Genomic DNA, 57671 nt, shown 5'->3' on the forward strand with positions numbered 1-57671 from the left:
GGGTAAACTGCCAAGTGGCACTTAACGGCGTAGATTTCGCTTTAACAAGTGAAATTTTCCTTTGATACTTCCATTCGTCCCGCATCACTTCAAGCAACCTGCCCGGGCTTATATAGATGACAGCCGTATTTAGTAAAATAAGCCGCCGGACCGGATATCTCACGGACAAATAAGCAGCAAGCAATCCCCCCATGGAGAAGCCTACCATATCGAATTGGCCATAATCTCTGGTCATGATTTCCGCTTGCTCTTCAGCAGCCGTAACCCAATCTTCCCAGCGGGAAGACTTCAATTGGTGATAGGAATCCCCGTTCCATGGGAGCTCCGGCACTTTACAAAATTGACCGCGTTCACGCAAATGCCGAGCTAACGGCTCTACCTCGTAAGGCCCACCTGTGAATCCGTGGAACAATAAACAGGGCTGTTTCACCCGGCATCCCTCCCATCTTGTAAACCGGTTGTTTTACAATATACCTAATTTATTCTATTTCTCTTTAATGGTGATGGCGTTAATTGTTACCTTTTCCTTTGGCTTGCTTGGCGTGGATTCCCCGCCCATTTCAACCGGCGTATCGGCAATTTTCGCAATCGTTGCCATGCCGTCCTGCGTCACTTTTCCGAAAATGGTGTAGTTCGGCATTTGGTTCAAGTTCGCGCAATCAGCACCCGAGCAAATAAAAAACTGGCTGCCATTCGTATTGGGACCGGAATTCGCCATTGCGACAGTACCTGGTTCATATTTGTGCGTTGTTTTCAGCTCATCCGCGAACTTGTATCCAGGTCCGCCCATACCTGTGCCTTGCGGGTCACCGGTTTGAATCATGAACGACTTGATGATCCGGTGAAACGTTACATTATTATAGAAGCCTTCTTTGGATAAAAACACAAAGTTGTTGACGGTTTTGGGAGCTTCCTTTGCGAAAAGATCAATCGTAAACGAGCCTTTCGACGTCGTTACTTCCGCTTGATACGTTTTGTTCGTATCGATCGTCATATCTGGCGCTTTGCTCCATTGCTTAGCAGCCGGAGTCGCCGCAGGTGAAGCTGCTGCAGTAGCAGCCGGCGCCGTAGCGCCGCTTTTCGGAGTTGCCGTGCCTCCGGCCGTCTCAGTAGGCTTGTTGCCGCAAGCCGAGGCAATCATCGTAAGTGCGATCAATGTGAGTGGCAGAAGTTTCTTTGATTTGAGCAAGTTCATTGTGAATTCCTCCGTCTAGTCGTGGGTTCAAATTGCTGATCTTTCATTACTGCGTTTTGGGCACAATCACTTGTTCCGCATCTGGCTTGCCATCCTTCGGTTTATCCGGAGTTCCATTCCCCGGCTTGTTCGGTGGCGTAGGTGTCGGACTTGGTACATTGTTTGCATTCGGACTCGGAGTTGGACTTGAACTCGGGCTCACACCTGGCTTGACCGTATTACCCGGCGTAGGCGTAGGCTTCGTTCCCGGAGATTGCGTCGGATTTGTCGGTTCAATCCCATTGCCTGGTGAAGGCGTAGGTGACACTCCTGGTGCTGGAGACGGCTTCGTTCCATCCGGAAGCGTGTCATCCTTAGGAATTTCCACGGAAGCCACATTCGATTTGGCACCTTCGACATTTGTGTCCGCGTTAAATGGCACAACGTAATATTGATAGGTTTCTCCGCTGAATACCGACGAATCATTCACAATTGGCGTAGGTGATTGAATCAGAAGTTTAGCATCCGCGTCCTTGGATCCTTTGCGGTACACATTATAACTCGTCTTATCGCCAAGCGGTGTCCATGATAGTTTAACAGATTTCTTATCAATCTCATAAACAGCTGCTAAATCCGTAATTCCACTTGGGGTTTCAGTCGGAGTCGGCACATTGTCAGGCTTGACGAAGTTTGTGACAGGACGGCCCTCCAGCGATTTGGACATGATCTCTTTGAATAGAGCGGCTGTGCTTCCGCTGCCGACGGTTACATAGTGCTTCGCGTCAACCTTATCGAAACCTTCCCACACGGCTGCCGTCCATTCCGGCGTATAGCCAACGAACCATACGTCACGGTCATACTGCTCGATGCCTTTAATATCCAAACCGGTTGAACCTGTTTTACCTGCGACAGGACGATTAAATTTCGCTTTGGTCCCCGTACCGCCTGTTTCAACAACTCCCTGAAGAAGAAGGGTCATATAATAAGCGGTTTTCGGCTGTATCACTTGTTTCTTCTCAGCTTTATAAGCAGCGATTTCCTTCCCTTGTGCATCCGTAATGCGAAGGATCGCGTGGGTTTTGTTGAGAGACCCCTGGTTGGCGAAAGCTGAATAAGCGGTTGCCATTTGCAGTGGTGAAACGCCATCCGTAAGACCTCCAAGGGCGATAGCCAAATTTTTGTCTTTCTGCGGATTCAACTGGATGCCCAGGTTTTTGGCAAAATTGATACCTGCATTCACGCCCATTTTATCGAGCAGCCAGACCGGAGCTAAGTTATATGACTTTTTCACCGCTTCAAGCATCGTGACTTGGCCATGCGTCACACGGTCATAGTTGCGTGGAGAATAGGTCCCATTCCCGAATGAAGTTTGAGAGTCATCCATCATGGAATATGGCGTGTAATCCCCGCTCTCCAGCGCAGGTCCGTAGGCGGCAATCGGTTTGAAGGATGAGCCTGGCTGCCTTTTGGAATAAATACGGCTGAAGCCCCGCGATTTGTAATCTCGCCCACCGATCATAGCCATCAAACCGCCTGTTTTATTATCTACAATGACCATAGCACTTTGAATTTTCTGCCCGTCAGAAGCATCCTTCTGGAAAAAACTTGGATTGGCATACGTTTTCTCCATAACTTGTTGTGCTTTCGTATTCATCGATGTGTAGATGCGATAACCTTTTGTCAACAATTCATCTTCATCAATACCGTACATATCTTCCGCTTCATTCATGACATAATCCACGTAGCTGGCGTAATCCTTTGTGCTCGTAGCGGCTACCGCTGGAGGTGTATAATCCACAGCTGCTGCTTTCGCACGCTCAGCTTCCGTTATATAACCTTGATCTGCCATCAATTTGAGCACGACAGCCCGGCGCTCTTTAGACAGGTCAGGATTCGCTAACGGCGAGTATTTGGAAGGCGCCTTCGGCAGAGCCGCTAAGGTAGCCATTTCCCATACCTCTAAGTCATTCAAGTTGGATTTGCCGAAGTACACCTTGGCAGCTGATTTAATGCCATACGCATTGCTTCCGAAGAAAATACGATTCAGATAAAATTCAAGAATTTCATCCTTGGTATACTTTTCATCCAATGCAAAAGCGATAGACATCTCCGTTCCTTTACGGAAGGCGGTTTTCTCTGAGCTGAGGAACACGTTTTTGGCTAACTGCTGCGTTATGGTACTTCCGCCTTCAACGGCGCTCATATGAATAACGTCTTTGACCAGCGCCCGGCCAATCGCCCAGAAGTCAACGCCGGAATGCTGCTCAAACCGGCGATCCTCGGTCGCAATAAAAGCCTGCTTCAAGCGCTCCGGTACGTCTTTGATTTTCACGCTTTCGCGGTTCTCGCCCTTATAAATCTTGGCAATTTCCGTTGGTTGTTTATCCTTGCCTTCTTCCTGCGCATAAATAAGTGTTGATTCCGTCGTCGTTTCGATCTTATCGATATTCGTTTCCAGAATCTTAAAGCCGCTCATAATAACGACAATATAAACGGCCATAGCGCAAATGATTGCCAAAATCGTTGCTATAATAGAACCTAAAATTAATTTACGGAAATTAAACTTCTTCTTTTTCGGACTTTTCTTATTGCCTTGTGGTTTCGTTTTGGCATTCGTTGTTGACTGTTTATTTGTAGGTTTCTCCAAATCCACCGACTCCCTCGTTGTACAATTCTTTTACTATTAACCAAGAAAAGAACAACCTTAAACAAGGTTGCTCCCACAAGTGTCTATTCGGTTAGACGGTTCAGTCCATTAAAAAGTTGCAAAACCAAACGAGTAAAGGAATATTATTCCGTTGCTTCCGTAGCAGCCATTAAAGAAACAGCCCGTTGCGGCGTGAAAGTGGAAATAGCATGCTTGTACACCATTTGTTGACGACCTTCGCTGTCAATGATGATTGTAAAGTTGTCAAAAGCGCGGATCAGCCCTCTGATTTGGAACCCATTCGTTAGATAAACGGTGACGGGAATGCTTTCTTTGCGAAGTTGATTTAAAAAGTTGTCCTGAATGTTAATGGATCGGTTCATCAGTAGGTCCCCCTTAATGGAATGAAACTATCGCCTGACGGCGCTATTTTCTAGTGGTCATATTTGTTAATTATATTCAATTTTATGTACAAACTTTCCTGCTAGTATATCACTAATCTTTTGGAAATGGGCAGAAAAATTTGCCGACTCCGTCACATCCACCCAGTGGATATCATTCATATGCCGAAACCAGGACAACTGTCTCTTGGCAAAACGGCGCGTATCCCGCTTAAGCAGCGTCACAGCCGCCTCAAGGGTTAGTTCGCCTTCCAGATAACTGACGATTTCTTTGTAGCCTAGCGCCTGCATGGAAATGGCTTGCTTCGGACAGCCTGCATCCAGAATCGATTGAACCTCCTGAACAAGTCCCTCTTGCATCATCGCATCGATGCGCTCTTCAATACGCTTATACAAAAGTGCGCGGTCCATCGTCAGGCCAATGATACAGAGTTCGTAAGGAGACTCTTTTTTCTGGGCGGCCAAGTGAGAAGTCATCGTCTCACCGGAGACATGATAAATTTCCATAGCCCGGATGACCCGCCTACGGTCATTCGCATGAAGCCGGTCTGCGCTCTCCGGATCGATTTCACGCAGCTTCTGATGCAGAGCTTCATCGCCATGGGCTGCAGCGTAAGCCTCCTGCTCGAGTCGGAACGCTTCATCCATACTGACATCCGTAAATTGGTAGTTGTAGCATACGGATTCAATGTAAAGACCTGTTCCGCCAACGATGAAAGGAAGCTTCCCACGCGAGTGGATATCCAGGATTAATTCCTTAACTCGCTCTTGAAATTCCGCCGCCGAAAAAGGGTAGGAAGGATCATGAATATCAATTAAATGATGCGGAACAAGGCGCTGCTCAGCTGCGCTCGCTTTGGCTGTTCCAATATCCATCCCCCGATACACTTGCATGGAATCTCCGGAAATAATTTCGCACCCGAACTTCTGGGCTATTTCTAAACTAAGCTTGGTCTTACCAACTGCCGTGGGACCAAGAAGCACGAGTAATTTCGGCTTGGCTGATGGGGCTAACACAGTCGAATCACTCCATACGTTGTTTTGGTCGTCGATCTTAATACTTGCTCAAATCCGAGCCGGGCAAATTCCCTGCTATCTCGGTTTTCTTTGAGCACAATGCTTTTGCGTGCGACACGCTTGGCCTCCTCGATAGAAACCAGAGAGACAGCCTCATCGTTCGCATTCCTGCGGAGATGAGAAATCGCTTGCGATTCTTCAATTGGAGTGCGAAACATCGGATCGAAGTAGACAACATCGACACTTTGAGAAGCTAATTGCTTCAAATAAGCAAGATGATGCATCTTTTTGACCGTAATGCGCCTCATGGCTTCATTGAGCTCTGCTACTTCCGATTCGTAGAGAGCTAACCCTTCTCGAATCAGCATCGCCGGAATGTCTTCGCTTTCTATCGCCGTGACATTTCCTTCCGAGCCAACTGCGAAAGAGAACACGATCGAATCTGACGCTAAGCCTGCCGTACAATCCACAATGACATCGCCAAGCGTCGCGCCCGAAGCATCAATCAATAAGTCGGATTCGCCTCTAAGCATACGTTTCACGCGAACGAGTGCCATGCTGGGATGGAAAAACGCTGCAGGATGGTCATCTTCATAGTACCTGATCTCATCTCTGGTCACAAGCAGAAGGGATGGATCGTTATTATTTTTCCTAAGATGTTCCAAAGAATACTTCCTTCGGGGGACGAATCGGCCGCCATACTCCGCAGCCAACCGTCCTGCTTTCTCTACAATTTCATCCGAAGGGTTAAATGAAGTCGTTACAATCACGGGATTACATCACTCGCTTAAACATTTTTTCCAGTTCATAGGTAGTAAAGCTAACAACAATAGGTCGTCCATGCGGACATGTATACGGATTTCGGCAGCCAGCAAGACGGTCAATGAGCGTCTCCATCTCTAGGACACTAAGCCCTTGATTCGCTTTAATTGAGGCTTTGCAGGAACACATAATCGCTGCCTTCTCCCTCAGCTTAGCGATATCAACAGCCTTCTTCTCACTCAGCACCCATTCGCACATTTCCTCAACAATCCCTTTCTCTTCTCCTGACGGAAACCAGTGGGGGTGTGCGCGTACAAGGAACGTATTCCCGCCAAATGCTTCCATAAATACGCCAGCTTGTTCAAAAAGGGACAATCGTTCCGAGATGATGCCTGCCTCGGAAGGTGTAAATTCCAGTGTAATCGGAACAAGCAATTCTTGGCTTGCCTCAGCAGGATTGCCAAAACGCTCATAATAATATTCATAATTAATCCGCTCATGCGCAGCATGCTGATCAATCAAGTACAGACCTTCCTCGTTCTGCGCGATTAAGTACGTCCCGTGCATTTGGCCAATTGGGTCTAATCTTGGAAAAGCAGGCAGCTTCGGTGCCTCGTTCTCTTGGTTAGAAGGCAGCAAATCCATGAAAGCTTCATTCGTGCGGCGCTGCTGTTGAATCGAAACACTTCTTGGATTCGACGCGACTGACGAATAGGTGTTGTTAGACGGCGAGGAAGATCGGCTTGAATAGGATCCTCCTGTACTGGACGTACTCCTCTGAACCTCGACTGGTGGAGACCAGGATTTAGGCTCTGCCGTCCTTGCCGCCGGCTCATAATCTGGCTTCTGCTCAGATTTGTAGGAAGCCAAACTTTCTTTAATTTGTACCCGCGGAGAATCTAATTCGTCTGAGACTACCGGAGCTTTCGCAACCACTGGATTCGCTGGTGTTATCGGCGTTTGCGGTTCGATCGTTCGCGTAAGATCAAGCTGCTCCTGAATGTAAGCCCCTTTCGGAGCAGATGGCTTATTTCCCGTCGGTATGAGCACTTGTCGGCCAAACAATCGTTTAACCTCCGACTCGATTAACGCTGTCAGTTCCGCTTCCTTACTGAAGCGGACCTCAAGCTTGGATGGATGCACATTCACATCCACCAAAGCAGGGTCCATCCCGATTTGCAGCACAGCGACCGGGAAGCGGTTGATTGGCAGCAGGGTATGGTACCCCTGCAGCAGCGCTTGATTCAGCGCGAAATTGCGGACGTATCGGCCATTGACAATGGTCGATATGCCGCCGCGGTTCGCGCGCGTCATTTCGGGCTTCGCGACGAAGCCCGTGATGGTGTAATCCAAGCTGTCCGCTTGGATGGGCAGCATTTGTTTGCCGATGGCCGTGCCATAAATACCGGCTATCACTTGCAGCAAATCGCCGTTGCCCAGCGTTTGCAGCAGCATATTGCCGTTATGCTTGAGCGAGAAGGCGATGCCAGGGTGAGCTAGCGCTAATCGGTACATATAATCCGAGATATGGCCGAGCTCTGTTTGGATCGTTTTCATGTATTTGAGCCGCGCAGGCGTGTTATAAAATAAATCCCGTACCGTTACTTCGGTACCGCGTGAAGCCGCAGTTTCTTCTACGGTACGAATCGTGCCGCCTTCAATGGAGATCTTCCGGCCCAGACCATCATTGGCTGAGCTGGTGACACACTCCAGTCGGGATACTGACGCTATACTTGGCAGTGCCTCACCGCGAAAACCTAGTGTACGGATAGAAAACAAATCTTTGCTTGTCGCAATTTTGCTTGTCGCGTGCCGCTGAAAGGCTAATTCGCAATCCTCCAGTGCCATACCTGTTCCGTTATCGGATACGCGAATCAACTGCAGTCCGCCTTCTTCGATGGTCACATCAATTCGCGTGCTTTCTGCATCGACCGAGTTCTCGACAAGCTCTTTGACCACAGAGGAGGGGCGTTCCACAACTTCCCCTGCGGCAATCTGGTTCGCGATATGTTCGCTTAAAAGCTGGATTTTACCCATAATGCTTAGTTCCCCTTTACAGCGCGGATGGAAACATTCTCTCCCTGGTCATTCACTTGTAGCTGCGGGAAATATTGAGCGAACAGATCGACATTAACGTAGCTGGCTCCATTCTCAATTATCAGCTTGTCCGCCTCAACCGGGATCGCGTGTGTCCCTTTGCTATCGGAAATGTCGACCGTTCGGTTCGCTTCATTCCACGTGATGTTTGCACCAACCAGAGCCGCTAACCCGCGGGATGTCGCAAACAATTTTCCGTTTTCATGGAAGCTACCAAATCCGCTGCCCACTTCAACGCCGTTAAATTTCACCGTGTGGTTGGAAATATCAACTTGAACATCAGGAATACCTGCCGTATGCAAAGCGGTAATCATTTGCGCTGCCGGTCCATCCACCTTAATGTCAGGCGTGATCCCGACTTTATTCACTTTGCGTTTGTTCGGCGTTAAATACTCTTCAATCGTCACTTTCAACGCACTGTTGTTATCCAGTTGGTACAGTTGTTGAACGCTGCCTTTTCCATACGTCTGCATGCCGATGACTTTGGCTACGTTATAATCCTGTAATGCACCTGAAAGCACTTCCGAAGCGCTGGCGCTATTTTCATTAGCTAAAATATAAACAGGTATTGATAAAGCCGTTCCGCCTTCAATCAGCACAGGATCATCCACGCCATTGCGGTCTTTCGTATGAATGAGCACACCTTCCTTAACAAAATGCTTCGCAATGTTTTGCGCCGTATCCACAAGACCGCCTGGGTTATTGCGCACATCGAGAATCAGTGATTTCAAACCCTTTGCCTGCAGAGTCGCAAGTTGTTTATCAAAATCCTCATCCGCATCGCTGGAAAAGTCCGTAATTTGAATGTAACCTACACCATTTGTAAAGCTCTTGCTGTATACTTCAGGCACGTTAACACCTTTGCGCGTCAACTCAACGGTCAATTCCTTATCTCCACGCGCAACCGTAACTTTTACTTTCGTTCCTTCCAAACCGATGATTTTGTTGCGGACTTCATCTATTGAGGTTGTTGATGCAGGAACACCATCGACCGCACGGACATAGTCATCCCGCTGCAATCCGGCGATTTCGGCAGGTGAGCCGACAAAAATTTCCGACAAGTACACGCCTTTGTCATCAATACCGATGCGCGCACCCATACCGACATAATTATTTTCTAAGGAGCTGGAGAACTGGCTATATTCCTCTTGGCTAAAGAAAACCGTATACGGATCTTTTAACCCATCAATCATTTGTTTAATGCTTTGACCCGCTAACGCTTCTTCCGTGACTCCGCTCACATGCAGTTTTCCAATGATTTCTCTGACTTGCATAGTTTGCAAATCCTCTTGTGCGAATACGGCGCTAACCGGCATTACGCTCATAAGAGCAGACGCAAGGGCTAGTGTTACCTTCATTGTTTTCAACTTTGGCTGTTTTTTCATATGCGTCTCTCCTTGGGGATGATAAATGAAATAGTAGTGCAAATATGAAGATCGAACGGACTGATGCCGCTATAGGCAGTTTTGAAATCAATCCCTAATACATGTTCGGTTTATTGCAGCTTTTGTTTCCATTCGTAAACTAAATTAAGCGCCTGCAGCGGCGTCATATTAATTAAGTCAATGCCTTTCAGCTGGTCGAGCACCTGCTGAGATTTGGCGTCCGGCTTCTTCTTACTGGTCGCTGCCGCCTTACTGTCTTCCTCGAAGAGAGATAGCTGCTCAATCGGGGCGATCGCGGGAACGGTGACCGCCACAGCCGCTGCGGCGATCTGCGACGCACCCGCCGCCCTCTCTTCAAAGCCGTTCAGCAGCTCGTATGAGCGCTGGATAATCGCATCCGGCAGCCCGGCGATTTCGGCACAATAGATGCCGTAGCTCGTACTTGCTGCCCCAGGGATGAGCTTGCGTAGGAAAGTTACTTGCCTGCCGCTCTCTTTGACCGCCATGCAATGATTGCGCAAATGGCCGAGGCTTCCTTCCAGATGCGCGAGCTCATGGAAATGTGTGGACACGAGCGTCTTGCAGCCGATACGGTCATGCAAGAACTCGATGACGGCCTGCGCGATCGCCATGCCTTCTCCCGTTGAGGTGCCGCGGCCGAGCTCGTCGATAATGACAAGACTCTTGCTCGTCGCCTTCTCGGTCATTACTTGGATGTCCATCATTTCGACCATGAATGTACTCTGCCCGCCGATCAAATCATCGGCCGCGCCAATCCGCGTGAATATCCGGTCCGTGACCGGGATGCGCGCGGACCTCGCAGGTACGAAGCAGCCGATCTGCGCCATCAGGCAGATCACGGCAACCTGCCGCATGTAGGTGCTTTTACCGGCCATGTTCGGACCGGTTATGAGCAGAATGCGGCCCTGTTCTCCTTCTAGACGCGTATCGTTCGCGATGAACGAGCCGTCTTGTATGACCGCTTCCACCACGGGATGGCGGCCTTCTTCAATGTGGAGATCGAAGCCTTCGCCGATCTCCGGCTTGCGGAAGTGCTGTGCCGCGCTGACAGTCGCCAGCGATTGATACACGTCGGCGGTTGCAATCACTTCCGCCAGCTTCTGCAATCTGGAGATATGCTGAGAAATCCGGTCGCGAAGCTCCGTGAACAGCTCATACTCCAGATCGATCATTTTATCCTGCGCTTCCAGAATGAGCGCTTCTTTCTCTTTCAGCTCTGGCGTAACGTAACGTTCGGCATTCGCCAGAGTTTGTTTGCGTTCATAGCGGCCTTCTTGCAGCGCCGACATATTCGCTTTGGTTACCTCGATGAAGTAACCGAACACCTTGTTGTAGCCGATTTTGAGCGACTTGATGCCCGTCGCTTCCCGCTCTTGGCGCTCCAACTCTGCAATCCACTGCTTCCCGTTGGTACTCGCTTCACGAAGTTGATCCAAGTAAGGCTGATAACCTTCGCGGATCATCCCGCCATCCCGGATGGAAACCGGAGGCTCGTCCACAATGGCATTCGCGATCCAGGACATAACGTCATCACAAACATCCATATTCTCGACTAGTTTGCGCAGCGTTTCAGAGCCGGATTGTGCGCACACTTCTTGCAGCAGAGGAACCTGCTGCAGGGAGTGCTTCAGTGCGACCATATCGCGGGCATTCGCATTGCCGTAAGAAATCCGCGCGACTAGCCGCTCCAAGTCGTAAACTTCCTTCAATGCTTGCTTCACATCATCGCGTACGATGAGCTGATTGTAGAGCAAATTGACAGCTTCCAGCCGCTCTTCAATGCGCGCCACGCTCATAAGCGGCTTCTCGATCCAGCGGCGCAGCATACGCGCCCCCATCGCTGTAACGGTTTTGTCGAGGAGCCAAAGCAAGGAACCTTTTTTCGCCCGTTCGCGGACTGTTTCTACTAATTCAAGGTTTCTGCGCGTAAAAGGATCCATCGTCATGAATTGATCAGGTTCATAGACCCTGATGTGCTTCACGTGGGTGAGCGCGCGCTTTTGCGTTTCTTTCAAATAGGCCAGCAATAAAGCTACGCCATTCCGATTGAGCGGGGATAAGCCAGAAAGCGCGGCGTCTTCCGCAAAATGCTCGTCGAGCAATTTCTCATCCGACTGTGTCCATTCGGTTAATACCGTACTGCGTCCCCAGGTTACGCCGGATTCGCGAATCGTCGTTAAAAGCGCCGCATCCGTAATAATCTCGGAAGGGTTATACACATTCAGTTCATCCACCACGAGCTCCCAAGATGGGGCTAGTTTCGTCGTATACAGCTCGCCTGTAGAGATATCGCATGCCGTAAAGGCATACCCTTGTTCGCGGCTCACCAGCGAAACTATGTAGTTATTGCTGGATTCCCCGAGCAGTTTACTGTCCATGACCGTTCCCGGCGTCACAATGCGCACGATCTCGCGGCGGACAACACCTTTGGCCTCGGCCGGATCTTCGACCTGCTCGCAGATGGCAACTTTGTAGCCTTTCTCGATTAAACGAGACATATAATTCTCAGCCGAGTGGTGAGGCACACCGCACATCGGGATTTTCTCGTCAGCCCCGCCTTCTCTTCCTGTTAACGTTATTTCCAGCTCACGGGAAGCATTGATGGCATCTTCAAAAAACATTTCATAGAAATCACCCAGACGAAAAAACAAAAATGCATCCGGGACTTGCGCCTTCACGGCCAAGTACTGCTGAATCATCGGCGTATATTGAGCCACCTTGCGTTCCTCCAACCAATCACTTTATTCACTGTCAACTCTATGAAACTACCATTTTCCATTTTCATAGGCGTGCATATTCATCAAAAGCAGTAACCGCTAAAGGCTCTCTCGTCCAAAACAACCTGCCTGTCAGACAGAATGTTTGCAGATTTACAAGCCTCTAGCGACAGCCAATCTTCCTTATTCGTATAGATACTCTATTATAACATGATTCCTTCTTCAATTGCTTCTTTACGGTGGTACGGGGCAATTTTCCAAGCCTTGCGAAAGTCCTCTCTCTCATTCCAAGGTTCCATCGACTCTATTCTTACCCGGAACCGGTCCAATACAGCCGCGTGTATCTCATACCCCTTCAACTGCTCAAGGTCCTTCCAAAGCCTGGCGACCACCCCTTGAAGCCGGTGTTTATCTCCACGATAGTACGCCGCCTCAATATCCGGTTCCTGCAGCGGCTGCCTGGGAAGGATCCAATAGTTATCCGCAATTAGCGCGGCAAGCGCGAAAACTCCGCGTGTAATGAGGGGCGATTGCATCCAGCTTGGCAAGGTGCGGTACTCGAAGCCTCCGTGCGACTTCTTGCGGAAGTCGCCGAGAAAGCCATACCTGGGGCGACGCTGGCGCGTTGTGTCCCCTTCGATCAAGATCAAAGGCAGCGCGAGGTAGTTATCGAGCGCGCGCAGGAGATGACCATTCAGCCAGCAGCGGCTGAAGTGGATATGTCCGCCGAGGGGGTATCCCCCCACCGGCATACCGCCCGAGAGCCACGCCAGGCTCTCGTCAGGGATAGCCCGCGCGGCGAGGTGCATCGTAGCCAGCAGATTCCTCGTTAGCTCGCGCGGGTCGGTGCTTGGCTGCGGACGCAGCTCCGCCAGCGGCAGAATCAGGCGATGTCCGCTGAGCACGACCGCATCGCAGCCCACTTCGCCTGCCCTCGTCAGAAAGCGGTCAGCGAAGACGACTTGGCCTTGCGGGCTGAGAAGCAGGAACTCGGGGTCGCTGCCGAGCATCACCCGCTCCTTGCGCCGCACCTCCTTCGCCAATGCAAGTTCATACCGGTCAATTGCCTGTGCGAACAGCTGCGTCAGCTTTGCATTCAGCTTAGGTACAGGATCTACATCCAATACAAGCGTATGCCCTGTTGGCAGCACGCCAATAGTGACAAGTCCGTAATCCAAACCAAGCGCATAGATAGCTTTGACCGCCTCACGGCTTGCTCTGCGCACATGAAAGCTGGCTCGTTCTGGCGTCACTTCGAAGTAGGCGGAATTTACCCCTGCTTGACGCTGTTCAAGGCGTGTTTTCTCAGACAGAAGCAGCGTTTCTTTTTTCTCATACACAATAAGTGTTTGCAGGTGAAAGACAGCTACTTTATATTTGTGGGTGAATGCCAGACGTTCATCCTTCACTTGGCCTTGTTTCTTGAGAGAAGCGACGGTCTTTATGCCGTGCAGCGCGAGCCGTTCATCTCGCTTGGCGCTTGCCTTTGCCCTCAGAATCGCTTTAATTGGCTGCAGCGCCTGCTTCTGAGGCCATTCATCATGAGCAGCTCCCCAGTGAATGACGATACGACCGCGCCAATCCTCTGGAAGTTTTGTACCGCTAGGAATGTGAATAAGTCCCGCCAGCTCCAGCGCTTCTTTCTCCTGTGCGTGCAGTAAAAATGATTCCATCCGGTTTGCCCCTTCTCGTTTCTCCTGCCTTTCCTATGATCCCTGTATGCGGTTATCTGCCCAATTATGTCTAGAAAACAAAAAAGAGGGCAAATGCCCTCTGCCGAACCTTGAACGCCAGCATACACTGGCGTATAAGGTTCATTAACCTAAATCATCCTCGAGAAGTTCGGCATCGAGATCCTCGAAATCTCCATCGCCGCCGTCATCAAAGTCCACATGTTTGTCGTCGAAGTCGCCCGGACCATACGGGCTGACGATGACAAACACTTTCGTTTCCGCAATGAGCTCGACCTGGAACTCGCGCTCAACCCGAATGACTACGCTGTCGCCGCTTGAAGCAATACTGGCTTCTACGCAGTTTGGCTCTTGCGTTGCGACAGCAGACACTTCGGCTGTCGTCGGCTTATGTTTTTTGTCCAAGTAGCTTAGTCCAACGACTTCTACATACGAAACGGTTTCTTTTGCAACGTCTGTTTTCGTGTTGCGATCGTAAGAATACCAGATGTTGATATCATAAGTACCAACTACCTCTACGCCCTCTCCGGATTGGATCGCCTCGAATTGGTTATTAATAATCCAAGCGCCCAATATACTGGTCGGAGAAAAGGGCGGAGTCACGGTATGACTTACATGTGAAAATTTGCGACCTTTACCGCAGACAGCTTTTGTAATGATCTCTCTGCTTTGCAAATCTTTATCTAATGACATCCTTTCAACCTCCTCCATACAATCATTCATTACAAGTGTATGCAGGACATTAGTCTAGAGTGACAATTATTTTATATTATTTTTGCTTGTTAAACATATTTATATCTTTAAGAGTCAACCCGCCTCCGGGCGGTGTTTTTTTTGTTTTTTGGCAATGGCTAAATACTGCATAAGCTCCCGGTTAAGCTGTAAAATCGCGGATCGCACCTCGAACTCCTCGCGGCTCTCCGGCAGCGGCATCCTTTTATAACGGGCATCCAGCTCTTGCAATTCTTTCTCAGCTAGCCCTGTATAATAGTCTTCCTTTACAGTCTGGCTAATATCTTCAAGGATTTTTGCGAGCAGCTCTCCCTGCGGCAAAGTCTGATATACATGGGCCACCAGGACGATCATCCGGTGAATCGACTCCAACTGCTCGCCCCTCATAAAGAAATAAACCCGCCAATAAGAGTCTCCTCCGAAAATAAGCGTATTGTCCATCGCCCGTCTGGCCAGCCCCGCTCCCCGATCAATCTCATCATTGACCTCCAATAGCTCCTTGCCATCCCAGATGACGGAGTTATCCCGAAGATGCTTGGCCATGTTTATAAAAATAAGCGAAAATAAGTCCTCTACTCTTTTTTTATGCGCCAACAGCCTATTATCTGCCTTCGGCATGTACGCAATATTGATGAGATTCGCTGTTCCCAGGCCGATGATCAGCAATATCATCTCGTTCAAAACCGATGTCCAGCTCGCATCCTCGTATGCATACAAATGCAGCATGACAACAGCTCCCGTCACAGCACCTTCCGAAATCCGCAAGCGATGCAGCAGCGGAAACACAAGGAGGAGGAAAAGAACGACGACCCACACATGAAAACCGAACAGCATAAATAGCAAAGTCCCCATCAGTAATGCGAGTATAGATGAAGCTAGGCGGTGAAACGCACTTTGTATTCCTTTTTTCTTAGTAACTTCTATTCCGAGAATAGCTAGCAGCCCTGCGGCGGCAGGCGTTTTGATCCCGAGTGCGTGTGCGAGATACATCGCTATACCGACGGCAATGGCGGTTTTGAGCACGCGAAAGCCCATAGCGTTTCACCTCTTTACTGGTTGATCTATGGGCTCATTATTTCATTTTGATTATAAAGTGGCAAGTATTACCGATGTTTTGTCAATCTTTTTTCTAAATTGGATACGATCTGGTACATGAAAGTAGCAACAATCGCAATGACGAACAATGTGGAGATGACGAGCGTAAAATTAAACACCTGAAAGCCATATATGATTAAATACCCCAAACCCATTTGGGAGACTAGAAACTCCCCTACAATGACACCGACCCAGGCTAAGCCTACATTCACTTTCAATGTGGAAACAATAGCTGGGAATGAGGCGGGTAGAATAACTTTGAGGAAAACCTTTCTTTTCGTTCCCCCGAATAAGGAAACTACCTTCACGTAATTGTGATCAACCTCTTTAAAACTGCCATAAACGACTAGCGTTGTGATAATGACTGTAATAGAAAGTGTAGTAGCAATGATTGAAAGCAATCCTGGCCCCAAACCTACAATAAAAAGCGGACCCAGCGCGACCTTCGGCATACTGTTAATTACGACGATATAGGGGTCGAGTACTCTGGATAGAAACGGCGACCACCAGATCACGACAGCCAATGCTGTGCCGAATAAAGTCCCCAATGCAAAGCCGATAATTGTCTCCACAACCGTTACGCCAACATGCGGAAGAAGGCTCCCGTCAAGCAGTTTATCCCAGAGCAGCTTAAAGACTTTCGTCGGATAGCTAAAAAGGAGCACATCGATCCATTTCAACCGGGCCGCTAATTCCCATAAAGCAAAAAATAAGACGAGAATGGCGAGTTGAACAAGCCTTACCTGCTTGCTTTCCTTCTTTCTTGCTTGAGCAAATTGAAGGTGCACCTGATTGGTCAGTGAATCTTCAGCTGCTTTATGTTGAGCCGATTGGCGTTTATTCTCTATCATGCTTCATGCCCTCCAAACTCCTGCCAAATCATTCGAAAGAGTGCATGGAATCCGGGTAACTCTCTTGCTTCGAAAGGCACAGACTTGCGGATTTCCTCCGGAATAAGAAACTCTTCCCGAATCCGTCCCGGATTAGGGTCCAAAACGATAATGCGGTCACTCATCGCGATAGCCTCAGAAATATCATGCGTCACAAGGAGCGCCGTTTTCTGCTTGGCTTGCAGCGTCTCTACGACCAAGTCTTCCAATTGAAGTTTGGTTTGGTAATCGAGTGCGGAGAATGGCTCATCGAGCAAAAGCAGCTCAGGCTCGGTTGCCAGCGTTCGAACCAAGGCTACGCGTTGGCGCATGCCTCCGGAAAGCTGTGAAGGATAGTAATCCTTGAATCCTAACAGCCCCATCTCCTCCAGCAAGTGAAGCACGCCTTGTTTCTTCTCTTTCGTTAAATCCCCTGAGATTTCCAAACCCATGCAGGCATTGTCTTCGATTGTCCGCCATGGGAACAGATAGTCCTGCTGCAGCATATAACCGACCCGTGTGGACGGACCGTTTACAATCTTCCCTGCGACAGTCACCGTTCCTGCTGTTGGTCGAATAAGGCCGGCGATAATGGACAAGAGAGTCGTCTTCCCACAACCGCTTGGGCCGATGAGACTTACGAATTCGCCGCGCGCTATGGCAAAATCGATCCCCTGCACAGCAAGCGTCGCCCTCTCCTCGGTCACGTAGACTTGTGTCACATCTTTCACCGTCACAGCTGTTTCCATGTTCGTACTCCCCTCTCGTCACACTATAATCGGATAAACCTATGGTTTCACCGTTGATTTCGCTTTCTCCGCGAACGTGTTATCCACAAGTGTTTTCCATGCTACTTTCTGTTTCAGCTCACCTGCGGAAGTCATCACATCCAACAAATTGTTCCATTCCTGCTCATCGACGATCCCATCTGTCGCAAAAGAGCCTTGATCCTTATAGCGTTTAACAACGCTTTTTACAATCTCGACATCGATGTCTTTAAAATATGGCAGCACGGCGTTCGTGATTTCATCTACGCTTTTCGCGGCTACCCATAACTGTGCGCGTTGAATCGCATTCGTAAATTTCTGAACCGTAGCCGGGTTTTGTTTCATAAAGCTTTGTTTCGTCATGAAAACCGTATATGGCAAATGTCCGCTTTCCACACCAAAGGAAGCCAGCACAAAGCCCTTGCCTTCTTTCTCGACGATCGAAGCTTGCGGTTCAAAAAGCTGAACATATTCCCCGGTTCCTGACGAATACGCCGAAGCGATATTGGCAAACTCGATATTTTGAATAAGCTGGAGATCCTTCTGAGGATCTATATTGTGTTTCTTAAGCGTGAATTCGCCCGCCATTTGCGGCATGCCGCCTTTTCTTTGGCCGAGAAAAACGGAACCTTTGAGTGAGTTCCAATCAAATTGATCCACTTTCTTGCGAGCTACCAGGAAAGTGCCGTCCGTTTGCGTTAATTGGGCAAAATTAATGACCGGATCATCTGAGCCCTGCTGCGACACATATATGGAAGTTTCCGAGCCGACTAGCGCCACATCGATGGCATTGGAAAGCAGAGCCGTCATGGTTTTGTCGCCGCCGGGAGTGGTCGTTAATTCAACATCAAGGCCTTCATCCTTGAAAAAGCCTTGCGACAGCGCCACATACTGCGGAGCGTAAAATAACGATCGCGTCACTTCACCAATCCGTACCTTGGTTGTTTCCGTGCTTTTCGTTCCACAGGCCGAAACAAAGCTGCTGAGCAGCAGGATCGCTGTTAAGGCCACTCCCCATCTTTTCCGAATCTTCATAAGACGTCCCTCCGATAAAAGTAGTAATCTATCCTATGCAGGAGCCCAGAAGACGGTTAATGGAAACTTTTCGAAAAACGTTTGCAACGCAAAAAAAGCACCCTAAGGCAGTTGCTGCCGAAGGATGCCGGTTCAAGAATTTTATATACCGTAGACAGATTTATATTTTTCTTCCAAATATTGAACCAAATAGTCTGGATTCAATTCTTCTCCCGTCACTTCGCGAATAATCTCATTCGGCGTCAGAAGTTTGCCATGCTTATACACTTTCTCTGTCAGCCATTCTTTAATCGGCGCCAGATTCCCCTCGGCAATCAAGCTATCGAAGGCCGGAAGCTCTTGACGAAGCGTTTGGGTAAACTGAGCAGCGTACATGTTACCTAGCGCATAGGATGGGAAGTAACCGAACGACCCACCGGACCAATGCACGTCTTGCAGCACGCCCTCGCCATCATTCGCTGGTGTAACGCCCAAATACTCTTCATATTTGGCATTCCATTCCTTAGGCAGATCAGCCACGGCAATTGTCCCGTTAAACAGACCTTTTTCCAGCTCATAACGAATCATGATATGTAAGTTATACGTTAATTCATCGGCCTCGATGCGAATCAGCGATGGCTCTATGTGATTGATCGCTTTATAGAAGGTATCGACATCGATATTGTCAATTTGCGGGGAGAACGTTGTTTGCAGCTCGCCATAGTATCTATCCCAGAAAGCTTTGCTGCGGCCGATCACATTTTCCCAGAAACGGGACTGCGACTCGTGAATGCCCATGGAAGTTCCACTGCACAAGTTTGTGCCTACCAAATCTTTGGAAATGTTTTGCTCATACAGCGCGTGTCCGCCTTCATGAATCGTTCCAAATAGTGCGGAGGTGATGTCATTTGGCAAATAGCGCGTTGTAATTCGTACATCCCCAGGATTCAGCGCGGTGGCGAAAGGATGCACCGTTTCGTCCAGTCTGCCGGCTTCAAAGTCATACTGCATTTGTTTCAAGATCGAAAGTGAAAATTGCTTTTGCTTGCTAATCTCAAATTGTTGATCCAAAAAGGAGCGATCCGGTTGGTTCGGCGATGCTTGAATACGCTGCAGCAAAGGAACCGCTTTTTCGCGCAAAGCCCCGAATACTTCATCTAATTTCTCAACGGTCATCCCCGGCTCATACATATCGAGAAGTGTGTTATATTTATGGCCTTCATATCCCCATAGCTCGATAAACTCTTGCGTTGCCGCCACAATTTTCTCCAAGAAAGGCTGGAATGAGTCCCAATCGGAATTATGCTTCGCATCCTCCCAAGCGGACTCTGCTTGCGAGGTAAGCACGACATAGGCTTGATACTTCTCAGCCGGTATCTTCTTGGAGCGGTCGTATTCTTTTTTACATTCCTGAACCATCTTTTTGGAGATGGCGTCAAGCTTTTCCAGCTCGGCAGGCTGCGTGAAAAACGCAAGATACCCGCCCATTTCATCGGAAGTGGACATACGGAACACTTCGGTGGAGAGCTCTCCGACAACTTCAGAGCGTGTTTCAATCCCTTTCTTTGGAGCGCCGGTTCGCATATCCCAATAAATTAAGGCGATGGCCTCCTCGTACTGCTTCATTTTACGAACATATGCCTTGAACGATTCCAGCTTGGCTGGGGCTGCTTGCACACTCATGCTCTAATCTCCTCCCAAAAGTTTCTGATTTCATCATACTTCGTCCCCTACTCAGAATCAAATTTATGCTAGCTTATGGTAAAATAATGACAAGCCTTTTTTTGCAGAAGGCATATTAGGTCCATATTGAAAGACATTCAAGGGAGATGACATACATGAATATTACGTTTACCGATTCAGCAATCGAGCGTTTAACCCCATATATAGGCCAGGGTGATGCCCTGTTAAAGCTTGTTTTTGATACAGAGGGCTGTGGCTGTTCTGTTAACGGTGTGCCCACGCTATGGGTTGTTTCCGAAGCTGATAAAAACGATATCACGGCCGAAACCAACGTGTTCAAACTCATTTTCAAAGATAAGGATGAGATATTTTTTGAAAATGAGATGAAAATCGACTTTTCTGAAGGGAATAAATCCTATATACTGAAGAGTAATAATCAGATTTACAATGCGGGTATGAGCTTAGTCGACAAAAGATAATGCTGCAGAGAAAATAGTAGACAAGCAGCATATCAAGTTACTTGGAGGGGAAACCATGACTTTGATTAGTGAGATTTTGAATTACAATGAGGAATTTGTTGCAAAAGAGCAGTACAAAGAATTTTTGACTACGAAATTTCCGGACAAAAAAATGGTTGTGCTTACTTGTATGGATACACGGTTAGTCGAGCTGCTGCCAAAGGCGATGAATTTGCATAACGGTGATGCCAAAATCATCAAAAACGCAGGCGCAATTGTCTCCCACCCATTTGGAAGTATTATGCGCAGTATCATCGTTGCTGTCTACGAGCTCGATGCAGATGAAGTATTCGTCATTGGCCACTATGATTGCGGGATGACGGGGCTGAATTCAGCCAGTGTCATTGCGAATGCCCAAAAACGCGGCATTTCCAACGATGTCATTGCGACGCTCGGACATTCCGGCATCGATTTGAACAGCTGGTTAACAGGTTTTGACCATGTCAGAGAAGGCATCGAGAAAAGCGTCAATATCATTCGGAACCATCCTCTGCTCCCCAAAAACCTACCTGTCCATGGACTTATCATTGACCCTCAAACTGGCCGGCTTGATTTAATTGAAGATGGCTATCAAACAGTAGAGTGATGAATAATAGAACCTCACGGTTTAGACCGTGAGGTTCTATTTTTTAGTAGATAAGAAAGTATAAGTTTTTTACTTTTGCTTCGCATCTACCTTGACAAACGCGCTCGTCCTAAAAGGATGACGAAGTTGTTTATCCTTGTATCGTTTCCTTGATCGTCAGTTTCTCTCTGGCATCTGTCCGCAGCCGAACGGGCGGTACTTGCTCTGGGTAACCGATGTGCAGTAAGCCGACAATTTTCTCCCCAGGCTTAACATCTACTGTCTCGCGGAAACTCGGACTGTGAATAAAAGGGTTCGTCTTCCAAACAACGCCAACCCCAGCTTCCCATGCTGCTAGTTGAAAGTTCTGGATCAAGCAGCACACGCATGCGAAGTCCTCTTCCCACTGTTTCTGCCTTGGATCTTCCTTCATCACAACGATCAGGTGTGCATGTAATCCAAACGTAAAAAGCGCCCATCCCCATAGGGACAGGCACTTTCACGATAAGACATTACATATCCAACGTTTTAATTAAACGTTTGGCGTCGCCGTTCGGTGTCGACACGACCTCGTAAAGATTGATTTTAACATTCGTGTTCAGTTGTTCGGATTTAATTGAACCGAAATCAATAAACTGTATGCCGGACATTATTTTGTCCTGACCTATGAAGCTCATCGACTTCGTGCTAAGCAGGCGGTCTTCGGAATCGACAACTTCGAAGACGAGGGATGAGAAGTTAGCGTCAGTAACGACCTGCTCTTGACGCTTCACATCCAGATCTAATCGCAGACGGTACGCATAAGACTGATCTTTACTATACGTTGCGCTTACCGTGTAGTCGTTGATAGCAATACTAAACGGATACAAGGATACAGCGCCTGTTGTTGGAACTGGCTGAACAGCTGCTTTGTAAGAGCCAATTGCTAAGCGATTTGCATCGTATAAGTTAAGCGCCAGCTTATCTGCTGTTTCAGTACCAGGCACCATGTAGGAGTAATTCAACACATAGCTGGTGTTCGGTGCAATAGACTTCGCAACGGTAGACTGGCGAGCACCCGAATAGGTGTAACCTTCATCGTTGGTCAGATCGGTTTGGAAATCTGGAAGATTCAACGATGTCGTTCCTTTATTCGTCAGTTTATATTTGGCCACGATGGTTTTGAAGCCAAAGTCCGAATTCTCGCTCATTCCGAGCTCTACAAGTGATACATCAATATTTGAATCAATGAGATTATTCGAAGTTAGTTTAAACGGTGTACCGATCGTGTAATCTTCCGCAGAGGTATACGAGGACACCTCAGCGCCTTGTCCAGCTCCCGCCAGTGTCGTGATTGAAACAGGCAGCGATGCCGTTTTGCTACTGGCTGAATTACCTGAATTGCCTGTATTACCTGTATCAGATGAACCTGAACCAGTACCCGTATCTGTACCCGTTCCTGTGTTAGCTTGCGTGTTACTATTCCCCGCACCACCCTGTTTCTCCGAAACTACCAGCTGTAAAGCATCTGTGTTGAGACCTGCAGGCAAGATTCCAGAGAAACGGAAAGTAGTCGATTCATTCGGCGACAAGTACGACGTGCGAACCGCATTATCCGCAGACGTGACAGCTACACTGCTGCGAATCGCTTGAAATGAAGCGGACAAGTTAGGAATCGTTATGATGCCATCGCTTTTATTCGTCAGTGTGACATTGGCTTGCAGGTGCAGCCCATCGGATTGCTTGCTAGCCGCGGCCCACGTCGTAGCAATTTCGAGACCGCTCAAATCCGCGTTCGGATATTGCGTGCCGCCACCGATTTTACCTACCACGAACGAGTTCGCTACATTTAAGGATCCTAGCACCGTTGTTTTCACTTTGCCTTTCGGCGAGAAAAGAAGGGACAACCCATTTGCTTCAAGGGCTGCTGGAACAGCTGTTTGGATCGTCGTTTTAACCGGCTGCTGCGGCAGCAGGTTTTGCCCTGATCCTGAAATAAACTGCGCGTTGTACGTCAAACCTTTTGAGTCTTGGAGATTTAGTTCGAGCGCATCCGGCAGTTTAAGCGTAGAGTTGCTTAGATTTTCCAGCGTCAAATCCGTATAAACTAACCAAGCACCGTCTTTGTAAACCTTGTAGCTGTTGCCTAGTTCAGCAGTCACAACAGCGTCATCTGCGTACGTCGAATCTAACTCCTGCAAGTTGATAGCAGCTTGTTGATGGACGGATTGCCCAGCTTCCTCCATGGCGGCTTCCACTGACAAAGCTCCTACATCATGCATTGTGTTGTAGTTCCACTCGAAAATATCAACTTTTAATTGCCCCGGCGTTAGATTGGAAGGAATTTCAGAAGTAAACTTGAAAGTGCCGGTTTCCCCCGCTTTCACGCGTCCGTTTACCTTCTCGCTAAGCTTCGCTGTATAAGAGACCCCGTTTGTATCTATGACTTTTACCCCATAGTTGTTAAAATCCACGGGCGAAGAGCTGTTGTTATTCAGCCCGAGGGAAAAGCGCAATGACCCGTCATCGGCACCAGCGGACAAGGCAACCTTGTCTAGCGTAAAGTAGACGGAGTCGCTGAGGAACACGCCTTCCTTTCCGGCGAAAGCCGATGTGGCCAGAGGTAGTGTAAGGAAGCTTGCAGCAGTAAGCATTAGTGCTGATCGGCTGAGCAAGCGTTTCATTTTTCGTTGTTGCTTCACAAGTAGTCCTCCTCTAAGTTCATCAATCAGATCGTAAGGCGTCAATGGGACGCAATTTGGAAGCTTTATTGGCTGGATATAAACCGAAAATAACACCGACCAAAACAGAAAATAAGAAGGCATACAAACTAATATCAAAGGAAAGGCTTGTCGTTTGTTTGGGGCTGAAATACGGCAGCGCGTAAGATAAACCAACACCTAACGCGAGACCGATAAGTCCGCCCAGCCCGCTTATGACGACGGCTTCTACAAGAAATTGGAGCAAAATATTGCGCCTTTTGGCACCAATGGATTTGCGAATCCCGATTTCACGTGTACGTTCACTTACCGTAACTAACATGATGTTCATAATTCCGATCCCGCCAACAAGCAAGGAAATGAGCGCAACGGCTACTAATTGATTCGTAAGTGTGTTCGTGGCTTCAGTCCGTGCCTTGAGCAGCTCATCCTGATTCGTTAATACGAAGCCTGAATCGCTTTTGAATTTATAAGTCAGATACTGCTTCATCGTTTCTTGAGCGGTGTAGATATCTTCCTTGGTAGGAGCCTCAACATAAGTCGTACGAATTTGCCCCAGTTTAAACACGCGTCTCGCAGATTCCAAAGGAACGATGACAGAGCTGTCTACAGAGGCGCCTCCAATGTTAGAGCCTTTCTCTTTGAGGGTGCCTATGACGCTAAAAACAGCACCGTCAATATTGATTTCCTCTCCGACAGGGTCTAAGGTGCCGAAATATGTCTTCGCTACTTCGCTCCCCAGAATCGCCACATTAGAGCGAAATTCAAGATCAGTCGGCGATAAGTTACGCCCCTTATCGACCGTCGCTTTAATAATGTCTAAGTAGCGGTCATTCGTTCCAATCACGTTGTACTTCTCTTGCGTACGGTCATATTTAATATTGGAACCGTTCTTCGTCATTGTCGGCGCAATGGATTTGAACTCCGGAAAGTTTTCGAAATTCATCAGCTCATTATAATCCAGCTGCGTTGCGCGCCCGTTTCCTGTCGCCGTGACAACGAGAAGATTCGTCCCCATATTTTCATACTGCTTGGCGATTTGTTCGGAAGTTCCTTGCCCAATCGACACTAATGTGACAACGGAGCTAACCCCGATAATGACACCCAGCATCGTCAGAAACGTTCGCAGCGGACTTGAGATAATTGTCTGCAGCGACATCCTGAGCAGTTCATTTACCTTCATACGCTCACCTCTTGCTTGATATCGCTCTTGTCAGCGTTATTCCGGTAGTCATCAATGATGACGCCGTCACGAAGGGCAACGACTCGCTTAGCATTGTCGGCAATATGATGATCGTGAGTAATCAGTACAATGGTGTTTCCTTGCGCGTTCAATTGCAAAATTAGTTCCAGAACTTCTTCCCCTGTTCTCGAATCCAGCGCTCCTGTTGGTTCATCGGCCAATATGAGCGATGGCGAAATCGCAAGTGCTCGAGCAATGGCGACACGCTGCTGTTGACCACCGGACAGCTCGCTTGGCTTATGATGGCCCCGCTCGCCCATTCCGAGCATTTTGAGCATAGCGTGCGCCCGCTCCCGCCGTTCTTTTCTGGGGATACCGGCATAGATCATCGGCAGCTCCACATTTTCCATCGCCGATAGGCGGGGCAATAAATTAAACTGCTGGAAAATGAATCCGATCTTTTGGTTTCGAAGCGCAGCAAGCTCATTATCACTCATACGTTCTGTCACGACACCGTCCAGGATATAGCTGCCCGACGTGGGTACATCCAGAAGTCCAATTGTATTCATTAGCGTCGATTTCCCGGATCCGCTGGGCCCGATGATCGCTACGAAGTCGCCCTCTTCCACTGACAGCGATATGCTGCGTAGAATAGGCAGATCTTCCAATCCGCGTTTATAGGTTTTGATAATATCTTTTAGCTCAATGATATTCATACCGCAATAACTCCTTTCCCGGCAGTATTATCTGTTACCGCCAGCTCCTCCGCCACCGCCGCCGTTAGTCCGAACGGCGCCACCGCCACCACCAGCTCCTCCGCCGCCTTGGAATCCACCGCCACCAAACCCGCCGGCTCCACCTGCTCCGCCGTTTTGTTGGAACTGCTGTCTTAAGCGATTAATTTCATCCTGACTAAGGTTTTGTTGCCTTTTCACAGCATTCGGCAGAACAACTTTATCGCCTTCGCTTAGACCTTCTGTGATTTCAATTTGTGTTTTTGAGCGAATACCGATCTTCACTTCATGCTCGGTTTCTACGGTACCGTCGGCTTTTTTCAAAGTGACAATACGCTTGCCTTTTTGCAATTGCAGCGCTTCAGGCGGTATGTAGAGCGCATCTTTCTTGTCTTGAATCAAAATTTCGCCGGTAGCCGTCATACCGTATTTCAATACATTATCTTTGTTGTCCGCAGCAAGCACGACATCATACGCCGTCACGCCATTCGTTGTCGTACCGACAGAAGAGATTTGCGTTACTTCAGCCGGGAAAATACGTCCCGGGTAAGAATCAACTTTAATTTCAGCTTTCATGCCCAGCTTGACGTTAGGCAAATCCAACTCATCCACCTGCACGGGAAGCTGCATCTTGGCAATGCTGGCTACGGCACCAAGCTGCATGCCACTGCTCACCTTAGTTCCAACTTGTAAAAGGCTAAGAATGTCATTTCGCTTGTTAACAAAGTCCGTAGAAAAAACACCGTCAAACGGAGCCAATATTTTAAGTCCGTTAACCTTGTCTTGCGCCGAATCCACCTTCAGCTTCGCACGTTCAAGGGCAGACTGCTTCGTGAGAATATCATCGTCAATCGTATCGTTCGCAAACGTAGCGATTGTTTCTCCTTGACGAACCATATTGCCTGTTTTTAATGGCATCGTGGACACGGTTCCCGTTGTTCCTGCCAGGACAGTTGTGACCTTCACATATTGAAGCGCAGCTTTCGCTTGCGAATCAACGGAACGTCCGCCAATGGTCACGCTGCCAAGTACATTCGTGCCTGCATCCATGGAATTGTCATTTGCGATGGCAATGTCAATATCGACTACTTTTCCGCCTTTCCCATCCGATTTCGGGTCTTTGGAGATGCTTTGAATCGTTCCCGTCTTCGTAATCATATAGCCATCTATCGTAATATCAACAGGATCGCCTTTGTGCAGCTGTGCAGCGTCTTCCACAAAGAAAGGCAGCGTCACAGTCAAATTGTTCACATCAGAGATTGTAGCAATTTTGGTCGATTTATTGATCGAAGCTCCCAAATCAAGATTTGCCGCATAGGTAAGTTTTCCAGTGACCGATGCCTTAACACTCATTAAACTTTCCTGCTCGATCAAAGAATTCAAATCTTTCTGCGTTTGCTCATAGGTCAATTGAGCGTCCTGCAAATCACTCTCAAGACTCGTGCTCGTCAATTCTAAAAGGACATCCCCGGCTTTCACCGCTTGGTTCCGTTTCATATTAATTGATTTAATGTTCGAATCAACTGGTACTGAAATCGTTTGTGTATCTTTGGGCTCGAACTGCGCAGTCCCGGATACAGACGAACGGATATTGCCTTTTTTCACCTCATAGGTGACCTCTTTCACATCCGCTGTTTTGGATTTCTTCCCTTTCGCTAAATAAGCATAAGAGCCACCGGCGCACACGCTTACCGCGACTATAACGATGAACCACTTGCTGCGATACCATTTCATGAAGTAACTTCCTCCTTAGAGTTTGGACATGAGTAATTCCATTAACTGCTGCTCCACGCTGATCCCATAGCTTTTAGGATCGAACTGGTTTTCTTCTCGCTCACGGTCAATGAAGCCTGACTCTGTCTGCCGATCCGTCTTTCTTTTTTGCATAAAAGCTTTAACCCGTTTCTCCCGTTCCTCTGAGGAGAGTTTATCGCCCTGATTGTCCATACGCTCAGCTAATCGCGCCTTTTCTTGCTTGGACTGATCCTCAAGAAAAGTAATTTGTTCTAAAGTCAAGCCCGCAAGGACCTGTTTGCGTTCGGATTCGTTCATACTACCTTCGTCAATGCTTTTACGAACTAATGGAAGTAAAGCCTGCGCTTGCTTGGCCGTTATCAATAGATTGGCATGCCGATCCATTTGAAGCAGTTCCTGAAAAAGCATAACGAGCTGCATCTCCTTTAGATTTTGGACATCTTCTGTGGGGCTTTCCTCGAGGAGAGTTTGGTCGGTCTTTGGGGTTGAGGTGATCACTGCCTGCGATGAAGGCAGGTCAGACACTTGGGGCTGACAACCACCCAACAGGAAGGAAATAAGCGTCATTCCAAACGCTATTTTCCGAGTGTACTTCATCATTCATACACCTCCAAGACAACAAAAAATCCTGTCCAATACGAACAGGATACATTTCAAACATGAAATAAGTTTGTTTAAGTTGTAAAAAAAATGTGAAATTCTACGAAATGCGAGGAAAAGTAACACGAAATTCAGTTCCTTCGCCAAGCCGGCTGCGCGCCTGGATGGTGCCCTGCATACCCGTTACTAAGTGCTTTACAATCGTTAGTCCGAGACCCGTTCCCGTAGGCACGTCAGATCGTGATGTTCTTGCTTCATCCGCCTTATAGAAGCGATCCCAAATGCGTGCCAACTCCGCCTCTGTCATGCCTGTTCCCGTATCGCGAATGTACAAGTGAACCTCATGCTCCGCTTCTTCCAAAGCAACGGTTAGCGTCCCGCCCTTGGGGGTGAACTTTAAGGAATTATAAATGAGATTATGTACAATTTGAGCAAAACGGTCAGGATCTAACGGAACTTGAGCAGGCTCCTTTTCCGGATTCGGAAGAATGAGATGCAGTGTAATTTCATTGACAGCAATCGGAGCCTTCAATAATTCCAACGATTCCTCCAATGCTTCTGAGATGATAACGGGTCTCAAACGGAACACATCGACACCATTTTGGATCTGCGCAAGGTCCAGTAAATCGGTTACGAGACGCTGCAAACGTTGGACTTCTTGATCACAAATGCGCAAGTAATGCGAGTACTTCTCTTCGGGAATGATTCTATCGTTCATGGCAACAATGAAACCACGTAGTGTCGTAAGCGGTGATCGCAGCTCATGCGACACATTCGTCAGAAACTCTTGCCTTGTTCCCTCCCATTCCTCCAGCTGCTCCACCATGAAGTTGAAGCTGGCCGCAAGCTGACCGACCTCATCATGCGATGTAATCGGAACACGGGTCGTAAAATCTCCATGCGCCAGCTCAAGCGCTGCACGATTCATTTGCTGAAGCGGCCCTGCAAGCTTACGTGAAATAATATACAAAATGAAGCCTACCGCTAGGAGTGAAAACAAAAGAGGGACTAGAATGTTAACCCGTACGGCAGAAATAGCTTCACTAATGTCCCCTGCCGGGAAATGCAAAACAATGACCATGGGTTGTCCATTTAATTGATACGGGGCGTGGTATGTAAACAAATTAATGTTTCTTCCATCCGGTGTCGTTATCGTGACCATACCATACCCGCTGTGGCCATGCAATCCGTCGATAAATTGCGCATCCATCTGTTTAGGTATCGTTCTGCCTTCACTATCGGAGGAACCATTCTGAATGTTCCCTTTGTCATCCACGAGCCAAACCTGCCCATTAATGCTTCTTGCCAAAATGCGAATCGTGTACTTCAATTCCCTCGTTGAGATCGACCCGTCCTGCACGGAATTCATGAGCCGGGTGACCTCGACAACGCGTTTTTCGAGCAGTTCGACTTTCCCCTTATAAAACAAATCCGTAAAATAATAGTTCCAGAAAAGGAACAATCCCACAAAAAAAAGTACGCATGTCGCCAGGAACGACAAGAAAATTTTCAGATAAAGACTGTTATACTTTCCCGCAAGCCAACGCTTAAACATGCTGGACCACCTCGAAGGAGTAACCGATGCCCCAGAGCGTCTGAATGTTCCACATATCATGCTGACCCAGTTTTTTGCGCAAATTTTTCACATGAGCGTCTACCGTTCGCGTACCGCCAGTAAAATCAAAATTCCACACATAGCCCAGCAGATCTTCACGCGTGAAAACGCGGCTTGGATGGCTGGTCAGAAAATGCAGCAGTTCAATCTCCTTCGGCGTAAGATCAATCCGTTTCCCCCCGACGGTTACACGGTACTGGTCAAGATCAATGACAATATTTCCGATTTCCAGCGTTTTACGAGATGCGTTTTGTGTATTTGGCGTTTCTGCCGGTATTTGAACCGTACGTCGCAGCACTGCTTTGATGCGGGCAATGAGCTCATTGGGATCGAAAGGCTTGACTAAATAATCGTCTACACCTAGGTTAAATCCTCTCAGCTTATCGATGGACTCCCCTTTGGCCGTCAGGAAAATGATCGGTGTTTGATGAAAAGGCGCTTCCATCTTCCGAATCCTTTCGCAGAGCTCATAGCCTGAAATGTCCGGCAGCATGATGTCTAGAAGTACTAAACTGGGTTTCTCTTCTACGATTGTACGAAGAACCTCCTGCCCGCGAGGCAGCAATATGGATTCATAATTCGAATGCTCCAGATACAATCTGACCACTTCAGCAATATTCGGTTCATCATCTACGACAAGTATTTTTCCTTCAGAGCTCACCTGGCGCCACCCTTTTCCTTACGGATTTGCTGTTGTTTTGCTCGTTCTTCGATCACATCTGTTCGATCTCTCCGCGTGTGCTTCTGGATCAGCTCGATATCGGCCATCCGGCTCGGCGCTTGCCATACGAGTCCTTGACGTTCGCATTCGGACAGACATAACGCAATTAATTCTGAATCTGCAATTGGCAGATTAATATCTTGATAATGATAGCCATCACGGTCAATTAAAGCATAAGTGTCCCTTATCAGCTGTGCAAGCTTTTCAGCATCAAGCCCCAAAGAAGCAACATGCTCAGATTGGGCATTTCGCTCTGCGCTTTGCAGCATTTTCACAGCACCTGTACGGTTCCCTCTGCGAATATGATACATCCCCACGGCAATTTGAATCAAAGCTACATACGTTTTACTCTGCTCGTCCGTTGGATGTTCTTTCCAGAACTCTTCCATCACTTCATGACATTCAAAATAATCTCGCTCCGCATGAAAATACAGTAAGTATTCGATATATGCTTCCGGATACTTCTTCATAGACCGTTCCTCCACCTAGTTGTAATCACGATAATGACTATGTATACCTCATGTTACTCGAAAGTTGTTCCATCGTCCAACTTAGACTCGCGTTTCAATGTATTTCTACCATTTCCCATCGCAACCAATCTATCATATGGTACGTCCAATTAAGTAGATTAAGAGAAAGAGGCGTGATACATGAAGATTGGAAAATGGATGCTGACCGGCAGCTTATTATTGTCGATGACGATACCGCAAGCTGTTCATGCAGCAGGCACGACAAGCGGAATAGCAGACAAAACTACGAAATACCGCGTTTATCAGTATAATCAAATACTCATGGAATTTGCGAATTATAAAGAAGCCGAAACGTTTGCCAAAGGCTTTTCCCATAGTTATGTAGAGGAGATCGGCTCTCGCAAATGGCTGTGGAACAATTTCCCCCGCTATCAGGTTTATCAATTAGACGCTACATTGCCCGAATGGCAATTTTCTACGTTGGATGCGGCCATTGCCGAAGCAAAGAAGTGGTCTTATGCAAGTGTTCGCGATCTGGAATCTACTGGCTGGGCGTGGAACAATTACCCCCGATATCAAGTATATCAGAATGAAATTACATTAGATTCATGGAAATTTCAAACACTGAATGATGCCATTGCCGAAGCAAAAAAGTGGGGCGGCGCACATATTATCGATTTGAACAGCCGCGGTTGGGTTTGGGACAACATATCCAGTGAAGAAAAGAAATCGTTGCGTGCCGGAGAACCCCTGTATAAGGTGTATCAAGGAACTTTCTCCGCTGACAATTGGGAATTTGCGTCGTTGGAGGATGCGATAAATGAATCCCTGAAATGGGGAAATTCAACCGTAATCAATAAAAACACGAAAAAAACAATATACAGCAATCTTAAAACTTATAAAGTATTCCAAAACGACACCTTCCTCCAAGACTTCACCTCACTGGATGAAGCCGCAGACTATGCAAAGCTCTGGGGACACGCCTCCATTTATATGGATGGCCGTAAAATTTGGAACAATTATGCAGCCTATCAAGTTTATCAAAACACCTCGCTTATCGGCGAATACAAAAATCTTCCCGATGCGTTAAACTATAGCGTGCAGTACAACAACAGCTCCATACAAACGCTTGAACACCGCGTATTGTGGGATAATATCAAAAAACTGCAGGTCTGGGGCTGGAACGGCCAATCCGGCGGCGAAACGATTAAATCTCAGGTCTCGAACACGATCGGACTGGATGTGGATTCTCCAAGCTACTTCGAGCTTGCGGACGCTGCGGGTAATCTCAAAGACAGCTCTAATCCCGATACCGTCAAATGGCTGCAACAAAACGGCTACACCGTGTATCCGCTAGTCTCCAACCAGTTTAATGCAAGCTTGACTACACAATTCCTTGCTGACAGCGCTGCTCAGGATAAATTCATCAAGGATTTGGTGGAGCGTTCCGTACAGCTTGGCGTCCCTGGCATTAATGTCGACTTCGAAAGCCTGGCTGGGTCGGATCGCAGCGCATTCACGGCTTTCATTACCAAATTAACGGCTTACGCCCATTCACGTAACCTGGTTATTTCTATCGATCTTCCGCGCGGCAGCGTCAAGTGGAATCATCTTTCCGCCTTTGACCATGAGAAACTCGGCAGCATCGTGGATTACGTCGTCATCATGGCGTATGACCAGTTTTACCGCGGCAGCACGTCCGCTGGCTCCGTTGCCGGAATTCCTTGGACGGACGGCGGCATTCAAGAATTTCTATCCTATGGCATCCCTCGGGACAAAATCATCCTGGGCATCCCTTACTATGTTCGGGAATGGAAGCTAGATTCAGCAGGCGCCTTGCAAAGCAACCGCACTGTGCTGATGAAGGATATTCCTGCATTACTCGCTTCCAAAACCGTTACGCAAACCTGGGATAATACTTTCGGACAATATCGTATGGAGTACCAAGAAGGCGGATTCACCTATGTGTTTTGGTTGGAAGATGCCGCTACCGTCAAAGCCCGCTTGGATATGGCCAAAAAGTACGACATTGCCGGTGTCGCGGCTTGGCGGCTTGGCTACGATCAAGCTGACTTGTGGAAGATGATTTTGCAGAATAAGTAATGGAAAAAGGAGCAAGCAAGAACCGCAAGATAAAAAGGGGCTGTATCAGAGGGACTTTAACCCCCGCTGAGACAGCCCCTTTCCTATTTCGAGTTGCGTTCACAGCAGCCCCCATTCGTTAAATATGGTTGCCGTTCCGCAGTCCGCACAATACTTTGCATCCGGTTTATTTACCTTGGAGCAGCCTTTGTGCAGCAAGGTTTTTTCCCGGGTACACCGGTTTCGCAGCGGAGCTCCGCATTTGATACAGTACCTTTCCTCTTTGTCCGCGACATATTTGCATCTGATGCATTGCTGAAATTCCTTCTCAGCCATAGCTTCACCCTCTTGAAGTAGGTTTCCTCTACTCCATGTATATGAAGGCCTTCCAGCGAATGGTGATGCCTTGACTTCACACTTTTTCCATTTTATTGTCGTGTCCATGTATAAAAACATGCTTTTTTACCCCACCCTATGAGGTAGAGGAGGTGAATGAACAATGGCAAAAGATGTGCTTTGTGAAGTTAATTCTTGCAAACATTGGGCAAATGGGAATAAATGCAATGCATCCTCGATTTATGTCGTGAGCCACCACGGCAGCAATCAAGCGCGCAATTCTGAAGAAACGGACTGCAAAACGTTTGAATCCAAAATTTAACCGTATAACCACTCAGAAATTCGGAAAGAAGAGGCCCAGAGGGCCTCTTTTTTCTCTCTACTTCTATTGTAACCAATAATGATAATTATTATCAGCCATTGTTGGAAAGATTTTCGAGGTCATCCATGTCCTGCGTCGGCGCTTGACAGGCAAAGTTCTGGCAGACGTAAGCCGTCGCGTGCCCGCCAAGCGGCAATTTGTCCTGTACGAGCGGAATCAGCTCGCGTACTTCTTCTCCCGCAGCACCCGGCGGGTGAAGAATCAGCAGCGCATTCGGCAGGAATTGCCGCTGCACCGTGCGCAGCATATGCTGCGTCTCCGCCTTCGCCGGGTCGCCGGCGATGACGATTTCGCTGGCTTCGCCATATGCGAAATCAAGCGCGGCCAGCATAAGCGCATGGCCCGGCGGGTAAGACGCGACAGCTCCGGCGAATGCCTGGAGCTGCTCATCTGCAGCCTGCGACAGCTTCGCGTCGTAGGTCAGCCTTGCCAGCCGCTGCATGTTCAGAGCGGCTGCGGCGTTGCCCGACGGCATCGCACCGTCGTAGATCTCTTTGGGGCGGGTGAGCAGCTGCTCGGCATCGCTGCCGTAGAAGAAGAGCCCGCCCTTCTCTTCGTCTCCGAAGAGACGAAGCATCTCTGCGTTCAGCTGGACCGCTTCACGGAGATAGCGCAGCTCGAACGTTGTCTCGTACAGCTCGATCAAGCCCCAGACGAGGAACGCGTAGTCGTCCACGTACCCGAGAAAAGCCGCTTCCCCGTCACGGTAGCGGGCAAGCAAGCGCCCATCCTCGCGGCGCAGCTCGCGAAGCAGGAAATCCGCAGCTTTCGCGGCAGCCTCTGCGTAAGCCGGTTTGTCCAAGGCACAGGCGGCCTTTGACAGCGCAGCAATCATCAGACCGTTCCACGCGGTCAGAATCTTGTCATCCTTGCCCGGATGGATGCGCTTTTCGCGGTGCGCGAAAAGCTTGCCACGGGCATGCTGGATCCGCTGCTTCAGCTGATCCAAAGGAATCTGCTTCCGCTTGGCGAAAGACTCAAGCGTCGTCCCTATGAGATTGGGGATGCTGTGCCCCTCAAAATTACCTTCCTCCGTAATGTCAAACAACTCGGAAAAGAGATCACCGTCGTCTATACCCAGCACAACCTCTACCTCATCCGGTGTCCACACGTAGAATTTTCCTTCCTCGCCCTCCGAATCGGCATCCTCCGCCGAATAGAAAGCGCCTCCCGCATCAGTCATATCCCGCAGCACGTAGGTGATGATTTGCTCAGCTACTTCCGCATACTTCGCTTTGCCAGTGACCTGATGCGCTTCCGTATAGGTCATAACGAGCAGCGCGTTATCATACAACATCTTCTCGAAATGAGGCACCAACCATTTGTTGTCAACGGAATATCGCGAAAAACCAAATCCGATATGATCGTACATGCCTCCGCGATGCATCGCATCTAATGTTTTTTCAACTATTTCAAGCGCGCGCTCATTGCCCGTTTTCTTATAATACCTGAGCAGGAATGACAAATTGTGGGAGGTTGGAAATTTCGGCGAACTTCCAAATCCGCCAAACTCGGGATCAAATGTGCTCTCGTACAGGCGAAAAGCTTCATGCAGCGTTTCTTCCGTGACTTCGCCACCTGAACGATGCTCCAGCAGACGTTTTGTTGTCTCATCTATCACCTGTTCCCCGACTTCGCGGACGCGGTCGGCGTCTTCCCGCCATTTCCCCGCAAGTTGAGCAACTACTTCTACCATTCCGGCGCGATTGTATTTACGACTGCGCGGGAAGTACGTTCCTGCGAAGAATGGCTTCTTCTCCGGGGTCATGAACACCGTAAGCGGCCAGCCGCCTTGTCCCGTCATCGCCTGACACACGGCCATATAGATGTGATCGACATCCGGCCTCTCTTCGCGATCCACTTTGATCGAAATGAAATCTTTGTTCAGCATGTCTGCAACGGTCTGGTCTTCGAACGATTCGTGTGCCATGACGTGGCACCAATGACATGTACTTAGAGAAACCAACGTCAGCTGTACCCAATAGATAAAAAGACAGGCTTATTTTCCTGTTTGGCTTTGTCAAAAGCCTCTTCACACCAAGGATACCAATCAACCGGGTTGAAAGCATGTTGAAGTAAATACGGCGACTTTTCCTTGGCTAATCTATTGGGTTTGTTGTTCGTTGTCATGGGGCATCACCTCCTTGTTTCTGGATTTATTGATGATAGGTAGAGCTTAGCATACCTTACAATAAAATGAAAAACCCTGCGGGAATCGCACAGGGTTTGAAGGTGTCTTCAACACAGTCGAGCTTCATCGGATGAACCAGATCAATCGGTAAAATACCGTTTACCGCATTCCCCTGCCTGCCCTGAACAATCTCCGTTTGTACTCCGAAGTATTTCTCCAGATTGGACTCCGTTACAATCCGCTTCGTTGGGCCGAGAATATGCTCGCCTGTTCCGATGATTAACGTTTGGACATCAACTACTTACGCATATTTAATAACATTCGCCACGATGATAAATATGGCCCCAATAATCAACCACATACACATTAATGGCCAGAAAAATTTCACCCATTTTTGATACGTAATCCCCGATACCGCCAAGCTGCCCATCAATGCGGAGGAGGTAGGAAGGATCATATTTGTGATGCCATCACCCAATTGGAAGGCAAGCACGGACGTTTGTCTGGTGACGCCGAGCAAATCGGACAAAGGTGTCATGATCGGCATCGTTGTGACAGCCATTCCTGTTCCCGAGGTAATGAATACGTTCATGATATTTTGGAAGGCATACATCCCCAGTACTTGTACCGAACTCGGCAAGTCACCTACCAGTATAGACAAGCCATTCACAATACTGTCAATGACATTTCCTTGTTCAAGTACCACCATGATGCCTCTGGCAATACCAATGATGAACGCGCCATAGGTTATGCTGCTTGTACCCTTGACGAATTCGCTAGCGATACGACTTGGTCCGTAGCCTGCACAGAAGCCGGATACAATACCCATTGTCAAGAATAAGGCACCAAGTTCCTCCATCCACCAGCCATTTTTGGAAACACCCCAGATCTCTAGACCGAAACCTATGATAACCGCAGCAATGGTAAGGTAATGCTTGAGCTGCATAATCGGCAGCTTGGAGAAGTCGACCTTCTCTCCCGAAACAGACTGCTCCAGCTCGTAAACATGTCCTTTGGCAGGATCTTTCCTCACCTTGCCTGCATAACGAATCAAATAAAGACTAGTCACTGTAATAAGACAAATCAATAAAATAACCCGCAGCCACGCCCCCGAAAACATCGGAACTTGTGCGATTGCTTGAGCCAGACCGACATTGAACGGGTTCAATATCCCAGCCGTAAAACCACACGATGCCCCTAATGATATCATCGCCGTACCTGTCAACGCATCGAAGCCGAGCGCACGGGCAACGGCGATTCCGATGGGTACAAAAACCATCACTTCGGTTGACATTCCCATTGTAAAGCCGCCAACCGAGAATAAGGTGATAAAGATCGGAATCACCCATCTACCTTTATTGGCAAACTTTTTTGCCACCCTGGAAGTTACCGCCTCAATCGTACCGGTGGAAGAGATGATTTGAAACGCGCCACCAATAATGAAAATAAAGAAGACCACATCCGCCGAAGCTACCAACCCGTGGACGATCGCTTTCGGGATTTCTATCAAACTAACCGGACTCGGATCTACGTGGTGATACGAACCTGTTACTAGCAAGGATTTTCCAGTCACCTTATCTTTTACACGCTCGAACTTCCCGGACGGAATTGTATACGTTAGTGCGGCAGCAACGAATACAAGAATAAATAAAATGACAAAGGTATGAGGCATTTTAAACCATTGGCGAGAGCTTGTTTTTGCTGTACTATCCATGCGCGTTACCCCCATTTCTACTCTGCTTCCACTCTGTAAACTCATTGCGTACGCGCTGCATCGCAGCTGTATCGACACATAAATCAAACGTAGTCATGGCTAACGCCTTCGCCGCCCTGTTCAGCTCAATCATGCCCTCTTCCGAGCCCGCTAAAAGAGCGAACTCCGGCGTATGCGTCGTGGCATCTCCAAGACGAATATACGGATGTATGGCTGCCGTCATCTGACTGACATTTCCGATATCGGAGGAGCCGACGCCCCCCTTTTGAGGCGGTTCGGATACCTCGATGCCCATCTGTTCCAAATTGTTTTGAAACAATTGAGCAAGAGCTTTGTTGTTGTTCCGCTCCGCATAGATAAACCCTTCCGTAATATCTACGGTAGCTCCAACGCCTTCAGCCGCACAGCGAACGGCCCGATAAATTTTCTCCCTTACGTTTGCCAGTTCTTCTACCGTCGACGCTCTCAAAATAAATACCGCTTCACACAGCTCCGGAACGACATTCGGCGCATCCCCGCCTTTCGTGATGATGCCGTGAATCCTCACATCCTCTTTCACAAACTGCCGAATTGAATTGATGGCCACAAATGCGTTAATGAGCGCATCCAGTGCGCTGATTCCTTTCTCAGGAGAAGAAGAAGCGTGCGCCTGCTTCCCATGGAACGTAAAGGTCGCATCCACACAGGCAAGTGCACCACGCAGGACCATTGTTTTATTTTGCGGATGACACAACATAGCCGCATCGATGTCGTCAAAGACACCTTCGTTGCACATGATAATTTTACCCCCGCCTTCTTCTTCTGCAGGAGTGCCTAATACAACGATTTTACCCGGCAGTTCCGGATAAGCTTCTTTCAATGCCATTGCAGCACCTACTGCTGCAGTACCGATCAAGTTATGGCCGCAAGCATGGCCAATCACAGGAAGCGCATCATACTCAGCTAACAGGGCAACCGTAGGTCCTCCTGATTGTCCCTCCCAAGTGGCGCGAAACGAGGTTTCTAAGCCGGCTATCCCTTGCTCTACCTCGAATCCCGCTTCCAATAAAGGCTCAACTAACCACATCTTGGCTTGATGCTCATGGAAGCTAAGTTCAGGATTCGTATGGATTTGCATAGATATGCGGCGCAGCTGCTCGTCAATCGCATCTACCGCTTGTTCAATCCGCTGTTTGCTCTTGTTTAAATGCCCATCGATCAATTGTATCCCCACCTGTCATTTTTCATCATGATCTGCATATTTCTAGTAAAAACATGAATAATTATGTAACAATATGAATATTATTTTATCGATTAGGATCATATAAGTACAATCAATTGTTTTTTTGTTCCACCCTTAAATTTTTTTATGACCTCTTAAAGTAAAAGACAAAAAAAGCACACTGCCGATGGCATTGTACTTTCAATTATACAAATTGATTTTTCATAAATTGCACAAATCTATCAACAATCGCAAGTTCCAACGTTGACTCCCGATAGATCATCCACGTGTTTCGTTTTATTGGCTCTCCGCTCTTTCGAATTAAATCAATGGTATGCAATCCATCCTGAGGTGTGACAAAAACGCCGGGAACAATCGAATAGCCAAGCCCCTGTTTGACCATTTCTTTACAAGTTTCATAGGAGTCTACCCACATCGTAATCATAGGTGGTGTGTTATACCGTTCATGCCACCATGCTTGAATCGTTTCGCTGAAGGGTGACTGTATCGAGCTCATAGTTTTAATTCTTGGTTCTTTATAGTAGATATGAGGCAAGTCTGGAAGGCACTCTAAATCAATTTCGTCTTTTGAAATAATATAAATGTGTTCATCATGTAATAGACATCTGGCATCGAACCAAGGGTAATCTCCTCTAATGACACCAACATGGATCTCTTCCTGGTGAATCAACTCGAGAATCTCTGGACTCAAAGCGGATGTGACATTGAATTGTACGTCCGGACAATATTCTTTGAACCTTTTGAGCAGCGGTGGAAGCTTATACAGACCATAGTAACTGGCAACTCCCAGTCTTAATGTACCTTTCACCTCATTTCGCAAGCTGATAATCTGGTCCTTCATTTTATTCAAATCAATAAGAGCCTTTTTCGCATAAGTGACCAGGTATTTTCCTTCCGGAGTAAGTCTGGCTCCCTTGGAAGTTTTGACGATGATGGAAACGCCGAAATCTTTCTCCATCTGCTGAATCCGGTAGGAGAGTGCAGGTTGCGTAATATAAAGACGTTCCGCCGCTTTCGTCAGACTCTGTTCTTCCGCAAGACACTGCAGCATGATGCAATCTTTTTCATTCAAGGATCGCCACTCCTTTTGGTTTTTTTATTTTTAGCTAAAGCTTAGCATACTCTACAACAAAATCAAAAACCCATGTCTATTCGACATGAGTTTAATTTTATTGAATGGCGTTCATCGCTTACTTGCCTAGAAAATTTTTAATGAAAAACGAAAGTTGATATTCCATGCTAAGGGGATCGTTAAAGTAGAACGCCTTTGCGTCTGCTTCGAATTTATGCAGCGGCATGCTCGAAGTGCTGTACAGCGAATGAAAGTTGTCAGCAGTATATAAAGGAAAGTGAGACTCTGCCCACTCCGAGACAATGTTAGGCATTATCAATGCCTCCCAAGCGGATTTAGTGGTAACCGATTAAAAAGAAAAAAGACACTTACCAACTCGTGGTAAGTGTCTCGGCATGTACCGTTCATCTCGGGATATTCCCCAGGAAGCGGTTATTCGTAACTTGATCAAGTAAAAATCATATTTTTCCCGTAAAAAATCTCATCCATCTCCCACTTAACGCTTTTTTCAATTTCCAACTGCTCTGCCGTGCTCAGTGAATCCTTTGTGTAGCCGAACAAATAATTGTTCAAGTCAAACTCGCGAAGTTTACATTTCGTATGAAATATATTTTCCTGATACACGTTCACATCAATCATGTGGTACAGGTCTTGGATCTCGCTTGGGATATAGTTTTGGATGGAACTGATTTCATGATCGATGAACAGCTTGTGCCCAACGATGTCGCGTGTGAACCCTCTAACCCGGTAATCCATGATCATAATGTCGGTGTCAAAAGAGCGGATGAGGTAATTCAGCGCTTTGAGTGGCGATATTTCCCCGCATGTCGAGACGTCGATATCAGCCCGGAAGGTGCTGATTCCCTCGTCCGGATGATATTCAGGGTACGTATGTACGGTGATGTGGCTGGTGTTCAGATGCACGACGACCGCATCCGGGAGCGGGCCTGGGGACTCCTCAAACGATTCGTTGGGAGCCTTCTCGATCGGCCCTTCTGATACGAGCATGGTCACACTTGATCCTTGCGGCTCGTAATCCTGCTTGGAAATGTTCAGAACATGAGCCCCGATAATGTCTGCAACGGACTTCAATATCGCGGTCAAACGGTCTGCGTTGTATTGCTGGTCTATATAAGCGATGTATGCTTCACGCTCTTCTTTGGTTTTCGTAAAGCAAATATCGTACATATTAAAGCTTAACGATTTGGTCAAATTATTAAACCCATGCAGGGTAATGCGCTGCTCCGATGTTAACTTCAACTATACTCCCCCTCACGAATAACGCGCTAGCTCAGATTTTGTAATAACTAAACTTAGGATGTGATGCCTGGGCTGCTTCTATCCATTATTCGACAAGTAAAGAAGAGATGATGCCATGAAGACACCATCTCTGACTATGACTTTATAACTTACCTTACTTTTTCATAACGGGAATCCAAATCTCACTTCGGAATGTTGGCGAGGTTACATCCTTACTCTCATTCCATAATAATTCCGGTCCAGCGATTTGTTCATACGTTGAAGACGGAAACCATTCGGAATAGATGCGTCCCCAAACATTTTGCAGCGTATCAGGAAAAGGGCCGACGGCTTCGAATACAGCCCACGAGGATGCAGGAACTTCAAGTGAAGCCAGATGATCTGGACATTCCAGCGAGGTTGCTGCCCCGATATAGTGATCAAGCTCCCCTTTTTCATCCATCCGTCCTTCAGAAAAGTTCGTAGAACCGCTAATTAGACCTCTTGGTGAAACATTGGATAACGCTTTAAGCTCTTGAATTAGCTCCGCATTTAAACTGCCCCACATGGCAGCAATTTCTGGATTGACTCCTTCGAAAATAATGGGCACTCTTTTCATGAGACCTACGATGCGGAACGCCTCTTTTTCTTCAATCCGATAGTTCATAACATCTCCTCCTTTTATTGAGAGCTGGAAAGTTAATCTAGGATAAGCTTTTAAGGTCTGGCCTGTCTCTCTTGCTTCAGTCGGCGTAATCCCATGCATAATTTGAAAAGCTCTTGTAAAAGAGTCAGGCGAGTTATATCCATATTTCACGGCAACATCAATGATCTTTATGGCGCTATGGTTAAGCTCGAACGCGGCAAGAGTAAGCCGTCTGCGGCGAATATATTCTGACAACGATACACCGGCAAGGAATGAAAACATTCGTTTAAAATGAAACTCCGAGCACATGGTTATTCGGGCTGCTTCTTTGAAGTCAATTTCCTCCGTCAGATTTTGTTCCAGATAGTTTAAAGCACCATTGATATTTTCAAGCATCTTCAATATCACCTCTCTCTCTTATTATTAAAATAACAGAAGCTGAAAGCACATATCCGACTTTTCATGCACAATGAAGCAGGGTTCTACTCTTCAACTCTTCACATCTAAAAGACAGCGAGGCTGCCCTAAGGTCCATCAACCTTTAGGAATAGCCTCGCCGGCATTGCACATATTAGAAATTCTCTACGCGTGCACGTTTCTCATTCAGTATCGGGACCAAAATCAGTGCACCAACAACTAATAAACAGCCACTTAACGCGTATACCACAAAAAGCGAGGAAACATCTTTCATATACCCTGAAATGGACATGCCGACCACCATCATCCCCATAAAAATCGGTGTGATCGCGCCACCAACCCTCCCCATATAAGCAGGTTCTGTATTTTTCATGAGAAGTGTTTGAATCCCTACTTGGACACAAGGGTAAAATAAACCACTGATCGCTTGCAGCGCAAACGACAGAACGAGGATCTTCGATGCTCCGACAGCAACGGTGCAAATTGCACTAACGAGTAAACCTACGGCAAGCAGTGCTTGCGGTTTTACTTTTTTAGCGACACTCATGATTGCAGCTCCACCGATTAGCATAGCAGCGCCATTCGTCATCAAAAACCACTGCATAAATGATTTGTCCTGCCCTAAGTTTTCAATTGTAATAAAAATCATCAGCGGTTGGATCATGCCTGCCGCAAGCCCGGATGCCGCGAAGGTTGCACCTAAGGTTCGCAGCGACCGGTTAGACCACACATATCTGATGCCGGCTTTCATCTCAGCCATAAAACTTCCGGCTTTCCGCTGCTTAACTTCTTCCGTGTCACGTAGCAATAACGATAAGATGATGGCAGATATCAGGAAAAATAAAAATGTTAGCATCAGGGAAACCTGAATGCCAAACTGCATAAAGATGAACACGCCAATCATTGGGCCTACGATTGTAAAAATGGCTAACAAAGATTGAGACAAAGCCATTACGCTTTGCAATTGTTCGCTTGCCACATGCTTCTTATACAGCTTCATCGCAGAGGGCTGCGAGAATTGAGATAAGCTTGCCGAGATCAGTGTTCCTAATAAAAGAGCGTACCACTCGCCCATCACCAGGGCAAGCAGTACTGCCAATACGGAGATCGTAGACAGTAAGTCGCTCCAGACCATGGTTCGCTTAGGCTTCCAGCGGTCCGCAAAGGTCCCTCCGACGATCGCGAACAGAAAAATAGGCGCAAATTCGACGACCGAGATGAGTGACACATAGAGTGAATCATTATTTGTTTTTTCGGTTACATATAAAAGCACTGCAAAATTTCTTATCCATACACCCAACTGCAGAAACACCCGTGAAAGGATAATGGTTCGCACATATCGATTCGCAAACACGTCAATACCCCATATCTTTTAAAATTCTAGACAGCATGCTCAGACGTTCGCCGTTAAGCTCATCATCTTCACTTAGCGCTTGACTGAATAGTTTAATGTCTTCGTTAATTTTATCGTTATCCGTACATACAGCCACGGTCATAGCATCGCCTTGCAGACCTACACGGTCTATCACTGGATTCTCAGGGTCGTACAAGTTCTTATTCCGGTAGGCCTCCTCACGGAAATAAAGCATACTTCTTGTCACTAGAATGGCAAGGTCAAGTACGCGATGCAGTGGCAATTCTTCTGATTGCCTTGACCATTTTTCACCTGTGTATCTCCAAACTTTGGCGGAAATGTCGACTTTCCCTCTGTCATTCCATTGGGCAAGACCTAAAGAAAGACCCTTCGCATCGGACTCAGCGGCGTATCTGCCGTCGACCTGCTCATAATTTTCAGAAACGATGACAGGCTTATGTTTTAAAGATGTTGGTATTTTCATTTCAATTTCTCCTTCGTTCATTTAAATTTTCGCGATTTACTAAATTACTAATTTACTAAATTACTAAATCACAAGACCAATAATATCCCTTTCAAATGGTTAAGTCAATACACTTCAGCGGATTGGTGAAATTTCACACTAAAATACAAGACGGCCTTTTTGACTCTCTCGGCAGGGCTCGGGGGCTTTTCCGACTGCGAGACAGCCTTTTCGGATTTCGCGCTGGAGATTTCGCGAGATTATGGCTGCGTCTCGGCTTCCATCTCTTAGTCATGTATTACGAAGGAATGTAAGTGCTACGCCACGTTGAGTCATGGGACGAATGAGCGAGTATAGGGTATATGCAAGAAAAACGTTAATAACAAAGGGAGGGAACTCCATTCCCTTATTTAAGCAAATTGCCGGATTTCGTGAGTTTGAGTGAAACTACAGGCTCTTATTCAACCTCTTTCGTCCAAATATGTACCAAAATGGCGAAATAGCGGACCCTAGTTCCGCTCCCTCACGCAAAGGGATCTTTTGGGCAAAATAGCGCCCTGTAGTTCCCCTACAAACATATAAATTCAATAAAAAAACCCGATCTGCATGCAGATCAGGTTTACATATATTTACCCTTTTCTCCCACTCTCTAATCGTTTCTCCGTCAAATAAACAGCAAGCTGATTCGTTCGCTGCTTATTCAACGGATAGAGGAAGACGATAATGAAGAAAATCAAAAGATAGACGATACCAGGGATTAACGTAGCTAAAGTGTAAATGCCATCAAGCGCTTCTTTGGTCTGCACAGAACGAGCGGCGTCATATCCGACAGACCCGATGGCAAAGCCTCCGATCCCTCCGGCCAGTGCTTGTCCTACTTTTCGCGCAAAAGAATAAATGGCATATACGGTGCCATCCTCGCGTAATCCTGTGACATATTCTTGATAATCAATGACATCGGTTACAAAAGCCCAAACAACCAGATTGAAAAATGCAAAGCCAAACATACCAATTGCGGAAATAATGACAAATTGCAACGCACTCACATGCGGAAAGAAATATAAAGCAAGGTAGACAACAGATGAAAGCAGCATTCCTGCTGCCGCTACTTCTTTCTTGCCGAATTTATTCACAAGCGACTTTACGAAAGGGATCGCAATGAATACGGCAAGCGTTTGAATGAATCCAGCCAAACTTAACATCGAAGCGCTTCCAAAGTAATTCTTAAACAAATACACATTGACTGCACCGACAAGCATGGAAAGCATCATAAACACCAGTGACGCAATCAGGATGGAGATTAAGGGTCTGTTTTTGCGCAAACCGTTCAATGTTGTGCCTAGATGGAGCTTCTTTGCTTGCGTTTCAGGTATCGTAATACGTTCATTGGATAATTTATAGCACGCCATGTAGCAGGAGATCGAAAGAATACCGAAAAGAATCGCTGCCAGCATAAATCTGTTGGAATCTGCTTTATTGTTGACAAATAGGATTAACGGTCCAACCACATTAATAATTAAGCCTGCGAGATTAGCACCCATCGTCCTGTATGTCGATAATGCCGTGCGCTCGACTGAGACGCTCGTTATTACGGATGCCATCGATCCGTATGGAATATTGACCGTACTGTATAAAGTTCCCCATACCAGGTAGGTGACAAAAGCGTAAGCCATATAGAAACCATCGGACATTCCAGGAATTTTCACGAACATAAGAATGCCTGAGAGCACGAGCGGAAACGACATTCGGAAGATCCAAGGCCTAAATTTGCCTTGAATCCCCGCTTTTCTCGTGTCGATAAAACGCCCCCAAACCACATCTGCAAAAGCGTCCCAAAGTCTTGCGATTAAAAAAACAAGTCCGATTGTCGCTGGGTGTATTTTGAAAATGTCCGTGTAATAGACCATTAAGAATGAGCTCACAAGAATAAAGAAGAAATCATTCCCGAAATCGCCGAACAAATAACCAAGCTTATCTCGAATGCCGAAGGGACGACTTGCGATGGTGTTCAAATTTGGTTCAGACGTATGTTGAATGACCACATGACTCATAGTAATTCCTCCACTGCGTTATCATCTGCTGTTTGCGCTTCAACTATTTTTTATAGCCGTATTCCGGAATGGCTTGCCATCTTCTACGCAATTCATGCGCGGCATATTTCGGCTTCCGATCCCGAGTGAAAATCCCTTTCTTATTCCCTTGGACCCGCATAATACCTTGAGACGTATTAAAATCCGCAAAATTCCAAACCTGTTCACCAACGAAGGTATCGAATTCATCGAATACTTCGTGGTTCGCACGTAAGTACTCAGCTTGAAACTCTTCGGTGAACATCACAGGGTCTACATCATGCAAACCGGCAACCGTATCCGCGCCATACTCTGTCATCATGATCGGTTTACCTGGGCAGCGCTTGCCCCAGCCCGCCAACTCTTCGCGCAATTTGATTTTGGCAGCTTCCATATCACCGCTTTGCACGTACCAGCCATAGTAACGGTTCAGTGCAAGCACATCGACAAGCTCTGCCACTTTGCATGTATCCGGAGTCGACATCAAATGTGTTACAATCGTGACTGGTCTTTTTTGCGGGTCAATTTCTTTAGCCAACTCGACTAGCGGCTTAAAATAAGCATCCGCTCCCTCTTCTTCAGAGGCCGGCTCATTAGCAATGGACCACATGACGACACACGGGTGGTTTTTATCGCGGGCAATGAGCTCACGAATCATATCCTCATGATGCTCCTTAGTTTGAAGTTCTTCCCACGTCTTTCTCTTCGGACCGTTTCCGAAAATAGCCATGAAATTCAAATGCAAACCGACCGCAGGGGTCTCATCAATGACGACAAGGCCTTCTTGGTCAGCCAGTCTCATTAATTCTTCCGAATACGGGTAGTGGGCTGTCCGGAACGAATTCGCGCCAATCCATTTCATTAATCGAAAATCAAGAACATTGGCTGCTTCATTAAATCCTCTCCCATGGATCGGGGAATCTTCATGTTTGCCAAATCCTTTGAAATAAAACGGTTTATCGTTAATCAGGAATTTCCCCTCTTTCACCTCCACCGTTCTAACACCAAAAGGCTGTTCGTAGACATCGATCAACTTGCCATTTTGGGAGATCTCAACTTTAAGCGTATACATGTAAGCCTGCAAAGGTTCCCAACGTGTAACATTTTGAATCTCAATTGTGCCTTGGAGGCCATTGCTTTCTCCCACGACAGTTCCCGACTGATCAACAACAACTGCTTTCAGTTGCCCGTCTCCGACAATTTCAACTTCATACCGAACGATACCGTCTTGTGCTTTCAACTCAGTCAAGACAGTGACATCCTTCACGTAAGTATGAGGTGTTGTATAAATTTTCACCGGTCTATGAAGCCCTGCGTAATTAAAGAAGTCGAAGTTCGGGCTATTTTTGGCTACAATGCCCTTTCCCGGAACTTCTTGTTCGCTGTAGATTCCGACAGGAAGCGTCGTTTCATCCACGATATTATTCACGGCAACCGTTAAGCGGTTATGGCCTGATTTTAGATAAGAATTGATTTCGGCTTCAAAAGGTGTAAATCCGCCTTTATGCTCGATAACCGGTTCCCCATTCACATAAACGACCGCTTTATGAGTAGCCGAACCGAATCGCAATACGATACGCTCAGAGAAAAGTAGGTTCAAAACTGTAAAGTCTCTCTCATACCAGACCCAACCTACATGATTGCGAATATCCGCGGTAACGCCAACGTCATTGAAAGAGGACGGGACGGACATCGGGATGGTGTCTGTAAGCCCAGCTTCGAACCATTTTTCCTGAAAGCCCTTTCCAAAATCCAGTTTAAATTTCCATATCCCATTAAGATCTACAATTCCTCTTGACTCCGATATGATTGGATATAACATAGTTGCCGCTCCTTTTTTTTCGTTTTCAATCTCGACAAATAAGATTATACTAAGATAATCAACTATCGAGTAGGACATATCATGCATATAAGGGACAATATTAACATCATTTCTCGCATGTTAGGAGATTCAAATGACCATAGCCCATCATCACATATCTGTTATCAGCCTTACGATATTTCATATTACAGACATCAATACGCTTGTATTAAGCAGCAGCGGAGCCATTCAGTTGAACCACAAGCATGACCATATACCTGACTTTCTAGCTGATTGGGTGCAGGAAGACATCCAGCTCCTTTGCTCAGAAGCGCAAATTTCTCCCAGACAATGCTGTAAATACACGAATGCATGGGGATTTACCTATTTAGCCAAACAATTTCATATAAAAGAGGAGCGGCCTAAGATTTTAGTTACAGGTCCATTCTTACTGCAAGTTCCCGATGTCAATCCGTTGTATACGAAATTCAAAATGGATCAACAAAAGTGGATTGAACTAGAAAGTTTTTATCGTGGATTGAAATTAATTAGCGCATCTAGGGTGCAAAGCATGGCTAATATCTTCGAGCAAATCGAGACCATCAGTCAAACCGATATTCGGGAATTGGAGCTTGAACAGCCAGCACCCGAGTCGCCGCGGCACAAAAATATAGAACTCATGCTGCAGCAACCGGATGAAGCGTATATCGACCTAGTTGATCTTCGTTATCAAATTGAACAAGAAATGACGCTGGCGGTGCAGCATGGCGATCAGGAATCGTTACAACAGGTACGAGTCAAAATGAAAAATCTGTATGATTTTTCCGATAGATTCCCCAACCAACCGGTAAGGACTTTAAGAAATGCGCTCATTATCCTAAATACGCTGTTAAGAGTCGCTGCCAAAAATGTGAACGTACAGCCTTTCTTCCTGCATCAGATTTCTGAGAAATTCGCCAAACTCATTGAACGAACAGAGACGATCGATTCTCTTAACAAGTTAATGACAGGCATGTTCGACGAATATTGCAAGCTGGTTCGCCTTCATGCTGTAAAAGGGTATTCCCCCCTAATCCAAAAAGCTATTCAATTCGTATCCCTGCACTACAATAAGCCATTTACTTTAGAGGATCTGTCTCATGCATGCCATGCACACCCAGCGCACATTTCGAGACAGTTCAAGAAAAAAACAGGGATGACCGTGACCCAATACCAACAAAAGCGGCGGATTGAAGAGTCCAAACCTTATCTAAAAAAAGGCGATGCCTCCATCAAACGGATTGCTGAAACGATTGGCTTTGATGACGCGGGCTACTTTACCCGTATTTTCAAAAAGCTAGAGGGGATGACGCCTACAGAATATCAAAAGAGCTGAGCGTTCACCGCCCTCCGCACCCTTCTTTTCATTGGATATTGGACAACTTAAATGATACAATATGGAAATAACATGAAAACAAACAAACCTGAGGAGTGAGCCCATTGGCATTAGATTTTTACTTGAATTTTAATGGTAATTGCCGTGAAGCAGTGGAATATTACGCAGGGGTTTTTGGCAAAGAACAACCGAAAATCATGACATTTGGCGAGACGCCATCCGATCCGGCATACCCGCTTCCGGATGAAGCGAAATCCTTGGTCATGCATGCTAGACTTTCCATTAGCGGCAGCAATGTAATGTTCTCCGATGTGTTTCCAGGTATGCCGTTTGTTGCCGGCAACAATATTTCTCTGTCACTTGTCAGTAACGATATTGAGGAAGTTAAGTCCGCTTTCCATAAGCTGAAAGAAGGCGGCAAGGTTACTATGGAGCTTCAAGAAACGTTCTGGAGCAAATGCTACGGGATGTTGGAAGACAAATTCGGTATCCAATGGATGTTTAACTACGACAACGGCGAAGTCGTTTATTAATTCCATTCGCTAGCTAATCACCAAGAAACACGTCCCTTCCGAGGAAGAAGACGTGTTTCTTTTTTACTTACAGGATAGGGGAGATTAACTTGGAAATGGATTCCAGGAATCGTATCCGTAAGGAGCGCTTTTCATACTCCTCCAGGGTTAACTCCATGCACCCCTCCATATCTTTCCAAAAAATATTTTCGAGCTTCTTCGCCGTTTCTACGTGATACATCAGCGCATTCGTCTCAAAGTTAAGCCGCAGGCTGCGAATATCGAAGTTGGCCGTTCCTACCGAAGCCACTTTCCCGTCGATAACAATTGTTTTCGCATGCAAAAATCCATAATCGTACAAATAACACTTTACCCCTGCCCGAAGCAATTCACCCACATAATAGAGGGATGCCCAATGAACAAACAAATGATCCGCCTTCTGCGGTATCATGATCCGAACATCAATACCGGACAAGGCTGCTATTCGCAGCGCGTTGAGCATGCTCTCCTCAGGAATAAAATATGGTGTCTGCAGAAGTATTCTACTTTTCGCCATATGAATCATTTTGAGGAATGTATACACAAAATGCGGCCATTCTTCGTTAGGCCCACTCGCGATAATCTGCATTGGTACATGCTGCTTAGAGCCTATTTCCTTTCGTTCTGGAAAATAGCACTGATCCACTTCCACCGGAGTCGCGGCCGCTAAATTCCAATCCAGGATGAAACGGGACTGCAGCGCGCGTACAACGCTTCCCGTTAAGCGCAAGTGAGTATCACGCCAAAAACCAAACCGCGGGTCTAGTCCGAGATATTCATTCCCGACATTAAAGCCGCCCATGTAACCAATCTCCCCATCAATAATGACTAGTTTCCGATGGTTGCGATAATTAACCCGATAGTTCAAATAAGGAATTCGGGACGGGAAAAAGGCTGCTTTCTGCCCTCCAGCTTTCAGAAAATCACGAAAAAAAGCATCTTTCAAGGAACGCGAACCAATATCATCATACAAAAATCGAACGATGACCCCCTGCTCAGCTTTTTTCGTTAAAGCTTGCATAATCTTCTGTCCGAGCGAATCATTCTTCACGATGTAATACTGCATATGAATGTGAGTCTCAGCGGCTTCAATTTTCATAAGCAGATCATTGAATTTCGAAACACCGTCCGTAAAGATATCAACACCGTTATCCTGGGTAATGAAAGCATCGTTGGAAGACACATTCAAATAAATCAAATCACGGTATTGGTTGACCATGGGATCAAGATAAGTCATCGTCCCGCTCATCAGCTGCTCCCGCTGCTCGGAAATAACCGTCTGAACTCTTTCCTGCATGCGCCGGTTCCATTTGTACAGCTTTCTCCTGCTCAAATTTTGCCCTAGCATCACATAGAGCAAGAAGCCAAGTATTGGGATAAATAAAAGTACCATCAGCCACGACCATGTCGCTGCTACGTTCCGCCGTTCTAAGAACACAACCGTTAATGCAAGCAAAATATTGATAATAAAAAGGACAGTTAGTGCGTGCGATACCCAATCCATAGTGCCACTCCTAACCTTTGATGTCAGAGGATCAGGAATATTATACCTTATTTTCGCCAAATTCGAAAAAAACCTCGAATTCTAAGAAAGAATACGAGGTTTGGTCCATTGTTATGCTAACTTTTTAATTAGGCACAGCTTCCGTAAATAATAAACGCCGCCAACTTTAATGACGTCATCCGAATAAGCTTCTATGAGTGTTCCCGAGTCTTCTAATTCGTCATCAAACCACACCTCTACCGGTGTTTGAAATAACATACAAAGATACATATCTGCATCTGTTAAACAAAGTGTAGTCCGGCTCATTATGAATGATTGCCTCCTCTACCAATTTTCACCCGACATGATACTTATCGTCATATGTAAATGAAAAATGAAGAGGATTTAGGTAAAAAAGACTGGAAGCCATGAGCCTCCAGTCCTGTTTTTTCCATTTATTTAACCATTTCCTTATAAAGCCCGATGTATTGCTGCGCAGACTTTTTCCAGCTAAAATCACCTTTTTTCATATTTTGCTGAATTTTCAGCCAAGCGTCTCGATCATTTTTGTAGAAAAAGACCGCGCGGCGAATGGTATGCAGCATGTCATGCGCATTGTAATCACGGAAAGTGAAGCCGGTGCCTTCGCCCGTGAACTCATTGTACGGCTGCACAGTATCCTTTAGCCCGCCGGTTTCTCTCACGATTGGCGCCGATCGGTACCTAAGGGCGATCAACTGCCCGATGCCGCAAGGCTCGAACTGTGAGGGCATCAAAAACATGTCCGAGGCGGCATAAATCTGATGTGCCAAAGCCTCGTCAAAACAAATCTGTGCTGACACTTTGTCAGGGTACTTCTGTGCAGCGTGCTTAAACATCTCCTCATAGCCGTATTCGCCAGTACCCAGTACGACAAGCTGAATGTCTAGCGACAGAATCTCTGTGAGGACATGCTGGATAAGATCAAGCCCTTTCTGCTGCACCAACCGGGTCACTAAGGCAACCATGGGTACATCCGCCTTCACAGCCAAGCCCAGTCGCTCCTGGAGAGCTGTTTTGTTTTGCAGCTTTTTCGGCAGCGAGTCTCGATAATTGACCACAAGGTGCGGATCGCTCATAGGATCGAATACCTCATAATCGATGCCGTTCACGATGCCCGTTAACTGATCTTTGCGGTGACGAAGCAGGCTATCCAAATGTTCACCATAATATGGTGTTTGAATTTCTTCGGCATAGGTCTGACTCACCGTTGTTATACGGTCGGAGTACAGCAGTCCGCCTTTAAGGAAGCTGGCGCCGCCATGAAGTTCAAGCGCTGTGCCTGTAAAGTGATCGTCAGATAAACCGAAGAGCTCCTTAAACAACGATTGGCTGAACACGCCTTGGTATTTTAAATTATGGACCGTCGAGATCGTTTTGATCTCGCTATAGAATGGCAGATGTTGATAGTGAGCCTTCAGCAGCACGGGAATCATGCCCGTTTGCCAATCGTGACAATGGATAACATCCGGCTGGAAATCGAGCAGCGGTAGTGTTTCAATAACCCCCTTGCAGAAGAAACCAAAACGCTCCGCCTCATCCCCATAGCCGTATATCCCAGAACGATTGAAATAATATTCATTGTCCACGAAATAGAAGGTAACCCCGTCCTGCTGCAGAACTTCAATCCCGATGTATTGCTTTCTCCAACCGACATAAATATTATGTTTCACTGCCGTTGTCATCGCATCTCGATACTTGGCAGTAATTCCGCCATATTTGGGCAAAATAACTCGCACGTCCAGACCTTGTCCGATAAGCTCTTTCGGCAGCGAACCAATAACGTCGGCTAATCCTCCAGTTTTAATAAAAGGAACAGCCTCTGAAGCAGCAAACAGTACTTTCATCTTTCCACTCCTCCATGATAGTCGAAAAGCCGCCTATGGAAGGCAGGCTTTTCGGATTATATCTAGTAAAACTGTTGAATTTTCAATGCCGATTAAATCACTTTGGTTTTTGCTGCAATGAACGGCGCCTTGTTATCCCCAGTCAATACGCGGCCGCGGGAGATGAAGACATCCTTGTCCAGAATCGCATTTTCTATAATAACATTCTCCTCAATTTCACAGTTTTGGAGAATAATACTGTTTTTCACATAAGCGCCTTTGCGGATTTTCACTCCGCGGAACAAGATGCTGTTCTCCACCTTGCCTTCAATCGTACAGCCGTTTGCGATGAGTGCGTTTTTGGCGGCTGCAGATTCCAAATACTTCGCAGGCGGCTCATCTTTAACTTTCGTATAAATGAGATTTTTCTGGAAGAACAATTCTCTCCAGATCACCGGATTCAACAACTGCATGCTGTGTTTGTAGTAGCCTTGAATGGAGTTCACGATTCCTACGTGGCCTTCAAATTTATAGCCGTACACACTGAGCTTGTCAATATTTTTCATGATGCCGTCGCGCACCAGATGGTCATAGCCTTGAGCGAGGCAGGATTCCACCATATCCAGCAGAAGCGCTTTGCTCATGATATACATTTCCATCGAAATATTGTTCGTCCGCAGTCTTCCAGTGTGATCTTCCATCAGCGTCACTTGCCCGTTCTCTTTAACGGCTAGACGGCGGAATTTGCCTTGAATATCCTCATCCGTTTGCTTATAGATGACCGTAATATCAGCTTGCGTATCTTCGTGATAACGGATGACGTCGCGCAAATCCAGATTGCAAACCATATGGCTGCGCGAAATAATAACCAGTTCTTCTTTGCCGCGATAGAAATAATCCCGATGGCTGTAGAATTGGTACAAATCACCGCGTGATATGCCTGTCGGCTCATCCAACACGGATGGGAGTACGAACAATCCCCCACGTTTTCTGTCCAAATCCCATTCTTTCCCGGACCCAAGATGATCCATCAGTGAGCGGTATTTATGCTGCGTAAAAACAGCCACGTTATCAATCCCGGAATTCACCATATTCGACAATGTAAAATCAATTAATCGGTAGCGTCCGCCGAATGGCACGGAAGCAGGGCAGCGGAAATACGTCAGTTCCTCCAAATCGTCCGGCTCATTCACTAAATTAATGACACCCATTACATGTTTCATCTGAGATCATCCCTTCTGTTTGGCAGTCGCTAATACCCGTTCATTGCCGCCTATGAGTGAAATTTCACCATGACCATCTACCACAGCGCCGTCTTCCACGACTGTATTTTCACCGATAATCGCTTTGTTAATCGTGACATTGTTGCCGATCTTCGCATTCGGCATAATAACGGAATCACGAATTTGGCTGCCTTCGCCAACTTGTACCCCGAAGAACAAGACAGAGTGATCGACATCTCCGAAAATCGCACAGCCCTCATTCACTAGTGAACGCTTAATGTTCGCTGTCGGCGCCACATATTGAGCAGGCTGGTATGGATTTTGGGAGTAAACCCGCCAATCTTTATCATTAAGGTTCAACTCGTTATTTTCATCGAGCAGATCCATATTTGCTTCCCATAAACTATCAATGGTACCGACGTCTTTCCAGTAGCCGTCGAACGGATAAGCATACATTTTCGCTTCATTTTGCAGCATCATCGGGATAATATCTTTCCCGAAATCTTTACTGGAATTCGGATTTTCCTCATCCGCAATCAAATACGATTTTAGTACACTCCAATTAAAAATATAAATACCCATGGAAGCCAAGTTACTGTTCGCTTCTTTTGGTTTTTCGGCAAATTCAGTTATTTCCTGTTTTTCATTAACGCTCATAATTCCGAAACGGCTGGTTTCTTCCCATTTCACTTCAATTACTGCAATACTTGCGTCCGCATTTTTCTCTTTGTGGTAGGAAAGCATTTTATCATAATCCATTTTGTAAATGTGATCACCCGAGATGATCAAAACATACTCCGGATCATACTGCTCGATAAACCCAATATTGCGATAAATCGCATTGGCTGTTCCTTTATACCAATCTCCGCCTTTTTGTTCCATGAACGGAGGCAACACCGTGACACCGCCATATTTGCGGTCCAAATCCCACGAACTGCCGATTCCAATATACGTGTTGAGCACGAGAGGTTGATATTGAGTCAAGACACCAACGGTGTCTATACCTGAATTCGTGCAATTGCTAAGGGTGAAATCAATAATCCGGTACTTCCCGCCAAAATGTACGGCTGGTTTCGCCAAATTATTCGTTAGCACGCCTAGTCTTCGTCCTTCTCCACCAGCGAGGAGCATGGCAACACATTCTTTACTGCGCATCTCTGATTTCCCCCTTCAACTTCGTTTTCTCTAGTTGGAATTCTTTCACACATTTTATATAAACAGCCGCAAGCGGCGGAATACACAGAGACAAGCTATAAGGCTGTTCGTGCCATTTTCTTTTTTCACTCGTGATTGGAAGCTTGTTCCCTTGGCCGGAACCGCCAAATTCAGGAGCATCGCTGTTAAAAACAACCTCATACACACCGCTACGCGGGACGCCGATTCGATAATCGGGGTGCACCACTGGCGTGAAATTACAGATGAGAATCAAATCATCCTCCTTCGAATTTCCTTTGCGCATAAAGGTAACAACGCTTTGGCTCTCATCGTGCGGATTAATCCATTGAAACCCATCCGGACTATGGTCCTTTTGCCATAATGCCGGTTGGTCCAAATAAAATTGATTCAGAGCCTTCACGTAAGTATGCATCTGTTCGTGCTTCTCATAACCATTCAACAGGAACCAATCCACTTCCTCCTGGTCTTTCCATTCGTCGAATTGACCGAATTCGCTGCCCATAAACAGCAGCTTTTTGCCGGGATGACCCGACATATATCCATATAGAACACGCAGGTTGGCAAATTTCTGCCAATAATCGCCTGGCATCTTATGCAGTAGTGAACGTTTCCCATGAACAACCTCGTCGTGAGAAAACGGCAATACATAATTTTCGCTGAAGGCGTACATAAAGGAGAACGTGATCAGTTTATGGTGATATTTGCGATGGACAGGATCCAGCTTCATATAGCGCAGCATATCGTTCATCCAGCCCATGTTCCATTTATAGTTGAATCCAAGTCCGCCATCATGTACAGGAGCTGTAACGAGCGGCCAATCCGTCGAGTCCTCCGCCATCATAAGCGCATCCGGATAATAGGAGAACACGACTTGATTCAGTTTTCTTAAGAAAGCAACGGCTTCCGGATTATCATCTCCGCCCCATTGATTCTTGAGGGGCTTCTCATTCCATCTGCCGAAATTCAAATGCAGCATAGAAGCTACAGCATCCACCCGGATGCCATCAATATGATAAACATCCATCCAAAATATAGCGTTGGAGATGAGAAAGCTTTGCACTTCCGGCCTGCCAAAATCGAACGTAAGAGTCCCCCATTCCCGTTTCTCGGCTTTGCGCGGGTCTTGATATTCATAAAGCGGCTTTCCGTCAAACTGCCTCAAGCCGTGAGCGTCCTTGCAGAAATGGCCAGGTACCCAGTCCATGATGACGCCGATCCCTTTCTGATGACAGCGATCGACAAAATGCATAAACTGTTTCGGTGAACCATGCCTGCTGGTAACAGAGAAATACCCTGTCGCTTGATAGCCCCATGAGCGGTCAAACGGATGCTCTGCGAGCGGCATCACTTCAATATGTGTATAACCCATCTCCACTGCATAATCGACTAGCTCGTCTGCAAGCTGGTCATATGTATATAATTCTTCGCTATGTCTGTCTTTTTTGCGCCAGGTCCCCATATGCACCTCGTAAATGGACAGAGGTTTATTATAGGCGGGGCTTACTTTTTTGTGCTCCTGCCAAGCTTCATCTTTCCATTCGTAGCCTTCCAGATCGACAACACGCGAGGCAGTGCCTGGGCGTACTTCGGAATAAAAGGCGTAGGGATCGGCTTTCAACAAAATTTGACCGGTTTCACTGTGAATTTCGTACTTGTAATAGTCACCTTCTCTTGCTTCAGGAAGAAACAACATCCAAACCCCAAGTGAGCTACACATCTCCATGCGATGAATCCCGGATTGCCATTGGTTGAAATCGCCAACCAAGAAAACCTGTTTGGCATGAGGCGCCCATACTGCGAAACGAACACCCTCATGTCCTTTTGTTTTGCTTACATGCGCCCCTAGGATGCGATAGCTGTGATACAGGGATCCTTCATGAAGCAGAAACAAATCTTCTGAGCTGGGTATACCAACATTTGCCCCCATGTTATCCCTCCCATAATCGACCTTATTATTCAAAATATGGTTGTTACATTCAATCACATACCCTACAAATACAACAAGCAGGTAGAGAAATCCTTCAATTCCTCATATTAAAAAAAGGAAAAGACTTAATCCTGGGTGAATTACTAAAGTGATACTTAATTGAAAGGTGGAAACCAGGATCATGAAAGACAAAGTAAAAGGACTTATCGTG

The 57671-nt window shown here is 46.9% G+C and carries 51 protein-coding genes (2 of these 51 cut by a window edge); 7 read left to right on the forward strand and 44 right to left on the reverse strand.

What is annotated here, in order from left to right; genetic code table 11:
- The 16 genes from J2Z65_RS04990 to J2Z65_RS05065 form a co-directional block, all read right to left on the reverse strand.
- Positions 1-430, reverse strand: partial view of an alpha/beta fold hydrolase gene (locus J2Z65_RS04990; RefSeq protein ID WP_167054029.1) — the 5' portion only. The gene continues 263 nt to the left of window position 1, outside the view; the window shows 430 of its 693 coding nt (coding positions 1-430); the start codon lies at positions 428-430; its stop codon lies beyond the left edge, outside the window.
- Between the two features lie 54 nt (positions 431-484).
- Entirely contained in the window at positions 485-1195 is a 711-nt protein-coding gene (locus J2Z65_RS04995; protein WP_275690999.1) for a peptidylprolyl isomerase, read from the reverse strand.
- A gap of 46 nt (positions 1196-1241) precedes the next feature.
- Complete coding sequence (locus J2Z65_RS05000) at positions 1242-3821, reverse strand: transglycosylase domain-containing protein (RefSeq protein WP_167054027.1); 2580 nt, start codon at positions 3819-3821, stop codon at positions 1242-1244.
- 143 nt (positions 3822-3964) lie between these two features.
- Positions 3965-4204: an RNA chaperone Hfq gene (gene hfq, locus J2Z65_RS05005; protein ID WP_028554442.1), complete on the reverse strand. Its 240-nt coding sequence runs from the start codon at positions 4202-4204 to the stop codon at positions 3965-3967.
- 66 nt (positions 4205-4270) lie between these two features.
- Positions 4271-5239 (reverse strand): tRNA (adenosine(37)-N6)-dimethylallyltransferase MiaA, encoded by a 969-nt coding sequence (gene miaA, locus J2Z65_RS05010; protein ID WP_167054025.1) that lies wholly within the window; start codon positions 5237-5239, stop codon positions 4271-4273.
- Positions 5233-6009 carry a class I SAM-dependent methyltransferase gene (locus J2Z65_RS05015; RefSeq protein WP_167054023.1) on the reverse strand — a complete coding sequence of 259 codons (777 nt, stop codon included), beginning with the start codon at positions 6007-6009 and terminating at the stop codon, positions 5233-5235. The genes miaA and J2Z65_RS05015 overlap by 7 nt, the downstream gene beginning before the upstream one ends.
- A gap of 4 nt (positions 6010-6013) precedes the next feature.
- Positions 6014-8038: a DNA mismatch repair endonuclease MutL gene (gene mutL / locus J2Z65_RS05020; protein ID WP_167054021.1), complete on the reverse strand. Its 2025-nt coding sequence runs from the start codon at positions 8036-8038 to the stop codon at positions 6014-6016.
- A 5-nt stretch (positions 8039-8043) separates the two neighbouring features.
- On the reverse strand, positions 8044-9483 hold the full coding sequence (locus J2Z65_RS05025) for a S41 family peptidase (protein ID WP_240159522.1): 1440 nt from the start codon (positions 9481-9483) through the stop codon (positions 8044-8046).
- Between the two features lie 110 nt (positions 9484-9593).
- Positions 9594-12221 carry a DNA mismatch repair protein MutS gene (gene mutS, locus J2Z65_RS05030; RefSeq protein WP_167054019.1) on the reverse strand — a complete coding sequence of 876 codons (2628 nt, stop codon included), beginning with the start codon at positions 12219-12221 and terminating at the stop codon, positions 9594-9596.
- A gap of 203 nt (positions 12222-12424) precedes the next feature.
- A complete protein-coding gene (locus tag J2Z65_RS05035) occupies positions 12425-13894 on the reverse strand; it encodes a putative amidoligase domain-containing protein (protein WP_167054017.1) in 1470 nt (489 codons plus the stop codon).
- Between the two features lie 144 nt (positions 13895-14038).
- Entirely contained in the window at positions 14039-14605 is a 567-nt protein-coding gene (cotE, locus tag J2Z65_RS05040) for an outer spore coat protein CotE (protein ID WP_167054015.1), read from the reverse strand.
- A gap of 114 nt (positions 14606-14719) precedes the next feature.
- Complete coding sequence (locus J2Z65_RS05045; protein ID WP_167054013.1) at positions 14720-15679, reverse strand: aromatic acid exporter family protein; 960 nt, start codon at positions 15677-15679, stop codon at positions 14720-14722.
- 68 nt (positions 15680-15747) lie between these two features.
- Positions 15748-16590, reverse strand: a complete 843-nt coding sequence (locus tag J2Z65_RS05050; protein ID WP_167054011.1) for an ABC transporter permease — start codon at positions 16588-16590, stop codon at positions 15748-15750.
- On the reverse strand, positions 16587-17357 hold the full coding sequence (locus J2Z65_RS05055; protein ID WP_167054009.1) for an ABC transporter ATP-binding protein: 771 nt from the start codon (positions 17355-17357) through the stop codon (positions 16587-16589). Before J2Z65_RS05055 ends, J2Z65_RS05050 begins: the two co-directional genes overlap by 4 nt.
- Before the next feature lie 39 nt (positions 17358-17396).
- The gene (locus J2Z65_RS05060; protein WP_167054007.1) at positions 17397-18410 is read right to left on the reverse strand and encodes an ABC transporter substrate-binding protein; all 1014 of its coding nucleotides are present in this window, start codon (positions 18408-18410) and stop codon (positions 17397-17399) included.
- Positions 18411-18551: 141 nt separating this feature from the next.
- Positions 18552-20072 (reverse strand): carboxypeptidase M32, encoded by a 1521-nt coding sequence (locus J2Z65_RS05065; RefSeq protein WP_167054005.1) that lies wholly within the window; start codon positions 20070-20072, stop codon positions 18552-18554.
- A 155-nt stretch (positions 20073-20227) separates the two neighbouring features.
- Here J2Z65_RS05065 and J2Z65_RS05070 point away from each other — a divergent pair, with 155 nt between their 5' ends.
- Together J2Z65_RS05070 and J2Z65_RS05075 are read left to right on the forward strand one after the other, a co-directional pair.
- A complete protein-coding gene (locus J2Z65_RS05070) occupies positions 20228-20551 on the forward strand; it encodes an iron-sulfur cluster biosynthesis family protein (RefSeq protein ID WP_167054003.1) in 324 nt (107 codons plus the stop codon).
- Positions 20552-20606: 55 nt separating this feature from the next.
- Positions 20607-21176: a beta-class carbonic anhydrase gene (locus J2Z65_RS05075; RefSeq protein ID WP_167054001.1), complete on the forward strand. Its 570-nt coding sequence runs from the start codon at positions 20607-20609 to the stop codon at positions 21174-21176.
- 130 nt (positions 21177-21306) lie between these two features.
- On the opposite strand, the gene J2Z65_RS05080 is transcribed toward J2Z65_RS05075, so the two are convergent.
- The 9 genes from J2Z65_RS05080 to J2Z65_RS05120 form a co-directional block, all read right to left on the reverse strand.
- Positions 21307-21648: a nitroreductase family protein gene (locus tag J2Z65_RS05080; protein WP_342357339.1), complete on the reverse strand. Its 342-nt coding sequence runs from the start codon at positions 21646-21648 to the stop codon at positions 21307-21309.
- 19 nt (positions 21649-21667) lie between these two features.
- The gene (locus J2Z65_RS05085; protein ID WP_167053996.1) at positions 21668-23836 is read right to left on the reverse strand and encodes a hypothetical protein; all 2169 of its coding nucleotides are present in this window, start codon (positions 23834-23836) and stop codon (positions 21668-21670) included.
- Positions 23837-23858: 22 nt separating this feature from the next.
- Entirely contained in the window at positions 23859-25037 is a 1179-nt protein-coding gene (locus J2Z65_RS05090; RefSeq protein WP_167053994.1) for an ABC transporter permease, read from the reverse strand.
- On the reverse strand, positions 25034-25753 hold the full coding sequence (locus J2Z65_RS05095) for an ABC transporter ATP-binding protein (protein ID WP_167053992.1): 720 nt from the start codon (positions 25751-25753) through the stop codon (positions 25034-25036). Before J2Z65_RS05095 ends, J2Z65_RS05090 begins: the two co-directional genes overlap by 4 nt.
- A gap of 27 nt (positions 25754-25780) precedes the next feature.
- Positions 25781-27505, reverse strand: coding sequence for an efflux RND transporter periplasmic adaptor subunit (locus J2Z65_RS05100; protein WP_167053990.1), 1725 nt, complete (start codon positions 27503-27505; stop codon positions 25781-25783).
- A gap of 15 nt (positions 27506-27520) precedes the next feature.
- Entirely contained in the window at positions 27521-28126 is a 606-nt protein-coding gene (locus J2Z65_RS05105) for a hypothetical protein (RefSeq protein ID WP_167053988.1), read from the reverse strand.
- 100 nt (positions 28127-28226) lie between these two features.
- Entirely contained in the window at positions 28227-29681 is a 1455-nt protein-coding gene (locus tag J2Z65_RS05110) for a sensor histidine kinase (protein WP_167053986.1), read from the reverse strand.
- Complete coding sequence (locus tag J2Z65_RS35845) at positions 29674-30402, reverse strand: response regulator (protein ID WP_167053984.1); 729 nt, start codon at positions 30400-30402, stop codon at positions 29674-29676. The genes J2Z65_RS05110 and J2Z65_RS35845 overlap by 8 nt, the downstream gene beginning before the upstream one ends.
- Entirely contained in the window at positions 30399-30932 is a 534-nt protein-coding gene (locus J2Z65_RS05120) for a DUF309 domain-containing protein (RefSeq protein ID WP_167053982.1), read from the reverse strand. The genes J2Z65_RS35845 and J2Z65_RS05120 overlap by 4 nt, the downstream gene beginning before the upstream one ends.
- Positions 30933-31112: 180 nt before the next feature.
- Here J2Z65_RS05120 and J2Z65_RS05125 point away from each other — a divergent pair, with 180 nt between their 5' ends.
- Positions 31113-33035 (forward strand): glycosyl hydrolase family 18 protein, encoded by a 1923-nt coding sequence (locus J2Z65_RS05125; protein WP_167053981.1) that lies wholly within the window; start codon positions 31113-31115, stop codon positions 33033-33035.
- A 99-nt stretch (positions 33036-33134) separates the two neighbouring features.
- Here the strand turns inward: J2Z65_RS05125 and J2Z65_RS05130 are convergent, their stop codons facing one another.
- Positions 33135-33350, reverse strand: coding sequence for a zinc ribbon domain-containing protein (locus J2Z65_RS05130; RefSeq protein ID WP_167053979.1), 216 nt, complete (start codon positions 33348-33350; stop codon positions 33135-33137).
- Positions 33351-33513: 163 nt separating this feature from the next.
- Between J2Z65_RS05130 and J2Z65_RS05135 the strand changes: the two genes are divergently transcribed.
- A complete protein-coding gene (locus J2Z65_RS05135) occupies positions 33514-33672 on the forward strand; it encodes a DUF1540 domain-containing protein (RefSeq protein ID WP_167053977.1) in 159 nt (52 codons plus the stop codon).
- Between the two features lie 91 nt (positions 33673-33763).
- Here the strand turns inward: J2Z65_RS05135 and J2Z65_RS05140 are convergent, their stop codons facing one another.
- From J2Z65_RS05140 to uidA, 12 genes are all read right to left on the reverse strand, one after another.
- Positions 33764-35662 carry a DUF255 domain-containing protein gene (locus tag J2Z65_RS05140; protein WP_205300908.1) on the reverse strand — a complete coding sequence of 633 codons (1899 nt, stop codon included), beginning with the start codon at positions 35660-35662 and terminating at the stop codon, positions 33764-33766.
- 38 nt (positions 35663-35700) lie between these two features.
- Entirely contained in the window at positions 35701-35862 is a 162-nt protein-coding gene (locus tag J2Z65_RS35850; protein ID WP_205300907.1) for a DUF255 domain-containing protein, read from the reverse strand.
- A 302-nt stretch (positions 35863-36164) separates the two neighbouring features.
- Entirely contained in the window at positions 36165-37577 is a 1413-nt protein-coding gene (locus tag J2Z65_RS05150) for a YfcC family protein (protein WP_167053975.1), read from the reverse strand.
- Entirely contained in the window at positions 37570-38778 is a 1209-nt protein-coding gene (locus tag J2Z65_RS05155; protein WP_240159521.1) for a M20 family metallopeptidase, read from the reverse strand. Before J2Z65_RS05155 ends, J2Z65_RS05150 begins: the two co-directional genes overlap by 8 nt.
- A 205-nt stretch (positions 38779-38983) precedes the next feature.
- Positions 38984-39871, reverse strand: coding sequence for a LysR family transcriptional regulator (locus J2Z65_RS05160; protein WP_167053973.1), 888 nt, complete (start codon positions 39869-39871; stop codon positions 38984-38986).
- 118 nt (positions 39872-39989) lie between these two features.
- Entirely contained in the window at positions 39990-40184 is a 195-nt protein-coding gene (locus J2Z65_RS05165) for a hypothetical protein (protein ID WP_167053202.1), read from the reverse strand.
- Between the two features lie 134 nt (positions 40185-40318).
- Positions 40319-41131 (reverse strand): adenosylmethionine decarboxylase, encoded by an 813-nt coding sequence (gene speD, locus J2Z65_RS05170; RefSeq protein WP_167053971.1) that lies wholly within the window; start codon positions 41129-41131, stop codon positions 40319-40321.
- A 154-nt stretch (positions 41132-41285) separates the two neighbouring features.
- Positions 41286-42152: an AraC family transcriptional regulator gene (locus J2Z65_RS05175; protein WP_420850767.1), complete on the reverse strand. Its 867-nt coding sequence runs from the start codon at positions 42150-42152 to the stop codon at positions 41286-41288.
- Between the two features lie 175 nt (positions 42153-42327).
- Complete coding sequence (locus J2Z65_RS05180; protein ID WP_167053967.1) at positions 42328-43527, reverse strand: MFS transporter; 1200 nt, start codon at positions 43525-43527, stop codon at positions 42328-42330.
- Position 43528: 1 nt separating this feature from the next.
- The gene (locus J2Z65_RS05185) at positions 43529-44011 is read right to left on the reverse strand and encodes a DUF6530 family protein (RefSeq protein WP_167053965.1); all 483 of its coding nucleotides are present in this window, start codon (positions 44009-44011) and stop codon (positions 43529-43531) included.
- A gap of 608 nt (positions 44012-44619) precedes the next feature.
- Complete coding sequence (locus tag J2Z65_RS05190) at positions 44620-46041, reverse strand: MFS transporter (RefSeq protein ID WP_167053963.1); 1422 nt, start codon at positions 46039-46041, stop codon at positions 44620-44622.
- Positions 46042-46084: 43 nt separating this feature from the next.
- Entirely contained in the window at positions 46085-47881 is a 1797-nt protein-coding gene (gene uidA, locus J2Z65_RS05195) for a beta-glucuronidase (RefSeq protein ID WP_167053961.1), read from the reverse strand.
- Between the two features lie 133 nt (positions 47882-48014).
- Between uidA and J2Z65_RS05200 the strand changes: the two genes are divergently transcribed.
- Together J2Z65_RS05200 and J2Z65_RS05205 are read left to right on the forward strand one after the other, a co-directional pair.
- Positions 48015-49235, forward strand: coding sequence for a helix-turn-helix transcriptional regulator (locus tag J2Z65_RS05200; protein WP_167053959.1), 1221 nt, complete (start codon positions 48015-48017; stop codon positions 49233-49235).
- Between the two features lie 104 nt (positions 49236-49339).
- Positions 49340-49768: a VOC family protein gene (locus J2Z65_RS05205; RefSeq protein WP_167053957.1), complete on the forward strand. Its 429-nt coding sequence runs from the start codon at positions 49340-49342 to the stop codon at positions 49766-49768.
- 67 nt (positions 49769-49835) lie between these two features.
- Here J2Z65_RS05205 and cls read toward each other — a convergent pair whose 3' ends face one another.
- From cls to glgB, 6 genes are all read right to left on the reverse strand, one after another.
- On the reverse strand, positions 49836-51290 hold the full coding sequence (gene cls, locus J2Z65_RS05210; protein ID WP_167053955.1) for a cardiolipin synthase: 1455 nt from the start codon (positions 51288-51290) through the stop codon (positions 49836-49838).
- 111 nt (positions 51291-51401) lie between these two features.
- Positions 51402-51596, reverse strand: coding sequence for a hypothetical protein (locus J2Z65_RS05215; protein ID WP_167053953.1), 195 nt, complete (start codon positions 51594-51596; stop codon positions 51402-51404).
- A 128-nt stretch (positions 51597-51724) separates the two neighbouring features.
- The gene (glgA, locus tag J2Z65_RS05220) at positions 51725-53155 is read right to left on the reverse strand and encodes a glycogen synthase GlgA (protein WP_167053951.1); all 1431 of its coding nucleotides are present in this window, start codon (positions 53153-53155) and stop codon (positions 51725-51727) included.
- Between the two features lie 92 nt (positions 53156-53247).
- Positions 53248-54357, reverse strand: a complete 1110-nt coding sequence (glgD, locus tag J2Z65_RS05225; protein ID WP_167053949.1) for a glucose-1-phosphate adenylyltransferase subunit GlgD — start codon at positions 54355-54357, stop codon at positions 53248-53250.
- A 6-nt stretch (positions 54358-54363) separates the two neighbouring features.
- On the reverse strand, positions 54364-55512 hold the full coding sequence (locus tag J2Z65_RS05230; RefSeq protein WP_167053947.1) for a glucose-1-phosphate adenylyltransferase: 1149 nt from the start codon (positions 55510-55512) through the stop codon (positions 54364-54366).
- Positions 55502-57460 carry a 1,4-alpha-glucan branching protein GlgB gene (glgB, locus tag J2Z65_RS05235; protein WP_167053945.1) on the reverse strand — a complete coding sequence of 653 codons (1959 nt, stop codon included), beginning with the start codon at positions 57458-57460 and terminating at the stop codon, positions 55502-55504. The genes J2Z65_RS05230 and glgB overlap by 11 nt, the downstream gene beginning before the upstream one ends.
- A 181-nt stretch (positions 57461-57641) precedes the next feature.
- On the opposite strand from glgB, the gene J2Z65_RS05240 reads away from it, so the two are divergent.
- Positions 57642-57671, forward strand: the 5' portion of a protein-coding gene (locus tag J2Z65_RS05240) for a peptidylprolyl isomerase (protein ID WP_167053943.1). The gene runs 1092 nt beyond the window's last position; 30 of the gene's 1122 nt are visible here — the first part of the coding sequence; it begins with the start codon at positions 57642-57644; its stop codon lies off the right edge, out of view.

Origin of the sequence: Paenibacillus aceris, from assembly GCF_017874035.1 — a bacterium.
Lineage (GTDB): Bacteria > Bacillota > Bacilli > Paenibacillales > NBRC-103111 > Paenibacillus_E > Paenibacillus_E aceris.

Excerpts from the sequence above, each read along its gene's own strand:
- J2Z65_RS04995 (WP_275690999.1), bottom strand. The coding sequence starts at position 1,195 with ATGAACTTGCTCAAATCAAAGAAACTTCTGCCACTCACATTGATCGCA.
- hfq (WP_028554442.1), bottom strand. The coding sequence starts at position 4,204 with ATGAACCGATCCATTAACATTCAGGACAACTTTTTAAATCAACTTCGC.
- mutL (WP_167054021.1), bottom strand. The coding sequence starts at position 8,038 with ATGGGTAAAATCCAGCTTTTAAGCGAACATATCGCGAACCAGATTGCC.
- J2Z65_RS05025 (WP_240159522.1), bottom strand. The coding sequence starts at position 9,483 with ATGAAAAAACAGCCAAAGTTGAAAACAATGAAGGTAACACTAGCCCTT.
- J2Z65_RS05035 (WP_167054017.1), bottom strand. The coding sequence starts at position 13,894 with ATGGAATCATTTTTACTGCACGCACAGGAGAAAGAAGCGCTGGAGCTG.
- cotE (WP_167054015.1), bottom strand. The coding sequence starts at position 14,605 with ATGTCATTAGATAAAGATTTGCAAAGCAGAGAGATCATTACAAAAGCT.
- J2Z65_RS05045 (WP_167054013.1), bottom strand. The coding sequence starts at position 15,679 with ATGGGCTTTCGCGTGCTCAAAACCGCCATTGCCGTCGGTATAGCGATG.
- J2Z65_RS05050 (WP_167054011.1), bottom strand. The coding sequence starts at position 16,590 with ATGATAGAGAATAAACGCCAATCGGCTCAACATAAAGCAGCTGAAGAT.
- J2Z65_RS05055 (WP_167054009.1), bottom strand. The coding sequence starts at position 17,357 with ATGGAAACAGCTGTGACGGTGAAAGATGTGACACAAGTCTACGTGACC.
- J2Z65_RS05060 (WP_167054007.1), bottom strand. The coding sequence starts at position 18,410 with ATGAAGATTCGGAAAAGATGGGGAGTGGCCTTAACAGCGATCCTGCTG.
- J2Z65_RS05065 (WP_167054005.1), bottom strand. The coding sequence starts at position 20,072 with ATGAGTGTGCAAGCAGCCCCAGCCAAGCTGGAATCGTTCAAGGCATAT.
- J2Z65_RS05070 (WP_167054003.1), top strand. The coding sequence starts at position 20,228 with ATGAATATTACGTTTACCGATTCAGCAATCGAGCGTTTAACCCCATAT.
- J2Z65_RS05075 (WP_167054001.1), top strand. The coding sequence starts at position 20,607 with ATGACTTTGATTAGTGAGATTTTGAATTACAATGAGGAATTTGTTGCA.
- J2Z65_RS05090 (WP_167053994.1), bottom strand. The coding sequence starts at position 25,037 with ATGAAGGTAAATGAACTGCTCAGGATGTCGCTGCAGACAATTATCTCA.
- J2Z65_RS05095 (WP_167053992.1), bottom strand. The coding sequence starts at position 25,753 with ATGAATATCATTGAGCTAAAAGATATTATCAAAACCTATAAACGCGGA.
- J2Z65_RS05100 (WP_167053990.1), bottom strand. The coding sequence starts at position 27,505 with ATGAAATGGTATCGCAGCAAGTGGTTCATCGTTATAGTCGCGGTAAGC.
- J2Z65_RS05105 (WP_167053988.1), bottom strand. The coding sequence starts at position 28,126 with ATGATGAAGTACACTCGGAAAATAGCGTTTGGAATGACGCTTATTTCC.
- J2Z65_RS05110 (WP_167053986.1), bottom strand. The coding sequence starts at position 29,681 with ATGTTTAAGCGTTGGCTTGCGGGAAAGTATAACAGTCTTTATCTGAAA.
- J2Z65_RS05120 (WP_167053982.1), bottom strand. The coding sequence starts at position 30,932 with ATGAAGAAGTATCCGGAAGCATATATCGAATACTTACTGTATTTTCAT.
- J2Z65_RS05125 (WP_167053981.1), top strand. The coding sequence starts at position 31,113 with ATGAAGATTGGAAAATGGATGCTGACCGGCAGCTTATTATTGTCGATG.
- J2Z65_RS05130 (WP_167053979.1), bottom strand. The coding sequence starts at position 33,350 with ATGGCTGAGAAGGAATTTCAGCAATGCATCAGATGCAAATATGTCGCG.
- J2Z65_RS05135 (WP_167053977.1), top strand. The coding sequence starts at position 33,514 with ATGGCAAAAGATGTGCTTTGTGAAGTTAATTCTTGCAAACATTGGGCA.
- J2Z65_RS05140 (WP_205300908.1), bottom strand. The coding sequence starts at position 35,662 with ATGGCACACGAATCGTTCGAAGACCAGACCGTTGCAGACATGCTGAAC.
- J2Z65_RS35850 (WP_205300907.1), bottom strand. The coding sequence starts at position 35,862 with ATGACAACGAACAACAAACCCAATAGATTAGCCAAGGAAAAGTCGCCG.
- J2Z65_RS05150 (WP_167053975.1), bottom strand. The coding sequence starts at position 37,577 with ATGGATAGTACAGCAAAAACAAGCTCTCGCCAATGGTTTAAAATGCCT.
- J2Z65_RS05165 (WP_167053202.1), bottom strand. The coding sequence starts at position 40,184 with ATGCCTAACATTGTCTCGGAGTGGGCAGAGTCTCACTTTCCTTTATAT.
- J2Z65_RS05175 (WP_420850767.1), bottom strand. The coding sequence starts at position 42,152 with ATGCTTGAAAATATCAATGGTGCTTTAAACTATCTGGAACAAAATCTG.
- J2Z65_RS05185 (WP_167053965.1), bottom strand. The coding sequence starts at position 44,011 with ATGAAAATACCAACATCTTTAAAACATAAGCCTGTCATCGTTTCTGAA.
- J2Z65_RS05190 (WP_167053963.1), bottom strand. The coding sequence starts at position 46,041 with ATGAGTCATGTGGTCATTCAACATACGTCTGAACCAAATTTGAACACC.
- uidA (WP_167053961.1), bottom strand. The coding sequence starts at position 47,881 with ATGTTATATCCAATCATATCGGAGTCAAGAGGAATTGTAGATCTTAAT.
- J2Z65_RS05200 (WP_167053959.1), top strand. The coding sequence starts at position 48,015 with ATGACCATAGCCCATCATCACATATCTGTTATCAGCCTTACGATATTT.
- cls (WP_167053955.1), bottom strand. The coding sequence starts at position 51,290 with ATGGATTGGGTATCGCACGCACTAACTGTCCTTTTTATTATCAATATT.
- J2Z65_RS05215 (WP_167053953.1), bottom strand. The coding sequence starts at position 51,596 with ATGAGCCGGACTACACTTTGTTTAACAGATGCAGATATGTATCTTTGT.
- glgA (WP_167053951.1), bottom strand. The coding sequence starts at position 53,155 with ATGAAAGTACTGTTTGCTGCTTCAGAGGCTGTTCCTTTTATTAAAACT.
- glgD (WP_167053949.1), bottom strand. The coding sequence starts at position 54,357 with ATGAAACATGTAATGGGTGTCATTAATTTAGTGAATGAGCCGGACGAT.
- J2Z65_RS05230 (WP_167053947.1), bottom strand. The coding sequence starts at position 55,512 with ATGCGCAGTAAAGAATGTGTTGCCATGCTCCTCGCTGGTGGAGAAGGA.
- glgB (WP_167053945.1), bottom strand. The coding sequence starts at position 57,460 with ATGGGGGCAAATGTTGGTATACCCAGCTCAGAAGATTTGTTTCTGCTT.